Here is a 57,498-nt window from a genome sequence, read left to right on the forward strand (position 1 = left end):
AAGGACCGGCCGCACCTGCCCGACTGGATAGGCAAGGAAATCACCGGTGACCGGCGTTATTCGAACGTCAACATGGCAGTTGAAGACCTGAGCGAGGAACTCGTGCATGGCTTACCGTTTAAGGCCGTCTGAACCCTTCACCACCGAATTCTGTTCCGTTGCCCGGCAGCAGCTTTCGAAAGCGATAGGCCATCTAGAAGATCAGCCCGACGGCCCGCACGAAGCCATTCACGACGCCCGCAAGCGCTTCAAGCGTGTTCGTTCCCTCTACCGGCTCATCCAGCCGGATGCTCCGGATTTCCGCAGGCAGGAGAATGCAAGGATCCGCGATATCGCCAGGCAACTCTCGTCCGTACGCGATGCGACCGCACTCGTCGAAACCGTAACCTATCTGGCAGACTTCGCGGCCTCTCCCGAAGAAAAAAACGCGCTCGAAACGGCACGAACGACGCTTACCGCCCGTAGAGATCGCATCGCTGCGGAAGAACATGACCTTCCCGCCAAGATCGCCTCGGCGATCGAGGGTTGCCGCGAAGCGATCGACGCGCTCGATGCCCTGAACCTTTCGGACACCCCGCGCAAGACGGCAAAGCATCTTGGAAAGGCCTGGAGAAAGCAGCTTGAAAAAGCCCATGCCGCGGTGAGCGAATGTGAGAAGCAGGGCGGCGCCGAAACCTATCACGAACTGCGAAAGAGCGGGCAGGCCTATTGGATGCACATCTCGCTTCTGCGTGAAATCTGGCCCTCTGCGATGCAGGCGAAACAGAACGAATGCAAGACGCTGGTGGATCTTCTGGGCCACGAGCACGATCTCTCGGTCCTCACCGAATTGGCGGACAAGGAGCCCAGCCTGTTCGGCAGTGGCGACAGGCTTGCACGCCTGCTCGCGGCAATCATCAATCGTCAGCAGACGCTGCGGCGCGATGCGATGGAAAAGGCTCAAGGACTGCTGGCAGAGACACCGGAGGAAGAGGCCGCCCTGATCGCGCTCCTTTGGGAGAGAGCGGCAGGAACCAGCTCCGGCAAGACCAACAGGAACGGAGCAGAACCTCGAAAAGCAGAGGAAGAATCCGCGTTGCGCGGCGCGCGATAGCGCTGTATTTGAGCCCCATGACAGACAATCAGATCACATCTCGGTCCCATGCGACCGACGGGGCAACCAATGGCTTCCTCGTTGCGGCGCTTTATCATTTCGCCCGTTTCGAGCGTTTCGAGGCGTTCCGCGAGCCCTTGCAGGCTTTCTGTGACGAGAACGGCATCAAGGGTACGTTGCTGATTGCCCGCGAAGGCATCAACGGCACGGTTGCCGGCACCGACGATGCGATCGCCCGCCTGCTCGCTCATCTGCGCGGCCAGCCGGAATTTGCCAATCTGGAGCACAAGGAAAGCCGCGCATCGAAGATGCCTTTCCTGCGCATGAAGGTCCGGCCGAAAAAAGAGATCGTCACCATGGGCGTCGAGGATATCGACCCCAACAAGATCGTCGGTACTTACGTCGACCCGAAGGACTGGAACGCGCTGATATCCGATCCAGAAACGATCCTGATCGACACGCGCAACGACTACGAGACCGCGATCGGCATCTTCAAGGGCGCCGTCGATCCGAATACGAAGACCTTCCGCGAGTTTCCGGACTGGGTGCGCAACAATACCGGCCTGCACAACAAGCCGAAGATCGCCATGTATTGCACCGGCGGCATCCGCTGCGAAAAGGCGACCGCCTTCATGAAGGAAGAAGGCTTCGAAGAGGTCTATCACCTGAAGGGCGGCATCCTCAAATATCTCGAGGAAGTGCCGGAAGAGGAAAGCATGTGGGAAGGCGCCTGCTTCGTCTTCGACGAGCGCGTCTCGGTCGAGCATGGCCTGAAGGAAGGCAATCACAAGCTCTGCCACGCCTGCCGCAATCCGATCACTGCCGAAGAGATCACCTCTGCGAAATACGAGGAAGGCGTCTCCTGTTCCAACTGCTACGACACACGCAGTGAGGCCGACCGCCTGCGCTACCGCCAGCGGCAGCACCAGATCGCCCTCGCCAAGAAGCGCGGCTTAAGGCATATCGGTAGCTGAGGAGATAGCGGGTGAAGAACGTTCTCTTCGTCTGCAGCCAGAACAAACTGCGCAGCCCGACGGCCGAGCAGATATTTGCCGACTGGCCGGGAATAGAGACTTCTTCCGCGGGCACGAATAACGACGCAGAAAACCCGCTTTCCGACGAACTCGTCGAATGGGCGGACATCATCTTCGTGATGGAACGCACCCACAGAACCAAACTGCAACCGAGATATCGCGCCGCGATGAAGAGCGCGCGCCTCATCTGCCTTGATATTCCCGACGACTATCAATTCATGGATCCACGCTTGGTGGAGCTTCTGAAAGTTAAGGTCCCGCGCTATCTCTGACTAATGTCACGCCAGCGAAAAGATCGCCCTGCGCTCATCGCGCCGGAAAACGCTATCAATATCGTCAGCCGACATCGGTTGGCCGAACAGGTAGCCCTGCAACTGATCACAGCCTGTGAGCCGCAACTGCAGCACCTGGGCATCCGTCTCCACACCTTCGGCGGTAACTGGAATATCCAGCGAGCGCGCAAGTGCCACGGTCGCATGCAGAAGGTCGACCGCGCTTCGTTCCTGATCGAGCGCGTGGATCAGAGATTTGTCGATCTTCATGCGGTCGAAACCGAACTGCCTGAGATAACCGACGCTTGAGAAACCGGCGCCGAAATCGTCGAGTGCGATATGGACCCCCAGCCGCCGCAGCTCGGCCATCGAGGTTTTCGCTCGGTCGGCATTCTGGATGAAATAACCTTCGGTCATCTCCAGCGTGATTTCGGCGGGGCTGGCTTCTGTCTGGCGAAGCACGCAGGCAACGTTCTGCGGAAACGCAGGGTCGCGGAATTGCCCCGGAGAGATGTTGACCGACAGCTTCAGGCCCGGCCAGCGTTTCACCGTCTCGCAGGCACGATGCAACACAAAGAGACCGAGCTGATCGATCAGGCCGGAGGTTTCGGCGATCGGAATGAAGACATCCGGGGAAACCGCGCCATAGCCCCTGCGGTTCCAGCGGGCCAGCGCCTCCACCCCTACGATCCTGCCATCCTGCGCCGAGACCACCGGCTGATAGACAACGTTCAGCTCCTGCCGTTCGATGGCGATCCTGAGGTCGATTTCGAGCCTGTGGCGCTCCTCCCGCTCGGCATCCATGTCCGGCGTGTAATACTCAAAGCGGCTGCGCCCGCTATCCTTGGCCCGATACATCGCCATGTCGGCGCGCCGGACCAGTTCTCCACCATTAACACTGCCGCGCGCGGATATCGCGATGCCGATGCTCGTGCCGATCACGGCCACCCGCTCACCGATGGTGAAGGGCTCCGCGAAAAAGCCTAAAATGCGCTCGCACAGCATCGCCGTCTCGCGGCCCGGATCGTCCGAAAGAACTGCAATGGCAAACTCGTCTCCACCGACCCGCGCAAGCACAGCCCCCTCGCCTACGAGGATCCTCAGCCCTGCCGCGACGCTGCGGATCAGCGTGTCGCCGGTACCATGCCCATAGGCATCGTTGACTTCCTTGAACCCGTCGAGATCGAGATAGAGCATCGTCACGCTCTGCCCGTTGCGCGCGCCTTCCTCCACCATATCATCGAGAGCCATGAAGAAACCCGTACGGTTGAGCAGACCACTCAGCCTGTCGGTCATCGCTAGACGGCGCGCCGAGGCCTCATCGGCTTTCAGTCGATTGAGAGTATTCGTTCCGGCAACCAGCAGAAGCAGGAAGAAAAGCCCGACCATGGCCACCGCGCTGTAAACCAGTGAGCGGACCTGAAGGTAGCTGACGTCCCCCGGCTTGCGCGGCGTCCAGCCAAGCTTTGCCAGAAGCCGGCCATGCACGTTACGGATCTCGACTGCATTGGGCAGCGCCTCATCGGCACCGACGAAATGCAGTCCGCCAATGACATAGGTCTCCCCGAGTGCCGCAACCTTCTCGTTATCGAGATGGCGTGCGAAAACCAGATAGCGCCGGTTTTCCGCAGACACGTCGATAGCACCCGACTTCTCGCGGATGAGAGCGACACCGATCGCCGAAACACCCTTGCTGGTAGCGATAAATCCTGTCGCCTCCGGTACGCTCTCCGGACCAGCCGACTGCGCCTTGTCGAAAAGTGTCCAGAGCGATGAATCGAAATAGTCGCCGGGTGCCCAGTCGACCGGATGACCGTCCTGATAGGACATCAACACATTGCGATGGGTGTCCAGCAGCATCGCAACGTCGAAAAGATCGCTGTTGACGGTCATGTCGCCGAAATTGCTGACGATCCAGTCCTGCCCGTCCGGCGCATAAACGAAATTCGCCGCATCGTCCCAGGCGGCATAGTCGTTCAGCGTCGCATGAAGCTGATCCTGAAAGGTCCGAACTGCACCACTGGTCGTCGCACGCGACCGTTGTTCATCGAGATTGTTGGTGTGGTCTGCGATCCGGTTGACGGCCGTGAGAATGAAGACCGTGACGAGAAAAACGACAATGGCGAAGGCGCCGAGCATCGAAGTCACGGCGGACTTGCGCCCAACGTTCACGGGGCGTCGGAAACGGAATGATAACAGCCCCATAGAACCCCTCACTAAACCAGAAGTTTATCGCGAATATTCCTTCAGATACAGTTAAGATTGAAGTGAAAGATACCACATCAAAAAGAAGCCCCTTACGCGATCTCTCGCGTAAGGGGCTGTAACAGATCAATATTTTCGCTTGGCAGCAGATTACCAGGACGGGATCAGCGCACCCTTGTATTCATCATTGATGAACTTGCGGATGCTTTCGTCGTGATAGGCTTCGACCAGCGTCTTGGCCCAGGGAGCGTCCTTGTCGGCGGAGCGTACAACAATGATGTTGGCGTAGGGCGACTTTTCGCCTTCGATGGCGATCGCGTCCTTCTTAGGGTTCAGGCCGGCTTCCATGGCGTAGTTCGTGTTGATGACGGCGGCATCGACGTCATCGAGCGAACGCGGCAGCTGGGCAGCGTCGAGTTCGGAGAATTCGATCTTTTTCGGGTTCTCTATGATGTCCGAAGGCGTGACCTTGATACCGGCATCCGGCTTGAACTTGATCAGCCCCTTCGAAGCCAGAACCAGCAGAGCGCGGCCGCCATTGGTCGGGTCGTTCGGGATGGCAACGGTGTCGCCGTCCTTCAGTTCATCGAGGCTCTTCACCTTCTTGGAATAGACGCCCATCGGGGTGGTGATCGTCTTGCCGATGGCAACGAGATCGAACTTGCGGTCGGCGATCTGGTTGTCGAGGTAAGGCTGGTGCTGGAACGAGTTGGCCTGGATGTCGCCGTCGTTCAGAGCCTGGTTCGGCACGACATAATCCGAGAACTCGATGATATCGATGTTGAGGCCCTTGGTCTTGGCGACGGCGGCAACCTTTTCCATGATATTGGCGTGTTCACCCGGCGTGACGCCGACCTTGATGTCTTCGGCAAGTGCGGAGCTTGCGGCAGCAAGCGCAAATGCGGCGGCGAGTACGAGCTTCTTCATTGGATGTTTCCTCACGATTTTATTGGGTTTATGGCGCCGCCGGCCCGTTTTGTTGGGAGCCGGACCGACGGCGCAATGGTTAAGCGCTTACCAGGTCGGCGTGATCGCGCCCTTGAACTTCTCTTCGATGAAGGCCGACACTTCCGGGCTATGATAGCTTTCGACGAAGGTCTTCACCCAGTCGGCATCCTTGTCTTTGGCGCGAACTGCGATGACGCCGACGTATGGCGCCTTGGTGCTTTCCTGGAAAATGCCGTCCGTCTTCGGGTTGAGGCCGGCGGCAAGCGCGTAATTGGTGGTGATGGCGGCGAGATCGACGTCATCGAGCGAACGCGGCAGCTGGGCAGCGTCGAGTTCGAGAATGTTCAGCTTCTTCGGGTTCTCGGTAATGTCGGCAACCGAGGCCTTCACGCCGATACCGTCCTTGAGTGTGATCAGCTTCTGGTCTGCCAGCAGCAGCAGCGCACGCGCACCGTTGCTCGGGTCATTCGGGATGGCGACCGACGCACCGTCCTTCAGCTCGGACAGAGCCTTGATCTTCTTTGAATAACCGGCCATCGGGAAGTTGACCGACTTCGCCACGCTGACGAGATCGAGCTTCCGCTCCTTCACCTGGTTGTCCAGATAAGGCTGGTGCTGGAACGAGTTGATGTCGATATCGCCATCCGACAGCGCCTGGTTCGGCACGACATAATCGGAGAACTCAACGACATCGAGTTCAAGTCCCTTCTTGGCGGCGACTTCCTTTACCTTCTCAACGATCTGCGCATGCGGACCGGGCGTCACGCCGACCTTCTTGGTTTCAGCAAGCGCCGCACCGGTGGAGAAGAGAGCGGCAAGAGTGGCCGCAACAATCAGTTTCTTCATTATCTTGTCCCTCTGAAAACTCAGTTCTTGCGGTTACGTTTATCGAAACGACGGGCCAGTGCATCGCCGGCGCTCTGGACAAGCTGGACGAGTACGATCAGCACGACGACAACGGCGAGCATCATTTCCGGCATGAAGCGCTGGTAACCGTAGCGGATGCCAAGGTCGCCGAGACCGCCGCCGCCAACGGCACCGACCATTGCCGAATAGCCAATCAGGCTGACCATGGTCATGGTGAGTGCCGCCATCAACGAAGGCCGGGCTTCCGCCAAAAGCACCTTGAAGACGATCTGCGTCGGCGTCGCACCCATCGCGCGGGCAGCCTCGATCAGACCCTTGTCGATCTCCCGGATCGCAGCTTCGACGAGACGTGCGAAGAAAGGAATGGTCGCGATCGTCAGCGGCACGATTGCCGCATAGGTGCCGATCGACGTGCCTGTAATCAGTCGCGTGAACGGAATGATCGCAACAACGAGAATGATGAAGGGCGTGGAGCGCGCCGCATTGATGATCAGGCCGACGATGCGGTTGATCGTCGGAGCCGGGAACAGTTCACCCCGACCGCTGGTAGCCAGGAAGATGCCGATCGGCAGACCGATCAGCGAACCGATCACTCCGGCGGCGGCAACCATCTGCAGCGTTTGACCAAGCGATTTCAGGATCAGGTTCAGCATCATATCAGGCGACATAGCCGAGCACCTCCGTGGAAAGGCCGGTTTCGGCATAGAAGCGATTGGCCCGCTCGATGACGGCGGGTTCTGCGGAATAGGATACGACCAGGGAGCCGAAAGGCTTGCCGCCGATCTCCTCGATCCCGCCTGCGAGAATGTTGACGTCGGAACCAAGCTCAGCAACGAGCCGGCCAGTAAGTGGCTGGAAAGCGGTCTCTCCGAAGAAGACAAGCCGCACCAGCGCCCGGTCGCCTGCCGAAGGGGAATGCTTGATACCTGTCCGCAGCCATTCCGGCAGCGCCAGAGACGAAGCGAGCAGTGTCCGCGTCGTATCGTGTTTCGGGCTGGCATAGACGTCGAAGACCCGGCCCGACTCGACGATCAGCCCCCTGTCGATGACGGCAACGTCGGTGGCAATAGTCTTCACCACTTCCATCTCGTGGGTGATCAGCAGCACGGTCAGGCCAAGCTCGGCATTGATGCGCTTCAGAAGTTCGAGAATGGACTGCGTCGTTTCCGGATCGAGAGCCGAGGTGGCTTCATCCGAGAGCAGAAGCTTCGGATCTGTCGCCAGCGCACGGGCAATGCCGACGCGCTGCTTCTGGCCACCCGACAGTTCGGACGGATAGCTGCCCGCCTTGTCGCCGAGACCGACCAGATCGAGCAACGGCCCGACCTTGGCCTTGATCGTCTTCGCATCGACGCCGGCAATTTCCAGCGGAAGCGCGACGTTGTCGAAAGCGGTGCGGGACGACAGGAGATTGAAGTGCTGGAAGATCATGCCGATCTGCCGGCGCAGATCGCGCAGGCCCGATTCCGGCAGACCACCGACTTCCGTACCATCGACGATGACCTTGCCGGATGTCGGCTTTTCAAGCCCGTTGACCAAGCGAATAAGCGTCGACTTGCCGGCGCCCGAGCGGCCGATAATGCCGGTGATCGCGCCGTGTGCAACGGTGAAATCGATCCCGTCAAGGGCCGTGAAAGCGGGCTGGCCGCCCGTACCGCCGAAGCGCTTCGTTACGCCCTCGAAGGAAACCATGGGAGTGCCGGAAGACGCCCCCTGGTTTATTCCCTCCGCTCGGACGGACGGCGCGACACCTGTCGCGGCATGTTGGATGGTCATTTGAAACTCACGAGTTAAGTCAGGTCATTCTTGGCGGCGAGAATACCGCTCGATCACGCGCCCAGACGGCACATTCGATGACAGGTGACTTTCCGGAGCATTTCGATCGGCTTTCTCTTGGAAAAAGGCGTAGCAGCCTTGTTGGTGGCAGATCAATGCCCCGGCCCTACCCTAATTCCTAGGGATGGAATTTCAATTATTGGCGAGCGAGGGAAAAACTCTTCCTAAGCCCCTATTGCGCCTGGCTTTTATCAAGCCACCCGATGATTTCCGCCGGGAAATTGGGACGCGAGTTCGCGATACCATTTTCCGCTCTTTTTGATCGTGCGTTCCTGGGTTTCGTAATCGACGTAAACGAGGCCGAACCGCATGCGATAGCCTTCGGCCCATTCGAAATTGTCCATCAGGCTCCAGGCGAAATAGCCCTTCATCGGATAACCATCCGAAACGAGATCCGCCACGACCGAGAGGTGGTCGACATAGTAGTCCAGCCGCGGCTGGTCGTCGATCTGGCCATTCTGCGGCCCCATATTGTAGGCTGCACCGTTCTCGGTCACGTAGCAATCGGGCAGTTCGTAACGACGGTAAAGATCCTCCACCAGCGACTTCATCGCCGGTGCGTAGATTTCCCAACCGATATCCGTCACCTTCTGGCTGACGAAGGGCGCTCCCTGCGTGGCGGGGTAGATCGCCTCCTCCGCCGAATCGTTGGTCACGCGCATCGGCGTGTAATAGTTGAGCCCCCACCAGTCGAGCTTCTGGCTGATGATCGCAAGATCGCCTTCCTCGACCTTGGGCATCCTGTCGCCAAGCGCTTCGATCAGCGATTGCGGATATTCTCCCTTGAACACCGGGCCGAAAAACGCGCCATTGTGGAAATCGAATGCTCGCTCCGCCGCAGCCTTGTCCTGAGGGCTTTCGGAACCGGGAATGACGGAATGGGCATTGAGCACCAGTCCGACGGGCACACTCGGCGTCACGTGCCGAATAGCTTCGACAGCAAGACCATGAGCAAGGTTGGTCGTGTGCATGGCGGCCAGTGCCGCCTCCATGTTGCGCTCTCCCGGCGCGTGCACGCCGTAAAGATGCGAAAGCCATACGGAGCACCACGGCTCGTTGAACGTCGCGACAGCGTCCAGCCGGTCACCAAGCCGGGCCATGACGACCTTAGCGTAACGCTGGAAAGCGTAAGCGGTGGTACGTGCCGTCCAACCCCCATCTCCCATCAGGGAAAGCGGCAGATCCCAGTGATACAGCGTTGCATAGGTCTTGATACCGCGCGCCTTGCAGCCATCGACCAGCCGATCATAGAAATCCAGACCCTTTTCGTTGATGCGGCCGGTGCCTTCCGGAATGATGCGCGGCCAGGCAATCGAGAACCGATAGGCCTCAACGCCCATTTCCTTGATCAGATCGAGATCTTCTTCCAGGCGATTGTAGTGGTTACAGGCGACATCTCCGTTGTCACGGTTGAACACCCGACCCGGCATGTTGGAGAAAGCATCCCAGATCGATGGTTTGCGCCCGTCGGCCTTGGTTGCGCCTTCGATCTGGAAGGCGGCAGTTGCCACGCCGAAGAGAAAGTCACCGGGAAAACGCGCCGCGAAAATCTTCGGATCGGTCATGTGCAAGCTGTCCTCTTTATGATGGCGCATCGGGCAACGGAAATCAGAACTCCCGTCCTGATGATACCGACCTCCATAACAGATATTGCGGCGCTTTGCAGGGGCAACGATGCCGCGCAAGGAGACCCAAACGGACAGCCACAGGTAGCTCAACTGCCCCTCCGAAGACCCGGACGTGCGGAGCGCGCGCACACGCAAAGGTAGATATTTGGCCATCAAAATGAGTGAATAATTCCAAAATGCAATCAATAATACATGCAATTTTAGCGATTAATATTCATATATAGAAAAACATTCTCAATTCAGGCGGAAATCGGGCAAAGTTTAGCCTTTCGATCCTTGAACCTCCAATCCTGCGACGATAGAGCGCGGGTGTCATAGTGACGCTCTCCCGTCTGGGAGGCCTCGCTTGGATTTCAATGGCTGTACCCCTCAGCCACGAAGGAGTGAACAATGAGAGATATTCCGGGCCTGCCGTCCCGTCGAGGTTTCCTGAAAGCCTCGGCGGCGACTGCTGCTATTGCCGGTATCGCCGTTCCGGCCAAGGCCGAACAGAAACCTGAACCCGTCGCCCTCACAGAATACAAACCGGACTGTCTCAAGCCCAGTGAGTGGGTTTTCGTCATGGCAGCGGTAGCAAGACTTATCCCGTCGGACGGCGATGGCCCCGGCGCGATCGAAACGCGCGTTCCCGTCTTCATCGACAAGCAGCTGGCCGGCGATTACGGCAAGGCTTCCGACTGGTACATGGTCGGCCCCTATCAGCCGGCGGCAAGCCCGCTGCGCGGCTGGCAAACGCCTCTCAGCCCGCTGGAAATCTACCAGCAGGCAATCCCGCTCTTCGACGACTGGTGCAAGACCACCCACGGCAAGATCTTTGCCGAGCTGGATGCTGAAACCCAGGACAAGGCTCTGACTTCGCTCCAGAAGGACGAGATGAAGATCAAGCCGGAATTGCGCGAATTTTTCGGCATCCTCTTGGCCAACACCAAGGAAGGATATTTCTCCGACCCGATGTATGGCGGCAACCATGGCATGGCGGCGTGGAAATATATCGGATTCCCAGGCGCCCGCGGCTCCTACAAGGAGTGGGTTGGCAAGCACAACGTCAAGTATCCGCTTGGCCCCGTCTCGATCTCCGGCGAAAGGGGCTAACGATCATGGCACGTACAGAGAAGAAAAAAGACGTTGTTCTGGTCGGCTTCGGCTGGACAGGCGCGATCATGGGCATCGAGCTTGCCAATGAAGGCCTCGAGGTTCTGGCGCTGGAACGCGGTCACGATCAGGCGACCGTTCCCGACTTCCAGTATCCGAACATGATCGACGAGCTGAAATACGGCATCCGTTACGGCATGATGGAAAAGCCGGCCAACACGACGGTCACCATCCGCCGTTCGCTGGACGAAGAGGCCTTGCCCTACCGCAGCCTCGGCACATTCCTGCTCGGCACCGGCGTCGGTGGCGCCGGCACCCACTGGAACGGCCTCAACTGGCGTCCGATGCAGTCGGAATATCGCCTGAAGTCCTACGTGACCGAAAAGTTCGGCGCAGGCGTCATGACGGAAGACATGACGATCCAGGACTACCCGATGACCTATGAAGAGCTCGAGCCGCATTTCGACCGCTTCGAGAAGGTTGCCGGCATTTCCGGCACCGCCGGCAATATCAACGGCAAGATCGTCGAAGGCGGCAACCCGTTCGAAGCACCGCGTTCGGATGAATATCCGATGCCGGCCATGCCTTCGACCTGGGATGGCGTAAAGTTCCGCGACGCTGCCAAGGCTGCAGGCTACCACCCGTTCCCGAGCCCGGGCGGCATCGCCTCCAAGGACTACAAGAACGAATACAACATGCAGATGGGCCCGTGTAACCACTGTGGTTTCTGCGAGCGTTACGGCTGCTACAACTACTCGAAGTCTTCCCCGCAGACGGCCATTATCGATGCCCTGAAGCGCAAGAAGAACTTTGAATATCGCGTCAATTCGGAAGTTCTGCGCGTCGAAAAGTCGACCGACGGCAAGACCGTTACCGGCGTCACCTATTTCGACCACAAGACGGGCGAAGAAGTTTTCCAGCCGGCCGATCTCGTCATCCTGACCGCGTTTGCGCTGAACAACGTCCACCTGATGCTCGTTTCGGGCATTGGCCAGCCTTACGACCCCAACACCAATGAAGGTGTCGTCGGCCGTAACTATGCCTACCAGATCACCGGCGGCTACACGCTGTTCTTCAAGGACGAGAACTTCAACCCGTTCATCGGCACCGGCGCCAACGGCTTCTGCATCGACGATTTCGGCATCGATAATATCGACTTTGCCAAGGAAGGTTTTGTTGGCGGCGCCTACTGGCGTGCCGGCCAGACCAATGGTCAGCCCGGTCACACGATGCCGCTGCCGGCAGGCACCCCAAGCTGGGGCGCGGGCTGGAAGAAGGGCATCGGCGAGTGGTACGGCCATGCGATGAACATCGGCGCCCACGGCTCCGTCATGTCCTATCGTGGCCACTATCTCGACCTCGACCCGACCTACAAGGACCGCCACGGCCGTCCGATGCTGCGCATGACCTATAACTGGCATCCGAACGAAATCCGCCAGACACAGTTCATGAAGCAGAAGATGGAACCGGTCGCCAAGTCGATGAACCCGACGACGTTGCAGGAAGGTTTCAAGAAGGAAGGCGCCATGTTCGACGTCCGTCCTTACCAAACCACCCACAATACCGGCGGCACGGTCACCGGCGACGATCCGAAGACATCGGTTCTGAACCGTTACCTGCAGTCCTGGGATTGCCATAACCTGTTCGTCATGGGTGCCAACACCTTCCCGCAGAACACGCAGTACAACCCGACCGGCATGGTCGGCGGCCTGGCCTACTGGGCGGCGCATCACATCCGCAAGGATTACCTGCCCAATCCGCGTGCGCTGGTGTGAGGAGAGAACCCATGAAGAAACTCATTCGCGTTCTCGGCGTCCTCGTCGTTCTGGGCATCATTGCCCTTCTCGCCTTCATCTTCGTGCCGGTGCAGCGCACCGGCCCGGTCACCCAGCTAGCCGCCGACTTCAAGCCGGCAAAGGGCCAGGGTGAATATGTCATGCGCGCCGGCGACTGCATGGCCTGCCACACCAATGAAGGCGGCAAGCCTTTTGCGGGTGGTCGTGCCATCCAGAGCCCGATGGGCACGATCTGGACCACCAACATCACCCCGGACAAGGAAACCGGCATCGGCAACTGGTCGCTCGACGATTTTCGTGCAGCCCTTTACGATGGCGTTGCTCCGAACGGCACGCATCTCTATCCGGCCATGCCGTACGAGAACTATCGCAAGCTGACGGAAGAAGATGTCGTGGCTCTCTACGACTACTTCATGCATGAGGTACAGCCGGTTTCCAACAAGGTCGAGGAAACCAAGCTCTCCTTCCCGTTCAACATGCGTTTCGGTCTGCGCGCCTGGAACTGGCTGGCAGCCAGCTATCAGGCCGGTTTCAAGCCGGAAGAAGGTCAGGACGAGCAGTTCAACCGCGGCAAATATCTGGTTGAAGGTGCAGCCCACTGCGCCGCCTGCCACAGTCCGCGCACACTGTTCATGTCGCAGGACGGCATCGACAGCTCGTCGAAGGCCTTCCTGACCGGCGGCGAGATCGACGGTTACACCGCTCCTGACCTTCGTGGTCCGGAAAGCGGTCCGCAGAAATGGACCACCGAGCAGACCGCGGCCTATCTCGCGACTGCCCGTAACGCCCATTCTTCTGCAACCGGCGAAATGATGCTGGTCGTGCGCGACTCGCTCCAGTACCTCACGCATGAGGACAACATGGCGATCGCCACCTACCTCAAGAAGATCGGGACCGCGCCGGCAGATGCTTCGGCCGCTGCCGCAAAGCCTGAGGTAACCGAGACGGAAAAGCTGCTGACGGACGCCAAGGCAGATATGCCGCTCGGCCCTCGTCTGTATCTCGACAACTGCGCGGCCTGCCACATCGTCAACGGCAAGGGCGCCGGCGAGACCTTCCCGGAACTCGACGGCAACTCGCTCGTCACGGCAAAATCGCCGAAGGGCCTGATCAGCGTCATCCTCCACGGTGCGGAACTGCCCTCCACGGCAGACCGTCCGATGAAGCTGCGCATGCAGGGTTATGACCAGCGCCTGTCCGACGAAGAAGTCGCGGCTCTCGCAACCTTCCTGCGTCAAGGCTGGCACAACAAGGCACCGAGCGTATCGGCTGCCCAGGTCAAGGCAGTTCGCGAAGCGGCAACACACTGATTGCATCCGGCTCCGCCATCTTAAGGTGGCGGAGCTATTCACCTCGCGTCACGCAACTGTTTCCCGTCACACAGAGACGAGAGAAAACACTTGAAGTGAAGAATTCGGCTTCAACCACGACGAAACCGAAACTCCGCTAATAAACTCTTCACCAACAGACAAAAATAAAGCCGCGGCATCACCCAAATAGGTGATTTATTCATTCTCGATAGCGCCAAATATCCTCACAATTCGAGGAATTGAGTGGCGTGATACTTCGATTACCGAAAAATCTTGTCCAGCCCGGCCTTTTTATAGAATCGGTCGAATGCCCGAGCAGTGAGTTCTCCCGGCGGCGGTTCATGCTCGACTCCGAAGAGGATATGAAGGCAATCCTCCACTCCTCCGCCACAGACATCCTTGTCAGTCGCCAGAAAAGCCGTATCGACGCAACAGCTCTCCTCGAACGCGCGCCGCCGCGTTATGCGAAACTCGCCTCACTCGACAAATCACCGGCAACCGAGACCGACAAGGCGCTCGATGATGCCATGACCAGCATGCGCCAGAGCGTGACGGGCATGGTGTCCGGCAGGGTCGACATGGAGCAGATCACCCAATCGGCGGCATCTGCGCGACGGGCAGTCGAAGCGGCTCCCGATCTGTTCATGCAGGTCACGCGCCTGAAGACCAAGGACAAGGCAACCTATCTCCACTCCGTCTCCGTTGCCGGCTTGATGGCGCAGATGGCAGTCTTGCTGGAGTTCGACGAGGCCCTGGTCGACGAGATCGGCCGCGCCGGCATTCTGCACGACCTGGGCAAGCTGCTTATACCCAATGCTATTCTCAATAAGCCTGGTGAACTGAACGCCGCCGAAAAGCGTGTGATCCGCAACCATCCCGAAATCGGCTATCGCCACATGAAGAAGCTCGGCGGCGTCTCGGATCTCATCCTCGATGTCTGCCGCCTGCATCACGAGGCATTGGATGGCAGCGGTTATCCGCTTGGCCTGAAGGCCGAACAGATCGGCACCGCTGTTCGCATCTGCACCGTCTGCGATGTCTTCGACGCGCTGACCACCGTGCGCCCCTACAAGAAGGCATGGTCGACGACCGAAGCCCTGACCTGGATGTACGACAAGTCCAATCTCTTCGACCGCAAGCTCGTCCTTCGGTTGGGTTCAATGTTCCGTTGAGATTCCAGGCTGATCACGACGATTTCAACCGAGTTGTGTTGCGCTGCAATATTTGGCGAAGGATGAAGCGTTCCATTGGAATCAAATGGAAACACCCATGTTGCAAAACCTCGACCGCTCCCAGCCGTATTTCCTGAGCCTGCTCCGTGCCATCTCCGCATTGGTCCTGTTCAGCTACGGCACCCAGAAGATCCTGCATTTCCCGGCCGCGCAGAGCGTGCCGCCGGTAGGTTCGATGTCCTGGATCGCCGGCATGCTGGAACTGGTGCTCGGCTTCTGCGTACTCATCGGCTTCAAGACCCGTTATGCAGCCTTCGTCCTTTCCGGACTGATGGCCTTCGCCTATTTCATCGGCCATTTTCCGCGCGGTATCTATCCGGCACAAAATGGCGGCGTAGCGGCCATCCTGTTCTGCTTCATTTTCCTCTATATCTTCGCCGCCGGCCCCGGCCCGGTCAGCGTCGATGCCAAGATGAAGAGCAAGTAAAAACGTCGGAAAGGCTGAGGGGCACCCTCAGCCTTTTGTCCGCGCAGGCAATTCCAGTCTACGCGTGATGCCGATCGCATCCAGAAACACTTCGTCATGACTGATGACCAGCAACGCTCCGTCATACGCCGAAAGTCCGCGTTCCACCGTCGCTATCGAATCGAGATCCAGATGATTGGTCGGCTCATCCAGAATGAGCAATGGCGGTGGATTTGCGCCGCCAATCACGCAAGCCAGCCCTGCCCTCAGCAACTGCCCGCCGCTCAGTGTTGAGACCGGCTGCAATGCCGCGTCCGCCCGGAACATGAAGCGGGCCAAAGCCGCCCTGCATGTATTCTCGTCGGCATCCGGGTTGAGGCGACGAAAATTGTCCCGGATCGTCGTCCCCGCCTCGAGCAGGCTGACGGTCTGGTCGAGCAATGCATACTCCGTAAAGACGGACACGGTGCCCTCGGATGGCACGATCGCCCCCGTCATCGCGCGGATCAGCGTCGTTTTGCCGGAACCGTTGGACCCAACGATAGCAACCCGCTCCGGCCCGACCAGATCGAAAGAAACATCTGACAGAACGGGTGGGCCATCGCCATATCCGACACTCGCATGATCGAGCCGCATTACGGTCTTGGCCGCAGGAAGTCCGGTCGAAGCAATATGCACCGAAAACGGCTGGAGGATTTCGATCCTCTGCCTCGCCTCCGCGATCGCTTCGGATGCATGCTGCTTGCGCCGCATCGCCAACCGGGCATTCTCGCCACTCGTGGCCTCGCTTTGCATTTTCAGCCCGCCCGCAACGATCCTGGGCATGTCACCCCGGTCTGCCTTGCGTTTGCCGGCACTATCCTTGCGGGCCTTTCTCTCCGCCTGAACCTGAGCAGTGCGAGCAATCTCATCGAACGTCTTTTCGGCATCAGCAAGATCATGCTGAGCGGCCGCTAGTTCCAGCACCTTGCGCTCCTGAAACCTATTCCAGTTGCCTCCATACCGCCTGGCGCCGATCGTCGTCAGTTCGATGATCGCATCCATGGTTCCAAGAAGCTCACGGTCATGGCTGACCACGATCGCCCCGCCCCTCCAGCGCGACAGAAGATCGATCACCGCTGCACGTCCGTCCCTGTCGAGATTGTTGGTCGGCTCGTCCAGCAGCAAAAAATCCGGCTCGCGAAAGACCAGTGAAGCAAGCCCCGCACGCGTGCGCTGCCCGCCGGAAAGCGTGGCAAGACGTGCCTCGAGCCCGGCATCAAGACCGACTTCGGACAGGGCCGCAGCCACCCGCTCTTCAAGGAGCCAGTCGATGGTTGCGATTTCATCAACCGTCGCACCGCCGGCAACCGCCTTGCCCAGAAGCGCAAGCTCGGTCGTCACGCCAAAAAGATCGGCAACCGTCGCGCTGTCATCGACCTGCACGCTCTGGCGCATCATGCCAATCCGGCCCTGCACGGAAACCGAACCCGTCTGTGGCTGAATGTCCCCGGCGACAAGCCTCAGGATCGTCGTCTTGCCGACACCATTGCGGCCGACAAACCCGGCGCGCTCGGCTGAAAAACTCAGATCGATATTGGAGAAAAGATTGCGGCCGTCAGGCGTGGACCACGAAAGATTGGAAAGTGTGATGGATACAGGCATGGATATGATTTCCCTGGATTGCAAGGCAAAGCGGCGTTGCGATCGAGATGAAATCCATTGCTGCACACATCCTGTTGGTATTGCTGACTAGCCCTTGTCTATCGGCCGAAGCCGACCAAAGCAAGGCGGATGGCAGAACCGGTAAGTTCTACCATCCGTGCTGGAATGCACTCAGAGCTTGACCCAGGCACCGTTCCGTTTCGAAGACGCAACGCAGGCCTCAACGAAGGCGACACCCTTCACCCCGTCATCCACCGTCGGGTAGATCACCGCCTTATCGAGTTTCGTCCCCTTCTTCTTCGCGTGGATGGCACGCGCGGCTTCCGTATAGATCGTCGCGAAAGCTTCGAGATAGCCTTCAGGATGCCCCGACGGGATACGCGACACGCGCCCTGCCGCTGCTCCAGCTCCGGCACCGTTGCGGGTAATCAGCCGCTTCTGGTCCCCGAACGGGGTGAACCACAGATAATTAGGGTTCTCCTGGCTCCACTCCAGCCCGCCCTTTTCGCCATAGACGCGCAGCTTCAAACCGTTCTCGTTGCCCGGTGCCACTTGGCTGCACCAGAGCATGCCTTTCGCCCCTTCGGCAAAACGCAGCATCACATGTGCATTGTCATCCAGCCTGCGGCCCGGCACGAAACTGTCGAGATCGGCAGCAAGGCTTTCGAGCGTAAGCCCGGTGACGAAGGAGGCAAGGTTATAGGCATGCGTGCCGATATCGCCCGTCGAGCCGCCGGCACCGGATTGAGCCGGGTCGGTGCGCCACACCGCCTGTTTCGCACCCGTCTGCTCGGCAGCTTCGGTCAACCAGTCCTGCGCATATTCCACCTGCACCACGCGGATCTTACCGAGATCGCCATTGGCGATCATCTCCCGCGCCTGCCGCACCATCGGATAACCGGTGTAATTATGCGTCAGGATGAACAGCGCATCGCTTTCGTCGGCAAGCTTCTTCAGCTTCTTCGCGTCAGCCAGATTGGATGTCAGCGGCTTGTCGCAGATCACATGGATGCCACGCTTCAGGAATTCCCGCGCCGCTTCGTAATGCACATGGTTGGGCGTGACGATCGACACCGCCTCGATACCGTCCTTCAAACGCGCCTCACGGATCGCCATGTCCTTGTAGGAACCATAGGTGCGCGACGCATCAAGCCCGAGTTCCCGCCCCGAGGCCAAAGCCTTTTCCGGGGTCGACGACAACGCGCCCGCAACAAGCTCGAACTGGTCGTCCAACCTGGCTGCCATGCGATGAACCGCACCGATAAAGGCGCCCGAACCACCGCCCACCATGCCGAGCCTGATCCGCGGCTCGCGCGCATCGTCCTGTTTGCCTTCGATTGCCATGACGTCCCCCTTAAAGCCCCAGCATCCGCCGGTTCGCCGCCTCGTCCGTACCGCCGGCGGCAAAGTCGTCGAATGCGTGTTCGGTGACGCGGATGATATGTGCCTTGACGAATTCGGCACCTTCCCGCGCCCCGTCTTCCGGATGTTTCAGCGCGCATTCCCACTCGACCACGGCCCAGCCGTCAAAATCGTTTGCCGCCATCTTGGAAAAGATCGAACCGAAATCCACCTGACCGTCACCCGGCGAACGGAAGCGGCCGGCGCGGTTCACCCAGCTCTGAAAACCGCCATAAACGCCCTGTCGGCCGGTCGGATTGAATTCCGCGTCCTTGACGTGGAACATCTTGATCCGGTCCTTGTAGATGTCGATGTTGTCGAGATAATCGAGGCATTGCAGCACGTAATGCGACGGATCGTATAGCATGTTGGCGCGCGGATGGTTTTTGACGCGCTCCAGGAACATCTCGAAGGTGATGCCGTCATGCAGGTCCTCGCTCGGATGGATCTCGTAGCACACGTCGACATCGTTTTCGTCGGCATGGTTCAGGATCGGCGTCCAGCGTTTCGCCAGTTCGTCGAAGGCAGTCTCGACCAGACCGGCCGGACGCTGCGGAAACGGATAGAGATACGGCCAGACAAGCGCGCCTGAGAAGGTCGCATGCGCCTTGATGCCGAGATGTTTCGAGGCGGTGATCGCCATCTTCACCTGTTCGACCGCCCATTCCTGACGAGCCTTGGGATTGCCGCGCACTTCCGGCGCTGCAAAACCGTCGAACACCTCGTCATAGGCGGGATGCACAGCCACAAGCTGGCCCTGAAGATGGGTGGAGAGTTCCGTGATCTCGACACCGTTTTCCCGCGCCTTGCCGGCCAGCTCGTCACAATAATCCTTCGAGGTGGAGGCCTTTTTCAGGTCGATCAGCTGGCTCGCCCAGGTCGGCACCTGCACACCGATATAGCCCTTGTCCGCCGCCCATTTGGTGATCCCGTCCCAGCTATTGAACGGCGCTGCATCACCCGCGAACTGCCCGAGAAAGATGCCGGGTCCCTTGATCGTCTTCATGAAAAATACCTCCGCTTATACAATTCAGAACATGGAACGAGCGCGCAGGCTGACAACCATGCGCGCTCGAAAAGGCCGATCAGAACGGCGAGTCGGCGAAATAGAAGCTCTCCGCATTATCCTTGGTGATCAGCGTGGCATCGAGGATGTAGTTGCCGCTCACCGGAACCTGGTCATAGAAATTGCCGGCCGTCAGCTCCATGGCGGTCGCCACCATGGCCGGAGGATAGAGCACGTTGACCGGCATCATCTTGTCGCCATCCATGACCTTCTTGATCATGTCTTTCGAACCGGCACCGCCGATGACATATTTGATGTCGGTACGCTTGGCCTGCTGAATGGCTTCCAGCACGCCGACAGCCATGTCGTCATCCTGGCACCAGACTACGTCGATCTTCGGATATTTGGTGAGATAGTCCTGCATCACGCGAAAAGCGTCGTCGCGGCTCCAGTTGCCGTACTGGCGATCGAGAACCTTCACCTTCGAGCCAGCAATGCCCTTGTCGAAACCGTCCTGGCGCTGCTGATCGATCGGGATCGGCAGTCCGCGAATGATGACGACTTCGGCTTCCGGCGTCGTCTTGGCGATATACTGGCCGGCGACCTCACCAAGCGCCGGGTTGTTACCGGCCACATAGAGATCGCGGATCGTGTTGTCGTTGACGGAAGGCGCGCGGTCGACCAGCGCCACGAACTTGCCGTCATCCTTCACCTGCTGGATGGCCGATACGAGCTGGTCGGGATCGGTCGGCAGGATGACGAGCGCATCGATACCCTGCACGGCCAGATCCTGCACGGCATTCGCCTGGCTTGCCGGGTCGGCCGATGTCTTGACAATGACGTTCAAACCCTTGTGTTCGGCCATCAAAAGCTTGGCCACGCGTTCGGCATGGAAGACCACGCCGGCGGTCCAGCCATGGTCTGCAGCCGGGATGGAAACGCCGATCGTCACCTTCTTTGCCTCCTGGGCAAAAGTCGTCGCCGGCACTGCTAAGGCAAATGCCGTCAGCGCCGCCGCGGCATAGCCCAATAATCTCTTGTGCATGTTCTCTCTCCCAAGGTTTAAGGGGTGATCTCCTCCTGACCGGGCTTAACCCCAGATAGCCCGGCCTATTCGCGAATGCCCCCTTACTTCCGCATCAGCGACCGCTGCACCAGCATGGCAATGATGATGATCGCCCCCTGGATTGCGCCGATCAGATATTCGCTGACGAAGTTGGAAAGCAGCATGATGTTGCCGACGATCTCGAGAATGAAGGCACCGCAAACCGTGCCCCAGATCCGCCCGACACCACCCCTCAATGCCGTGCCGCCAACGACGACCGCCGTGATTGCCTGCAGTTCCCAAAGAATGCCCGTCGTTGCCGAAGTCGAGCCGAGACGCGGCACATAGATGATCACCGCCACCGCCACGCAAAGCCCCTGTACGACGTAGGCAATGGTGCGGACCTTTTGGACGGAGATACCCGAATACCGCGCCACTTCTTCGTTCGAGCCGACGGCGATCAGGTGTCGGCCATAACGTGTGCGATAGAGCACGAAGGCGGCCAGTGCTGCAGTGGCGAAGATGACGATGATCGGGATCGGAATACCGAAGATATCGCCGAAATAGACCGGGCGATAAAGCTGCTGCAGCTCGCGGTCCCGCACGGTTATCGAACCGCCCTGGCTAAGCCAGGTCGTCAATCCGCGATAGATGCCCATGGTTCCGAGCGTGGCAATGAAGGGCTCGATCTTGCCGACGGTCGTGATTAGCCCGTTTGCCAGCCCGCAGGCGGCTCCTAGACCAAGGGCCACCAGCATCGCGGCCACCAGCATTAGCATCGGATCGCCGATCGCACCGGTATTCATGAACAGGATCATCAGGCTCGCCACGAAGGCGACCATTGCCCCGACGGAAAGGTCGAGCCCACCCGACGAGATCACATAGGTTGCGCCGAGTGCGATGATCGCGATGAAGGCGCTGCGGGTGATGACGTTGGTAAGATTTGCGATGGAGACGAAATTCGGATTGGCGAAATATCCGAGCACCAGAAGCAGGGCGAGCGCCACGAATGGCGCAATCGCCGCCATGTCCCAGTCCCGCGATGTCTTCGGCACCCTGGCCGTATCGGTCGTCGCCGCACTCATGCCACCGCTCCTGCATTCACGCCCGTGGCAAGCTCAACGATCTCGTTTTCGGTCATGTGCTCTCCCTGAACCTCACCGACGATCCTCCCCGTCCGCATCACCAGAATGCGATCGCAGATGCCGATCAGTTCCGGCATCTCGGAGGAGACGACAATGATCGACCGCCCCTCTTCGGCCAAGGCCGCGATGAATTTGTAGATCTGTTCCTTGTTGCCGATATCGATGCCGCGCGTCGGCTCGTCGATGATGACGATCTGCGGGTCGAGCATCATCATCTTGGCAAGCAGAAGCTTCTGCTGGTTGCCGCCGGAAAGCTGTCCGGCAAGAATGTTCTTCGTCCCCGTCCGGATATCAAAATCCTCGATCGCCCTGTCCAGAGCTTCGGCCTCGCGTTTCCTGTCGATCTGCAGCCCGCGAATGAATTTTCCAAGCGAGGCAAGTGTCAGGTTGACCCGAAGATCCTTGGTGAGCAGCAGCCCCTTGCCCTTCCGGTCCTCGGAAAGATAGGCGACACCGGCTTTCAGGCTCGAATGCACATCGGTGAATGAGACCGGATGACCATTCAGCACCACCTTGCCCTTGGCCGGCCGCAAACCCACGAGCCCTTCCATCAGCTCGGTGCGTCCGGCGCCGATCAGCCCGGCGAAACCGAGGATCTCGCCTTTCCGAAGCGTGAAACCGGCGTCGCGCGCAAAACCCGGGACGTCGAACCCTTCAACCTCGAGCACCGCCTGACGCACCTCGGCCGCATGCCGGTCGGGATAAAGCTTGGCAACATCGCGCCCCACCATCAGCCGCGCCATATCCGCCGGCTGAAGGTCCGCCGCATCATGCGAACCGACAAGCCGCCCGTCACGCAGAACGGTGACACGGTCGGCAATCTCCTTCACTTCCGGCAGCCGGTGCGAGATGTAGAGCACGCCGACACCCTTGGCGCGGATATCGCGAATGACCTTCAGCAATGCCTCGGTCTCATGCGGCGTCAGTGATGCTGTCGGTTCGTCGAAGATGACGATCCGGTGCGGTACCAAAAGCACGCGGGCGATCTGCACCAGCTGACGCTGGGCGATGGAAAGCCGCGAGACAATCGTATCCGGATCGATATATCCGCCGAGATCGACGATCGCCTGCCGTGCACCGGAACGCATCGCCTGATCGTCGACGACCAGTCCCTTCCTCAGCTCACGACCGAGATAGATGTTCTGCGCCACCGTCAGGTCGGGGGAGAGCAGTATCTCCTGATGCACCAGCACGATACCGTGGTCTTCCGCATCCACCGGACCGGAGAAACTCACCGCAGCGCCATCGATCCTGATCTCGCCGCGCGTCGGCTGATGATTGCCGGCAAGGATCTTCATCAATGTCGATTTGCCGGCGCCGTTCTCACCGATGATCGCATGCACCTCGCCGGCGCGAACGGTGAGTGAAATATCCTTCAGGACCTCGATGATCCCGAACGTCTTCGAAAGGCCGCTGGCTTCGAGCAGCGGCGGACTTATGGATGAATCAACGGTTGCGGGGGATACAGTCATCCACCCGACCTCAAATTCACGAGCGTCGTGAAACGGCCGCCATGCGACACGCCCCCAACGCCTGCCTCCTCGCAAGCGATGTGGTGCACCTGAAATCCTCCCTGTATTTCAGGCTATCCAAGAATATGAGGTACGTAAAGCAGAATTGAACGTCAACTCTACGTCATTACTCGGAACGTCTGAAGGTCCCGACCTTGGCCATTACCTCGCCGGGGATCTGATAATCCTTCGCCACATCGGGACCATTGCTCAAACCGCACAACTCGCGCTGGACAAAAAGCCCCCAGACGGCTTCGGCAGCATCCTGCAAGAGATCCAGACGCTTTGCCTCAGCCTTGCCGGCATGATCGGCATCCCATTTCCGAAGCTTTTCAAGGCTGGCCTCCACCTGCCGTCCATTTCGCCCCAGTGCGCTCGCACGCTCCTCGACGATCTCGTATTCCAGGGCGCTCAATCCGCTCTGAAGCGATGGCGAGCCGAAGAATTGCGGTGCACGAACTGACATGAAGATCTCCTTGATGTTTGCCGCACGGTTCTAGCCGACCGCTTGCCGCCCCGATAATGCGCCATGTCAAAACGCGGCCCAAGCCCGGCTTCAACTCTGCGTTATGAAAAGTTGAGCGCAAAAGTTGCGCGACCTTTCCGCTCAGGCCGTCTTGATGAAATCGATGAAAGCCCTGAGCGGCGCCGGCACCAGCCGACGGCCGGGATAATAGAGAAACGGCCCTGAAAATTCAGGCCACCAATCCTCCAGCACCGGCTCCAGCGCCCCGCTGTCTATATATGGGCGCAGCCAATCCTCGAATAACGTGACGATGCCCGCTCCCGCCTTGGCGCAATCGACCGCCAGATCGACGCCGCCGCCTGTCTGTACGATCAGCGCGGCGGGCGGATCGATCAGCACCGTCTCTCCGTTCCGTTCGAATTCCCAATCCGGCATCGAGCCACTGGCGAAACGATTGCGGATACAGGCATGCTCCATCAGCTCGCGCGGATGTGTGGGCCGGCCGCGCCGATCGAGATAATCCTTCGAGGCAACAGCAGCGAACCGCTGGGTACGCGGGCCGATCGGCACTGCGATCATGTCCTGCGCCAGCCGCTCGTCATAACGGATACCGGCATCGCAGCCGGCGGCGATCACGTCGACAAAACTGTCCTCGATCATCAGCTCCAGCCGGATATCCGGATAGGAGGCCAGAAACCGCGGCACGATCGACGGCAAGACCAGCCGCGCCGCGCTGACCGGCACGTTCAGCTTCAGCACACCCGCAGGCCGCTCGCGAAACCCGTTGACCACATCGAGCGCCGCTTCCATTTCCGCCAGCGCCGGCGCCAGCCGGTCGATAAGCCCCTGCCCCGCCTCGGTCGTCGCCACGCTGCGTGTCGTCCGGTTGAGCAGCCGCACGCCAAGCTGCGTTTCCAGCCGCCGCACGGCATCGCTCAATCCCGATGCACTGCCACCGCTGATACGCGCCCCCTCGCGAAATCCGCCGGCCCGCGCCACGGTGAGGAAGGCCTGCAGATCGCTGATTTCCACACCCATGAAATATGCTTTCTATTGTCCGCTTTAGCGTACAGACTATCCGAATTGTGCAGACTTATAAAGGGAACGCCCGCGCGCTATTTCCATTTCACCGAAGATCACGAACAACTGGCGATCAGCAAAAGGAGCATCCCCATGTCCGATACGAGCACATTCGATCTCGCAAAATCCGGCACGTTCAAGATGGGCAGCCATACGGTCAAGCGCATCGGCTACGGCGCCATGCAGCTCGCCGGCCCGGGCGTTTTCGGACCGCCGAAGGATCGCGCCGCCGCCGTCGCCGTCCTGCGCGCCGCCATTGAAGCCGGCGTCGACCATATCGACACCAGCGATTTCTACGGCCCGCATGTAACTAACCAGATAATCAAAGAGGCGCTGCATCCCTATCCGGGCGATCTAACCATCGTCACCAAGGTTTCGGCAAAACGCGGCCCGAATGCCGAATGGGTGCCGGCCATGTCTAAAGAGGAACTGACCGCCGCCGTCCACGACAATCTCCGCAATCTCGACCTCGATGTCATCGATATCGTCAACTTCCGCTCGATGCATGGCATTCACGGCCCGGCGGAAGGATCGATTGAGGAGCAGGTGACGGTGCTGGCCGATCTGCAGCGTCAGGGACTCATCCGCCATATCGGCGTCTCGAATGTCACACCGACCCAGATCGCCGAAGCACGCAAGATCACCGAGATCGTCTGCGTCCAGAACCAGTACAATCTCGCCCACCGCGAAGACGACGCGCTCATCGATCAGCTTGCCAGGGAAGGTACCGCATACGTGCCTTTCTTCCCGCTCGGCGGTTTCTCGCCGCTGCAGTCCTCGACGCTTTCGGATGTCGCTGCCCGTCTGAATGCCACGCCGATGCAGGTCGCCCTCGCCTGGCTGTTGCAGCGCTCGCCGAACATCCTTCTCATCCCCGGCACCTCGTCGGTGGGACATTTGAAGGAAAATCTGGCAGCCGGAGAACTGGAACTGCCGGAAGACGCACTTGCCGAGCTGGAAGGCATTGCCGGCAAGAAAGCCGCCTGAGAACGAGACGCCGCACCCGCAGGTGCGGCGTCTCTCCGCAAGCGGCCTGCCGCAGACGGCGTCAGCTGCCCTAATCTATTCCGCCGTATTTTGTGCGGCTCAGAAGCTGAAATTCCCGATTGGGTCCGATGCGATAGGTTTCGGAGTAACTATAGCCGTCACTCTGGAACTGATGCGTCAACAGGCTGCCGATCGGCGCCTTCTTGAGCTTCGTTTTCGGCTGTGTTGGATAGATCAGGCTGCCCGGTATCGGCTCCAGGCTGAATGCCGGGAAAGGCTGCCCAAGGACGAGACATGCGATCACAGGTATGGCAACAGCTCTTCTCATGGTCGGCTCCTTTGAACAAGGCTCCGAAACCGGGAAGGCTTCCACCCGATCTCAGCAGCCATTCACTGAAGTTTGGGTCGAAAAGAGCATAATTATCATCCTGGAATGCCGTTGCTGCAACAGAAAGCTTGGCCCGTTTTGAACAGCATATGGCCCGGCGATTTGCCACCGGGCCATATGTCGGTTTGTTCCGGTCAAGCCTGTAATCAGACGTATCTGTTGACGACGTTTTCCAGATATTCCTGGCGACCAGACTTCGGTTCCGGATTGATGTTTTCGCGCTCCACCTTTGCGGCGATCTCTTCGAGCTTCAACTCGCCGCGCAGCATCTTCTGTGCGTCGGCACTGTCCCACTTCGCATAACGATCGCTGAGCGGCTTGGACAGCGCGCCGTCTTCCACCATCTTTGCCGCCGCTTTCAGGCCGCGGGCGCAGCAATCCATGCCGCCGATATGACCGATCAGTAGGTCGGCCGGATCGATCGACTGGCGACGCAGCTTGGCATCGAAGTTCGTACCGCCGGTGGTGAACCCGCCTGCCAGCAGCACCTGGTAATAGGCCAGTGCCATTTCCGGTACGTTGTTGGGGAACTGGTCGGTATCCCAACCGGACTGGTAGTCGTTACGGTTCATATCGATCGAACCGAAGATGCCATGCGCGTTCGCGAGCGCCAGTTCATGCTCGAACGTGTGGCCGGCAAGGATCGCATGGCCCTGCTCGATATTCATCTTCACTTCGTTTTCGAGACCATACTTCTTCAGGAAGCCGTAAACGGTCGCGACGTCATAGTCGTACTGATGCTTGGTCGGCTCCTGCGGCTTCGGCTCGACCAGGATCTGGCCCTTGAAGCCGATCTTGTACTTGTATTCGACGACGAGATGCAGCATCCGCGCCATCTGGTCGAATTCACGCTTCAGATCGGTATTGAGCAGCGTCTCGTAACCTTCGCGACCGCCCCAGAGAACATAGTTCTCACCACCGAGCTTCATCGTCGCGTCCATGCAGGTCTTGATGGTCGCAGCCGAATAGGCAAACACATCCGGATCCGGATTGGTCGAAGCGCCCGACATGAAGCGACGATTGGAGAACAGGTTCGCCGTACCCCAAAGCAGCTTTACGCCGGTCTCTTCCTGTTTCTTGGCGAAGTAATCGACGATCTCGTTGAGGTTTTTCGTGTTCTCGGCAAAGGTCTTGCCTTCCGGGCGCACGTCGGCATCGTGGAAGCAATAATAAGGCGCACCGAGCAGCGAGAACATTTCAAACGCGACATCGGCCTTCAGCTTGGCCTTGTCCATTTCGCCATCATACCAGGGACGATCGAATGTGCGACCACCGAAGGGATCGCCGCCCTCCCAGGCGAACGAATGCCAGTAGGCGATGGCGAAGCGCAGATGATCTTCCATCCGCTTGCCCGCAACGATCTCGTCCGGGTTGTAGAAACGATAGGCAAGCGGATTGGTGCTGTCCGGCCCCTCGTATTTGATCTTGGAAATATCGCCAAAAAATCCTGTACCCATATGTGTTTCCTCCTTGGAAAGCCTTCTCTAAACTCAAATTGAGGTACGTACCTCATTAAGGGCCGAAATACACTTATTCCGGCCCGGTCTTTAGGGAGAGGTTTCCCTCTCCCTGATCAGATCAACCGGCAATCGCCCGGATTGCCGGATAGGCGGCGCGGTAACGCGAATAGGCAGCCTCATAGGCATCAGACAACGCCGTCACCGGCTCGATAGTCGCCTCCGTCTTCGGGGCGGAGCAGACCGAAACCGGATCGGCACCCGTTGCCGCAATCAGGCCGAGGCGCGCAGCACCAAAGGCCGCACCGAAATCTCCGTCAGCCGGAATATCGACCGGAACGCCAAGCGAGGTGGCGATCGAAGACAGCCAGTAACGCGAGCGCGAACCGCCACCGATTGCAGTTACGCGAGAAATCGAGGTTCCTGCAGATTTCAACGCCTCAAGATTGTCGCGGATCGCGAATGTCACGCCTTCAAGCACTGCCTGCGTCAGCACGGCGCGGCTTGACTCGTGTTCGAGGCCGATAAAGGCGCCGCGAATAACGGCATCATTATGCGGCGTGCGTTCACCGGAAAGATAAGGCAGGAAGGTAACCCCGGTCGGTGCCTTGAGCGTTTCGCCAAGTTCTCCGGAAAGCTCGGCCGCAGACTTGCCCATCACCTTCGCATGCCAGTTGATCGCATCGGCCGCGGAAAGAATGACACCCATCTGGTGCCATGTCTTCGGCAGCGCGTGGCAGAAGGCGTGAACGGCGCTTTCCGGCTTCGGCAGATAGGAACCGTTGGCGGCAAACAGCACGCCGGACGTGCCGAGCGACACGAAAGCCTGACCTTCCTTCACCGTACCCATGCCGCAGGCCGAAGCGGCATTGTCGCCTGCCCCGCCGGCCACGACGACATCGCCGGAAATACCCCATTTGGATTTCAGTTCACCGCGCAGCTTGCCGGCCTGATCGGTCCCCTCGACAAGGGACGGCATTTGAGCTTCGGAAAGATCTGTCGCGGCGAGTAGTTCGGACGACCATTTGCGCGCGCCCGTGTCGAGCCAGGAAGTACCGGCCGAATCCGACATTTCGGAAATGTACTCACCCGTCAGCCAGAGACGCAGATAGTCCTTCGGCAACAGCACCTTGGCGACCTTGGCAAAGATCTCCGGCTCGTTTTTCTTGACCCAGGCCAGCTTTGGCGCGGTGAAGCCCGGAAACACGATATTGCCAGTGATCGCCCGGAAACGCGGATCGGCATCGAGTTCCGCCGCCTCATGGAAGGAACGCGTATCGTTCCACAAAATACACGGCCGCAGCACCTTGTCATCCGCATCGAGCAGCGTCGCACCGTGCATCTGCCCGGAAAGACCGATGCCCTTCACCGCCGAAAGCTCTGTCGGATGGGCAGCCTTGAGGCCTGCGATCGCCTCCTCGCAAGCGCGAACCCAATGCGCCGGATCCTGTTCCGACCAGCCGGAATGCGGGCGCGAAACCTCAAGCGCACCGCTCGCCGAGCCGATGATCGTCTGGTCGCCGTCGATCAGCATCGCTTTGACGCCGGAGGTGCCGAGATCGAGACCGAGATACATGTATTGTCCTTTCATCCAGCCTTCAGGGCATGTTGTCCTTCAGGAATATGTCGATACGGATACGCTCCTGCGCGGCAATCACCGACAGGCCCTCAACCTTGCCCTTCAGCACGCGGATCGCGCTGCGAACCTCGTGGCCGGCATCCTGGTTGAGCACGGCATCAATGAGATCATGAGAAAGTGCTGCACGCGTCGTTGCGGTCAACTCATGCGCAACGACCACAGGCCGCGCCTCGCGGGCGACCTCGCGCAGCGCATGCAACATCCCGCGATTACCTGCGCCAAGGCTGTAAAGGCCGATAATATCAGGATAACGCCCCAACGCTGCCGAAACGACTTCGGCCGTAAGCGCCGGATTATCCCGCGCTTCCATCACCGGCAATACGTCGAGCCGCGCAAAACTCTCGCCCATGACCGCCAGGAACCCTTCCAGCCGTTCACGGTGGTCGCGCACCAGCATGGACCCGGCAATGACGGCGATCCTGCCGTCGCGCCCACCGGTGAACCGGCCGAGCAAATTGGCGGCCGTGCGTCCCGCCGCATGATTGTCGATACCGGCGAAATGGTCCCGTTCAGATCCGGGAAGATCGGATACCAGAGTGACAACCGCAATGCCGGCGTCCTTCAGCCCTGCCACTGCGGCATGCACTTCGAGCCCCTCGACGGCGACGAAGGCAACGCCATCAGGCCTGTCGGGAACGATATGATTGAGCGCGTCTGCCAATGCGGCGGCATCGAATGGCGGAACTTCCACGATACGAATTTGGGTGCGTTCCGCGCCGGACCGCGAGATTGCGGCATGCACCTCGTCGCGAATCCCGATCATGAAGGAATTGTCGTAATTCGGCAGCACGAAGACGAAGGAATAGGTCCGTCCCTTGGCCAGATTGGCCGCCGCCACATCGCGCACGTAACCGAGACTGGAGATCGCCTGCTCGACACGCTCGCGAGTAACGTGCCTCACACCGGGCCGACCATTGAGAACGCGATCGACCGTCGCTAGGCTGACGCCTGCGCTACGCGCGATATCATGGACGGTGGGCTTCATGAATTCCTCCGTGAAGCGTCCTATCGCAGTTTCTGAGGTACGTAAATCAGAAAATCGTCGCGTCTCGCACATGCGATTGAAAAGGGGCCATCGCTGCATGGCGATAGCCCCTTTCGGCGGTGGTTTCCTGAAATTCCTGAGACGATCAGTGACCGCCGCCACTTCGCCCTGTGATCTGCGGCGAAGGTTTTTCGATCATCGCGACACCCAGCACCATCAGCCCGAACAATACGGTGAGGATCAGGAAGACGTCGCTGAATGACATGACGACGGCCTGCTGCGTAACGAGATTGACCATCTGCCGGATCGCGCCGGTGGCACCGTCCAGCCCGGCTGCGTTGAGATTGGAGGTCATGCTGTTCAACTGGTCGACAGCGGTCGGGTTGCCCCAGTCGAGATGTTCGCGAAGCCGCTCGTAATGCACGTCCTGACGATTGGAGAGCACGGTGCTGATGATAGCCAGCCCCACGGCGCCACCGAGGTTACGCGTCAGGTTGAACAGGCCCGACGCCCCGCGAATACGGGCGGGCGGCAGCGTGCCGAGCGCGATATTGTTAATCGGCACCATGCACATCATCAGGCCGAAACCGCGCAGAATCTGCGGAATGAACAGCTCGTAAAAGTCCCAGTCCACGGTGATCCCGGTCATGATGTAGGTACCGGCACCGAAGCTGACGAAGCCCAGCACCATCATCGCTCTCAGATCCATGATCGTCGACAGCTTGCCGGCGATCGGCGCGGTGAAGAACATCGCCAGACCGGAGACGAACATCGTCTCGCCGATCATCAGGCTGTCATAGTCGCGAACGCGGCTCAGATAGACCGGATAGATATAAGTCAGCCCGTACAGCCCGATCCCCATCACGAAAGAGAAGATCGAGCCGAGCGCGAAGTTTCGGTTTGCAAAAGCTGTCAGGTCCACGACCGGGAACTCAACCGTGAATGCCCGATAGAAGAACACCATGGCGCCGACAGCCGAAGCGATCGCGCCGATGACGATCAGGTGGTCATTGAACCAGTCGTTGGAATTGCCCTCTTCGAGCACATATTCCAGTGCCCCGAGGAACACGCCCATGGAAAAGAGGCCCCACCAGTCGAACTTCTTGAAAAGCGAAAGCTCCGGCTTGTCGAAGTCGATGAAGTTCCACGCGACGATCGTGACGATGATGCCCGGGACGATATTGACCAGAAACAGCCAGTGCCAGGAAAACGCATGCGAAAGATACCCGCCGACGGTCGGACCGATGGTCGGCGCAAGCGTCGCGATAAGCCCGATGATCGGAGAGACGATGGCCCGCTTCGAGGGCGGGAATATGGTGAAGGCAGCGGCGAATACCGAGGGGATCATGCCGCCGCCGATAAAACCCTGAATGGCGCGGTAGACGATCATCTGGTCGATATTCGTCGCCGTGGCGCAGAGCGCGCTCGCAATCGTGAAACCTGCAGCAGAAGCAGCGAAGAGATAGCGTGTCGATATGATCCGCGCGAGCGTGCCCGACAGCGGGATCATGATCACTTCCGCGATCAGATAGGATGTCTGCACCCAGCCGATCTCGTCCGAACCGGCGGAAAGTCCGGCCTGGATTTCCGACAGCGAAGCCGAGACGATCTGGATATCGAGGATCGACATGAACATGCCGAGAACCATGGCGAAGAAAGCGATCAGCTTTCTCCGATCCATTGGCTCGTCTGCCGGCATGGAAGCGGCCGGCACTGATCCTGCAGTTGTTGTTGCGCTCCCAGCCATGGGACCACCTCCGCCCTTCGGTCAGGGCCTGTTTGACGAGGAGCCGGACAAGCGGCGATTAGTTCTTCGGCGCGGTGCGCGTATCGACATCGACCACGACACTCAGGCCCGCCCGCAGGCGACCCGTGTCGAGAGCATCCTGCGGCAGTGCGATACGAACCGGAACGCGCTGGATGATCTTGGTGAAGTTGCCCGTCGCGTTTTCCGGCGGCAGCAGCGAGAAGACCGAACCGGAAGCCGGCGAGATCGATTCCACCGTGCCGGTGATCGGGTCGTCGCCATAGGCATCGACATGCACCTTAACCTTGGAGCCCGGCTCCAGATGCTGGATCTGGGTCTCCTTGAAGTTGGCATCGATATAGAGCTGGCGGGTGGGCACCAGCGCCATCAGCCGCTGGCCGGGCGAAACGAGATCGCCTTCCTGTACCGAGCGGTTGCCGACAACGCCGTCATAAGGAGCCTTGAGCACCGTGAACGAGAGATCGCGGGCCGCCTTGTCACGCTGCAGTTCCAGCGTTCGGACAGAGCTTTCCGCTTCATTGCGCTGCGCTTCGAGGATGGTGATATTCGCCTGGGCTGACTTGATCGCCGCCTCGCCACCGACAAGATTGGCATGAGCCTGATCAAGAGCCACATTGGCGCTATCGAGATCGGCAGCGGTGCCGACCGACTTGGTGGCAAGTTCCTGCTGGCGCTTCTGGGTGATTTCGGCGCCGCGAACGGCAGCCTCGAGCGCAACCTTTGATGCCTGCGCCTGTGCAAGGCTGGCTTCAGCGCCTTCGACCTGCGCATCGATGCGCGAGAGTGACAGCTTTTCGGTCTCGATCGCCGCGTTGGCCTGATCGAGCGCGTTCTGATAGTCACCATTATCAAGCGTGGCCAGCACGTCGCCGGCCTTCACCTGTTGGTTGGCAACCACATTCACCTTGGCAACGAAAGCCGTGACCTTGGGAGAAATCGTGGCGATGTCGCCTTCGATATAGGCGTCATCGGTCGACACCATGAAACGGCCGTTGGTCCACCATTCATAGCCATACCACGCACCACCTGCGAGAAGCGCAAGCACGACAACCGGAAGCACGACACCGCGCTTCTTTTTCTTCGGTGCCTCTGCCGTCTGGGCCGGCGCCTGCGACTGTGCGGGCGCAGCCGGACTGGCCTCAGCCGCAGCAGGGCTTGCGTCGCCCTGCTCCTGCGTCTTGCTCACGTCGATGTCATCGCTTTTTACTGTGCGCAGAGCGCCGGCATTTTTAGAAGCCGTCATGGAGTATAACCGTCGTTGAAGGAGGTTGAAACCAATCGAACCGATCAGTTCGGAGTGTTGACATAGAGCCTTCCTTGCCACATATCAAGTCCAGATCGAACCGCTCGGTTCGAAAAAAGTTGGAAATGGAAAAAATGACGCCGAAAGGGTTAAAAAAGGTCTCGCTTAAGGAAAACGTGAAGGTCTCCGGCCGTTTTGCGGCAGGCGAGGATCCCGTAAAGCGCGAGCAGATCCTTGACGGTGCCAAGCGTGTATTCATGCGTATGGGTTTTGATGCGGCAAGCATGAACGACATTACCCGTGAGGCAGGTGTCTCAAAAGGGACGATCTATGTCTATTTTGCCAATAAGGAAGACCTGTTCGTCGCGATGGTCGAGATGGAACGTGAAGCCTTTCTCGGCTCCATGAGGACTGTGCTTGCCAAAAGCGAGAATATCGAAAAGGGTCTTTACGAATTCGGCGTCACCTTTCTCGAACACATGACCGACGGAAAGGTCGTCACCGCGATGCGCACGGTGCTCGGTGTTCGTGAACGCATGCCCGATCTCTGTTCCCGTTTTTTCCGCGGCCCACAGAACCTGAGAACGGTTCTGCACGATTATCTGGGTCAGGGCGTCGCCGCCGGCACGCTGGAGATCGACGACCTCGATCTCGCCGCCGGTCAGTTTCTCGATCTCGTCAGCGGCAGCTTCTTCAAATTCCGCCTGTTCGGCACTATGGCAGAGCCACCGTCGCGACAGGAGATAGAACGCGTTATACGCGGCGCCATCCGCGTTTTCATGGCAGCTTATGCATCAGATAACAAATCCGTGATCGCCAAGTCCGTATGAACGGGGCAAATTGTCGCCTCTCAGACGCAACCTCCTCTTGTTTTTAGGCTGAAAGCCCCCAAATGCGGCGGGCATTTACCGCCTTTGATTGAAAACAGGAGACATGGATGGACATTGCAGCGCTCTTAGCAGACCCGGGGGCCTGGGTAGCGCTCGTAACACTAGTGGTCATGGAAGTCGTGCTCGGCATCGATAACCTGATCTTCATTTCCATCCTGACCAACAAGCTGCCGCCTGAGCATCGCGAAAAGGCACGCAAGATCGGTATCGGCCTGGCCCTTATCATGCGCCTTGGCCTGCTCGGTACGATCGCCTGGATCGTTCAGCTGACCAATCCGCTTTTCGAGCTTTTCGGCCAGCCCTTCTCCTGGAAGGACCTGATCCTCATCGCCGGTGGCCTGTTCCTCGTCTACAAGGCAACGAAGGAAATCCACCATTCGGTGGATGTCATCGATCACAAGGAAGACATGGTCGGCGCAGGTTCGGAAGTCCTGCAGATGAGCTTCAGCGCGGCAATCGTGCAGATCCTCATCCTCGACCTCGTCTTCTCGATCGACAGTATCATCACGGCGGTCGGCATGACGCCACACCTGCCGATCATGATCGTCGCGGTCGTCGCAGCCGTCACCGTCATGCTGCTGGCAGCCACCCCGCTCGCCAATTTCATCGAGCGCAACCCGACCATCGTCATGCTGGCACTCGGCTTCCTGCTGATGATCGGTGCGACGCTGATTGCCGAAGGTTTCGGCGTCCACGTGCCGAAGGGCTACATCTACGCCGCCATGGCCTTCTCGGCCCTGGTCGAGATGCTCAACATGTGGTCCAGAAACGCCAAGGCCAAAAACAAGGCCAGGGGCGGCGGCGAGAAGCTGCATTGATCTCACAGAAAGGGCGCCTGAGGCGCCCTTTTTTATTCCCGGTTACTTTGCCAGTTCGCGATCGAGAGCCTCGACCAACCGGCTGTCATCGGCAGTCACATCCGGCGCAAAACGAGCCACAACCTTGCCATTACGGCCGATCAGGAATTTCTCGAAGTTCCAGACGATCTCTGCGTCATCGGCAACCTCCATGCCATGACCTCTCAGCCTTTCCTTCATCGGGCCGTCTCCGGTCGTCGCAATGCCCGAACCGGTCAGCGCCTTGTAGAGCGGATGCTTGTCATCGCCCTTCACCGAAATCTTCGAAAAGATCGGGAATTTCACGTCATAGGTCAGCTGGCAGAATTCAACGATTTCGGCATCCGTGCCAGGCTCCTGGCCCTTGAAATTGTTGGCCGGGAAGGCCGCGATGACAAACCCCTTGTCCTTCTTGTCTTCATAGAGCTTTTCCAGACCTTCATACTGCTTGGTCAGCCCGCATTTTGAAGCGACGTTTACGACCAGCATGACCTGCCCGTTGTAGCTGGCAAGCGTTGTATCGCTCCCGTCAGTGCGCTTGACGGGAATGGAAAGAATATCGGTCATGGAAAACTCCTGAAGGCAGTGCAGATGAGCGCCAGCTTAATACGCGCATCCGGCTTGTCCATCACTCATGCCACTTCGTCGATCAGCACCTGGATAAATCCGCGCGAACAGCGCTCGATGCGGCCGGTAACTCCGTAGACCTGATTGAGGACATCCGGCGTCAGAGCGTGTTGCGGCTCACCATCGGAGACAACGCGACCGCCCGACAGAAGCACCAGCCGGTCACACCAGCGGCAGGCGAGACCGAGGTCGTGCAGTACTGCGATCGAGATGATCCCCTGTTCCTCGGTAATCTCGCGGATCGTGCGCATGACGCGGATCTGGTGGGCAACATCGAGCGCCGAGGTCGGCTCGTCGAGCAGCAGCACCCGCGGCTTGCGCACCAGCGCCTGCGCAAGGCTAGCAAGCTGCCGCTGGCCCCCGGAAAGCGAGTCGAGCTGCGCCATGGCAAGATTGCTGATGCCGAGCCGATCAAGAACGGCAAGCGAGCGTTTGACCGCATCCGGATCGCGCGAGGAAGCGCGCAAAGCCCCGATCGTTGCCTCCAGCACCGTCAGCGCTACCCGCTGCGGCAGGGATTGCGGCATGTAGGTGATCGCCCGAGCGCGCTGCGCCGGCGATTGCCGCGTGATGTCGACACCATCCAGATGCAGCACGCCGCCCGCCTTGTGAAGGCCCGCCAGCGAACGCAGCAGCGTCGACTTGCCGGCTCCGTTCTGGCCGAGAAACGCCGTGATCGTCCCTGAAGGCATTGCAGAAATGTCGACATCCGTCAGAACCGGCTTTTTACCGTAACCGGCGGAGAGTTTTTCGACCGAAAGCATCAAGCCTTCCCCTTCGTGCTGAAAATCAGGGCAAGGAAGAACGGCACGCCGATCAGCGACGTGACGATGCCGACCGGGATCAGCACGCCCGGCACGATGATCTTGCTGGCAGCCGATGCCAGCGCCATGACCAGCGCGCCGCAAAGCATGCTTGCCGGCAGGAAGAACCGATGATCCTCGCCGACTAGAAGCCGGGCAATATGAGGGCCGACAAGCCCGATGAACCCGATCGTGCCGACGAAGGAAACGGAGGTCGCGGCAAGAATACTGACGCGCAGAAGCGAGAAGAACCGCAACCGCGTCACGTCGATACCGAACGAACGCGCCCGATCCTCGCCAAGCCTCAATGCCGTCAGCTTCCAGCAGGCAGCCATTGAAAACGGTACGACACAAGCCATGACCAATGCCATGATCTGAAGCTTCGTCCAGGTCGAGCGGGTGAGGCTACCCATGCTCCAGAAAACCAGTTGCTGCAGCGCCTCGGCCGAAGCGACGAACTGCATGATCGCCACCAGCGCGTTGAAGATGAAAACCAGCGCAATGCCGAACAGTACAAGCGTCTCGACCCCTGCACCACGCAGGCCGGAGAGCGCCTGCAGCAAAAGGACGGAGCCGAAGGCGAATATGAAGGCGTTGGCAGGAATGAACCACTCGGCCGGCAGGCCGGGAACGCCGAGCTGCAGCACGATGGCAAGCGCCGCGCCGAAGGATGCCGCAGACGACACGCCGAGCGTAAACGGGCTTGCCAGCGGGTTGTCGAGAATGGTCTGCATCTCGGCACCGGCAAGCGACAGCGACGCGCCGACAAGCAGGGCCATCAGCGAATAGGGTAGCCGCACGTCGACGACGATCGCACGCACGCCTCGGCTGACACTCTCCGGCTGAAAAATCGCGGCCAGCACGTCACTCGGCGAGAGACCGGAAGACCCGACGCAGATATCGATCACTGCGGCGGCGCAAAGCGCCACGGCAAGAACGATCAGCATCATCACTTTCACGCGGATCTTGCTATGATAGGCGCGCTCCGCATCCGCCAACAGCGCTGGCGGATTGTGTTCGGCAATGCTCACATGATGCTCCGATACATAGGCGCAATTCCAACAAATGCAGGAACCGGAATTGCGTGGAAACAAATGGATGGAGCAGTTCCGCATTTCGAGGAAAGGCGAAACTGCTTCAAAAAAGCCTACTGCGTTACCGGTGCCGAGGCGCCGAGCACGACAGGTGCATCGGGGATCTTGGTGAAGCTCTTGATCAGGCTCGCATAGGTGGCGGCGGGATCGAGATCCTTGAAGGCTTCCGGATACATGAAGGTCGCCATGTATTCGAGGCCGACAATGTTATACGGATGGTTGTAGAACTGGTGGTAGAGACCGTAGACGCGGCCATCCTGCACCGCCTTCATCGCGGCAAAGCCGTCACGCCGCTCCAGCTTGCCGAGTGCTGCCGAAACCTGCTGCGGCGTGACATTGTAGCCGAATGGAGCCGCGGAATTTTCCGGGTTTGTCCACTGCGAACCGGACATGATGTAAACATCCGGCGGGTTGGAGCCGAGCAGCGCTTCGAGCGACACGGTGCCCGTCTGGCCCGGCAGCAGCTTGGAGCCGATATTGTTGCCCTTCAGCGAGGCGACGAGCTTGCCGAAACCGGTATCACCATGGGTAAAGCAGCAACCATCACCCTTGTTGCCGGCCTTGGCTTCGACGAAGACATTCGGAAACACTGTCTGCTTGGCGATAACCTCGTTCAGGTGGCCGAGATGCTGTTTGTAGAAGGAAACGTATTCTGCAGCTTCCTTCTCGCGATCCATCACCTTGCCGAGCACTTCGACGCTTTCCATCGTATGGTCGACCGGCTCTTCCATCACGTCGAGATAGACGACCGGAATATCGAGCGCCTTCAGCTTGTCCTCAATACCGCCTTCCTTGAATGACTTCTGCGCCCTCAGCTGGGCAACGACAACGTCAGGCTTGGCGGCGATGACCGCTTCCAGATCGGTTTCTCCATCTTCCGACAGGCTCATGATTGGCGGAGCCTTGCCGAAGGCGCCTTCCATGAGTTTGGCAGTACCCGGATCGGACTTGACGAAATTGGAGCTCCAGCCGACGACACGCGCATAGGGGTTGTCACGATCAAGCAATGCAACGGTCAGCATGTCACGCCCATCCTGCAGGATGATCCGTTCGGGCTTCTTGGCGATCGTCACGGTGCGGCCAGCGACATCGGTGATCGTTGCCGGATAGTCGGTGGCAAACGCGGTGGATGCACCAAGCGCAAGGGCAAAAGCGGAAAATACGATCGGTCTCATGGGTGTCCTCTGTGTGTCCGTTGCATCAGATCTCCTCCCGGTTGCGGACCTACGCTGATTTCATGAGTAGAACAATCAACTTTTACTTGAAAAATGCCCTCGTTCTGACGAGCCGACCCAATTCGCAGTAGAATTGTACAAATTGGCGATATCCCGTATCGGCGTTTGAAACGATCCGGCCTCTCGGGCATTATTGCGTCACTCGAAACCGCCCACCTCGCCGCACGCATACCCCCGGAGCCGCATGACAACCCAGCAGATCCTCGCTTTCGCCGTCATCGCCGCGATGATGGCCGTATTCATCTGGGATCGGTTTCGCTATGATGTGGTGGCCTGTTGTGCGCTGGTTCTGGCCGTGGCGCTCGGTGTTGTGCCGACCGACCAGGCATTTTCCGGCTTTTCCGACGACATCGTCATCATCGTCGGCTCGGCGCTGGTCGTCTCGGCGGGTGTCGCGCGCTCCGGTATCGTCGATCTGGCTATCAAGAAGTTCTTCCCCAATCTCGACACGCTGCACACCCAGCTCGCGTTGTTGATGATCGTCGTGGCGGTTCTCTCCGCCTTCATCAAGAATATCGGCGCGCTGGCCATCATGATGCCGGTCGCCTTCCAGTTCGCCAAAAAATCCGGTGCCTCGCCGTCGAAATACCTGATGCCGATGGCTTTTTCGGCACTGCTCGGCGGGCTGATGACCCAGATCGGCACCTCGCCCAATATCGTCGTCTCACGCATCCGCGAAGAACTGACCGGCCAGTCCTTCACCATGTTCGATTTCACCCCGATGGGCGTCATCCTCTGCGTGGTCGGCATAACCTTTCTTCTGTTCTTCCATTGGCTGGTGCCGAGCCGCACAAAGGAAAACCACTCGATCGAAGAAGCCGTCGAGATCAAGAACTACACATCGGAAGTGATGGTGACGGCGCAATCGACCGTGCTTGAAAAGCGGTTGGGCGAACTGCTGAAACTTGGCGATGGCGAAGTGATTGCCAATGCCGTGCTGCGCGGCACTGCCCGCATGGCGCCGTTCCCGGACCTGAGCTTGCGGGAAAATGACATCGTCCTGCTCGAAGGCCCGTCCAAGGCGCTCGACCGCATCGTTTCCTCGGCAAAGCTGCAACTGTCCGGCAAGCCGCTGACCGGCGAACAGGCACAGGGCGACATCATCTCGATCGAGGCGATCATCAGCCAGGAATCGCCGCTCAAGGGCCTGTCCGCCAAGGAACTGGCACTCTCCTATACCCGCGGCGTCAATCTTCTGGCGATCAGCCGCCACGGGGAACGCCTGAAAGAGCGCCTCGGCAGCCTGACGCTTGCAGCCGGTGATGTGATCGTGCTGCAGGGCTCGCGAAAGACCATGCCGACCATCATGCAGGATTTTTCCCTCCTGCCGCTGGCCCAGCGGGAGGTATTGCTCGGCACCCGTCGCCGCGCCTTCATCCCGCTCATCATCCTTGCGCTCGCCATGGCCGCCACCGCAGTCGGCTTCGCCCCGGTGCCTGTCGCCTTTTTCGCAGCAGCCCTCGGCATGGTCGTCTTCCGCTGCATACCGCTCACCGATTTCTACAAGTCGGTAGACGGCCCGATCCTCGTCATGCTGGCAGCCCTCATCCCCGTCTCAGACAGCCTGCGCACCACAGGCGGCAGTGACCTGATCGCCGGCTGGCTCGGCGAGGTCGCGGCAACCCTGCCTGCCTGGGGTGCCCTTGGCCTCATTCTCGTAACCGCCATGGCCGTTACCCCCTTCCTCAACAATGCCGCGACCGTGCTCGTCATGGGCCCGATCGCAGCCAGCTTCGCCACCAATCTCGGTTTCAAACCGGAAGCGTTCCTGATGGCAGTTGCGATCGGCGCCGGCTGCGATTTCCTCACCCCCGTCGGCCATCAGTGCAACACGCTGGTCTTCGGTCCGGGCGGCTACAAATTCTCCGATTATCCGCGCCTCGGCCTGCCCCTGTCCTTCCTCATCATCCTCGTCAGCATTCCGGCCTTGCTCTACATCTGGCCAGTCGGCTGACACCGGTAAGATCCTGCTAGGGCCGTTGGGCCTAAAAACCTTGACGCTTTCGCCTGAATATGGCCTAAGCCTGCCCCAATCCCTATTCCCGGAACAGGCTTGGCGCATTCGGTTGCGCCGCGAAATAGAGCAGCACAATGATCAACCCGACCCCACGCGTCCGCATCGCTCCCTCGCCCACCGGCGAGCCGCATGTCGGCACCGCCTATATCGCCCTTTTCAACTACCTATTCGCAAAGAAGAACGGCGGCGAGTTCATCCTGCGCATCGAGGATACCGATGCCACCCGTTCGACGCTCGAATTCGAACAGCGGGTTCTGGATGCGCTGAAATGGACGGGTCTGAAATGGTCGGAAGGCCCGGATGTCGGCGGCCCGTACGGTCCTTACCGCCAGTCCGAGCGCAAGGACATGTACCAGCCTTACGCGCAGGACCTACTCGACAAGGGCCATGCCTTCCGCTGCTTCTGCACGCCCGAACGGCTCGAGCAGATGCGCGAAGGCCAGCGCGCCGCCGGCAAGCCGCCGAAATACGACGGTCTCTGCCTGCATCTGACGGCCGAAGAAGTCACGTCCAAGATGGCAGCCGGCGAAAGCTCCGTCGTGCGCATGAAAATCCCGACCGAGGGTTTCTGCGACTTCAACGACGCCGTTTACGGCGATGTGTCGATCCCGTGGGATTCTGTTGACATGCAGGTCCTCATCAAGGGCGACGGCATGCCGACCTATCACATGGCAAACGTCATCGACGACCACCTGATGAAGATCACCCACGTCGCCCGCGGCGAGGAGTGGCTGGCATCGGTGCCGAAGCACATCCTGCTCTACCGTTATTTCGGTTGGGAAGCTCCGGTCTGGATGCACCTCTCCCTGATGAGGAATGCCGACAAGTCCAAGCTGTCGAAGCGCAAGAACCCGACCTCGATCAGCTACTATTCCGCACTCGGTTACCTGCCTGAAGCCCTGATGAACTTCTTGGGCCTGTTCTTCGTGCAGATCGCCGAAGGCGAGGAACTGCTGACCATGGAAGAGCTGACGGCAAAGTTCGAGCCGGACGCACTCTCCAAGGCCGGCGCCATCTTCGACCTGCAGAAGCTCGAATGGCTGAACGGCCGCTGGCTGCGCGAAAAGCTGACGCCGCAGGAATTCGTTGCCCGCACACTCGAATGGGCAATGGAAAACGACCGCCTGAACCAGGGCCTTCTGCATTCGCAGAGCCGCATCACCAAGCTCGGCGACCTGCCGAACCTTGCAGGCTTCCTGCTCGCCGCCGATGTCGGCCTGACGCCGGCATCTTTCGCGGGCCTGAAGACGTCGCCGGAAGATACGCTTGCGATCATCAACACGGTCCAGGCCGACATCGAAAAGATGGTCGAGTGGAACGTCGAGGCGATCGACGCCGAACTGCGCGCCGTGGCCGACAAGCTGGAAAAGAAACTCCGCGTCGTCACCCCGCCGCTCTTCATCGCCATGTCCGGCTCGTCGCGCTCGCTGCCGCTGTTCGACTCGATGGCCATCCTCGGCCGCTCGGTCGTGCGCCAGCGCCTGAAGATCGCCGCAACCGTCGTGGCATCGATGGTGGGCGACGGGAAATAAGGAATTCGCGACGCGCCCCCTCCCCACAAGGGGAGGGTTAGGCCGAGCCAGCCGCGCCGGCATAACAGAACAACGAGCCGAAAAAGGCGAACACGATGACCGACACCACAAAGACCGAAACCGCCCTCTCCTCCGACGTCACCGAAGTGCGCGCGCAAAAGCTTGCCAAGCTGCGCGAAACCATCGGCGACGTCTATCCGGCGCATTTCCACCGCACCATGACCAATGCGGAACTGGCTGCGAAATACGAGGCGCTGGAGCCGGATACGGAAACCCAGGACGTCGTCACCGTTGCCGGCCGTGTCTACTCCTCTCGCAATTCCGGCATGTTCATGGATATCCATGATGCCTCCGGCAAGATCCAGATCTTCTCCCACAAGGATGTCACTCCGGAAGAAGCGCGCAACATGCTGCCGCTGATCGATCTCGGCGACATTATCGGCGTCACCGGCACGGTGCGCCGCACCAAGCGCGGCGAGTTGTCGATCAATGCGCAGGAAATCATCATGCTGACAAAGGCGCTCCTGCCGATGCCGGAAAAGTGGAACGGCATTGCCGACGTCGAAATCCGCTATCGCAAGCGCCACCTCGACATCATGAGCAACGAAGAGTCGAAACTGCGCTTCCAGCAGCGCTCGAAGATCGTTTCCGGCATCCGCCACTTCATGGAAAACGACGGCTTCCTGGAAGTCGAAACCCCGATGCTGCAGACGGTTTATGGCGGCGCCACCGCCGATCCGTTCAAGACCTTCCACAACACGCTGAAGATGGACATGTACCTGCGCATCGCGCCGGAACTGTTCCTGAAGCGCACGCTGGTCTCCGGCCTGTCCGACAAGGTGTTCGAGATCAACCGCAACTTCCGCAACGAAGGCGTCTCTACCCGGCACAATCCTGAATTCACGATGATGGAATGCTACTGGGCCTACGCCGATTACGAGGACGTAATGGACCTCGTCGAGCGGCTGTTCGAAACGCTGGCCGTCTCGATCCATGGCACGCCTGAGGTCACCTTCGGCGACAAGCAGATCTCCTTCAAGGGTCCGTTCAAGCGCGTGCCGATGCCCGACGCCGTCAAGGAAGCGACCGGCATCGACTTCCTGTCGATCAAGACCGACGAAGAAGCACGTGCTGCCGCCAAGGCTGCCGGTTTCGAGGTCGAGAAGGACTGGACCTGGGGCGAATGCCTTGCCTTCATCTTCGAAGAGAAGGTCGAAGGCACGCTGATCCAGCCGAGCCACGTTACCCACTTCCCGAAGGACATTTCGCCCTTCGCCAAGGAAGTTCCGGGCGAGCCGCGCCTCGTCGAGCGTTTCGAAACCTATTGCAACGCCTGGGAAGTCGGCAACGCGTTCTCCGAACTCAACGATCCGGAAGAACAGCGCAAGCGCATGGTCGAGCAGCTAGAACAGGCGCACGCCCGCGGCGAGAAGGACAAGCAGCTGGACGACGAGTTCCTTGACGCGATCGACCAAGGCATGCCGCCGGCCGGTGGCCTCGGCATCGGCGTCGATCGCCTTGTCATGCTCCTGACCAACGCTCCGTCCATCCGCGACGTCATCCTCTTCCCGGCCCGCAAGGCCAAGGCGGACTGAGGATCAGGCAGACAGGTCTGAAACGACAAAAAAGGCGGCTATAAAAGCCGCCTTTTCTCATATTCACTCTTCGCTGAGCTGATATTCAATCCGCGGGCGGCGCGACATCTGCCGCGGGCGCTGCCTGCTGCGCCCGGAACTTTTCCAGCCATGCTGCACCGGCTGTGTCAGCAGCGCTTGCACCGGAAGCCGCAGACTGTGGCCCTCCCGCATGAGCTTCTGCTTGCGCCGCCTCCGTGGTGGCTCTCGGCTGATCTTCCCCGCCGGTTGCAGTTCCGGAGTGAACCTCATCACCCGCATCCGACTTCGACCAGCCCTTGCCACCCTCGGCAGTTGTTTTTGGCTCGCGCGCGGGTTCCGAAGCCTGCTTGGCCTCGTTCACAGCATCGACTTTGGCTTCCTTCTGTTCAGAAGCAGTTGGTTCGTCCGCAGAACCGCCAAGGATCTTGCTCTTTGCCTGATCGAAAAAGCTCTTTTCTTCGGCAGGCTTTTCAGCAGCGGCAGTGTCGGACTTGGCTGCCTGAGCACCGTGGCTTTCGCCGGCAGGCGCATTGGCCACAGAAGCAGCCTTCTCGTTCCCCTGACCGGCCTCATGGCCGCCAGTCACCTCTTCCTTCGCGCCGAAAACCATGCCGGTAATCGAACTCAGAAAGCCGCCGCTTTCAACCGCGGCAACCTCTTCGCCCTTGGCTTCAGCCTCGGCACTGGCACCTTCCGTCGCCGGCGCGCCACCGTGGCCGGAAGGTTTCTCACTGCCACCGGCAGGTGCACCGTGTCCGGAAGCCTTTAGTTCTGCCTTGGCCGCCTCACTGCCTTCTGGCAGGGACGGGTCGATACAGTCCGCCTTGTCGGTCAGATGTGTTTCCAGATGCTCGATATCCTCCAGCGGAAGATCGACCCGCATGCCGTAGAAATGGCCGCTGGCGCTCGGTGCGCCATCGAGATAATAGGCGGAGTAATTCTCGGTCTGCCCACCTGCAGGGATCTTGGCAGGGTTTGGAATGTAGACGACCTGCGCGGCAATCGCGCGGCCGCGCATGTCCGCGGTATCCTTGGGGCCGGCGCTGTCGATCATCGCGACCTGCACGAGACCGGCCTTTTCCTTCTCCTGCACCGCCCGCGCCACGCGCAAGGCCGTCTTCAGCCGCGAAATTCCGTCACCGGCCTGGTCGCTGGTCACATATTTGCGCACCCATATACTACCGTCGCGGCGCATCTTCTGCGTCTGCAACGTCGTACAGGTCAGGCCGTTTATGTCTTTATAGGATGGGCCGAGGATCTTGTCGGTTCCGATCAGCACCGCTGCCGAGCCGCTCGCGCCACAAAGAACCAACGCACCGCTGAGGAGGAAGATGAATTTCTTCGACAGCCGGATCTTCATTTACCGACACCCGGCATGGACAACTCCAGTCACGCAATACAAGTCATGGAACAATGGGGGCATATTCGCCCAATCTTATTGAAGAAACTTTAAGCGGATTTGTCAGGCCGCCGTTCCAAAACGGGATTTCCCGATCTTGTTGCGAATGATTTGCAATAGCGTTGACAGGCGGATTTTTGCCGTTAGATTAAATTGCGAATGATTTGCAACAGCAATAACGGATCATCTATGTCGTTTTTGAGAATTGCATGCCTCGGCACCGGCCTCCTTGCCGGCCTGATCTCCCTGCCCTTTTCCGCTGCCGCTGGGGAAAAGCCCAAGGTCGTCACCACTTTCACCATCATCGCCGACATGGCGAAGAATGTCGCAGGCGATGCGGCCGATGTCGAAAGCATCACCAAGCCCGGCGCCGAGATCCACAATTACCAGCCGACACCACGCGACCTCTTGCGTGCCCGCGATGCCGATCTCGTCCTGCGCAACGGTCTCAACCTCGAACTCTGGTTCGAACGCTTCCTCAAAAACCTCGGAGATGTGAAAAACGTCACCGTTTCCGATGGTGTCACTCCCATGGCGATTGCCGGCGGCGCCTATCAGGGCAAGCCCAACCCGCATTCCTGGATGTCGCCGGAAAACGCCGTCATCTATGTCGAGAATATCCGCAAGGGACTGACCGAGATCGACCCGGCCAATGCAGAAACCTATGCCGCCAACGCCAGGGCCTACACCGACAAAATCCGCGCACAGGCTCAGCCTATCCGCGATGAACTGGCCAAACTGCCGGAAAATCACCGTTGGCTCGTCACCAGCGAAGGAGCGTTTTCCTATCTCGCCCGTGATTTCGGCCTGAAGGAGCTTTATCTCTGGCCGGTCAATGCCGATAGCCAGGGCACGCCGCAGCAGGTGCGCGCCGTAATAGATGCCATGCGCGAACATGAGGTGAAGGTGATCTTTTCCGAAAGCACCGTCTCCGACAAGCCGGCGAAACAGGTCGCCTCCGAAACCGGCGCTACCTATGGCGGAGTTCTCTACGTAGACTCGCTGAGCGAGGCTGACGGCCCGGTACCGACCTATCTCGATCTGTTGCGCATCACCTCCGAAACCATCGCAAAAGGTCTAGCGCAATGAGGATGGGCAAGACCAAGCCGGTAACGACCGGCCTCACGCTCAACAATGTCAGCGTCGCCTATCGCAACGGCCACACCGCGCTGAAACATGCGAGCTTCGAAGTGCCGAAAGGCACGATCACCGCACTTGTCGGCGTCAATGGCGCCGGCAAGTCGACGCTTTTCAAGGCCATCATGGGCTTCGTCAGGCTAACCGAAGGCTCCGTCGAAATCCTCGGAATGCCCGCCCGCGAGGCGCTCAAAAAGAACCTCGTCGCCTATGTGCCGCAGTCCGAAGAGGTCGACTGGAATTTCCCGGTTCTGGTCGAGGACGTGGTGATGATGGGCCGCTACGGCCACATGAATTTCCTCCGCATCCCGTCGCGCCGCGACCACGACATGGTCACCGAGGCGCTGAAGCGGGTGAACATGCTGGAATACCGCAAACGCCAGATCGGCGAGCTTTCCGGCGGCCAGCGCAAGCGTGTTTTCCTTGCCCGTGCGTTAGCCCAGGAAGGCCAGGTCATCCTTCTTGACGAACCCTTTACCGGCGTCGATGTCACAACCGAAGAGCAGATTATCGCGCTTTTGAAAGCACTGCGTGACGAAGGCCGCGTCATGCTGGTCTCCACCCACAATCTCGGCAGCGTGCCGGATTTCTGCGACCGCACCGTTTTCGTCAAAGGCACGGTCATCGCCTATGGCAAGACGGCCGACACGTTCAACGAAGCCAATCTGGAAAAGGCCTTTGGCGGCGTACTGCGCCATTTCATCCTCGGCGGTTCCGACCTGCATGACGATGCCGATCCGCGCCGTGTGAAGGTCATCACCGATGACGAACGCCCATTCGTTACCTACGGCAACGGCACAGAGAAGACCAAAGCGAGGAAAAAGAAAAAGGACAGCGTCGATGCTCCAGACGCTTCTTGAACCCTTCACCTATGGCTACATGCTGAACGCCATCTGGGTCTCCGCCTTGGTCGGTGGCGTCTGCGGATTTCTGTCCGCCTATCTGATGCTGAAAGGCTGGTCGCTGATCGGCGATGCGCTCTCGCATTCGATCGTTCCGGGTGTCGCAGGTGCCTATATGCTCGGCCTGCCCTTCTCGATCGGCGCCTTCATGTCCGGCGGCCTCGCAGCGCTTGCCATGCTGTTCCTCAACCAGCGTACACGCCTCAAAGAAGACGCCATCATCGGCCTGATCTTCACCTCCTTCTTCGGGCTCGGCCTGTTCATGGTGTCGCTGTCACCGACCTCGGTCGATATCCAGACCATCGTCATGGGCAATGTGCTCGCCATCAGCCCCGGCGATACGCTGCAGCTCGTCATCATCGGCACCGTCAGCCTCGTCGTCCTGACCTTGAAATGGAAGGATCTGATGGTCGCCTTCTTCGATGAAAATCACGCCCGCACGATCGGCCTTAAGCCAGATGCGCTGAAGGTGATGTTCTTCGCTCTTCTCGCCGCATCCACCGTTGCGGCCATGCAGACCGTCGGCGCTTTCCTCGTCATCGCCATGGTCGTCACCCCGGGCGCGACCGCCTATCTGCTCACCGATCGCTTCCAGCGCGTTATCCTGCTCGCGCTCGGCATCGGTGCCGCCACCAGCTTCCTCGGTGCCTATCTCTCCTACTTCCTCGATGGCGCAACCGGCGGCATCATCGTCGTGCTGCAGACGGCAATCTTCCTCATCGCCTTCGTTTTCGCGCCCAAGCACGGCATGCTCGCCGCCCGCCGCCGCGTGAAGGCATCGCTGGAGGAAGCCGCCCCGGGGAGTGCAAAATGAGCGACACGATCGACCTCCTCCTCTTCCCCTTCCAGATCGATTTCATGCGCACCGCCTTTGCCGTGACGCTGATGATCGCTCTGCCGATGGCGATCCTCTCCTGCTTCCTCATCCTCAAGGGCTGGTCGCTGATGGGCGACGCGGTTTCCCACGCCGTCCTGCCGGGCGTCGTCATCGCCTATATGCTGGCGATCCCCTTCTCGATCGGAGCCTTCATCGCCGGCATGGTCTGCGCGCTGATGACGGGCTTCCTCAAGGAGAACAGCCGCATCAAGGAAGACACAGTTCTCGGCATCGTCTTTTCCGGCATGTTCGGCCTCGGCCTCGTGCTTTACGTCAACGTCCAGGCCGACGTGCATCTCGACCACATCCTGTTCGGTGACATGCTCGGCATCCTGCCGCAGGACCTGATCGAGACGACGGTCATCGCCATCGCAGCCACCATCTTCCTCGTCATCTTCCGCAAGGACCTTTTGGTGCACGCCTTCGACGAGCAGCATGCCAAGGCGATCGGCCTGCCGACCCGCCTGCTACATTACGGCCTGCTTGCCGTCTTGTCGCTGACGGTCGTCGGAGCCTTGAAGGCGATCGGCATCATCCTTTCGGTGGCCCTCCTGATCGCCCCCGGCGCCATTGCCTTCCTGCTGACACGCCGCTTCACCGCCATGCTGCTGACAGCGGTTGCGGTCGCACTAGGCTGCTCGCTTGGAGGCATCTATCTGAGCTTCTTCCTCGATAGCGCCCCCGCTCCCACCATCGTGCTGCTCATGACGATAACCTTCATCGTCACCTTCATTCGCACAATGCTCGCCTCACGCGCCGCGGCCTGATCAGGTCGCGGGCATATACCCGCTTGCGCGAGAGACAATCCGGGTATATACACGCATCAAGATGTCCAACGATACATGCCACTGCATCCTGTTGCGCAAGGCGACCCGCAAGGTCTCGTCCTATTATGACGAGGCGCTGGCTCCGCTCGGCGTCAATATCGGCCAGTTCAGCCTGCTCAGAAACATCCGCAGGATGGAGCCGGTATCGCTGACCGATCTTGCACATAAGGTGGAGCTCGATCGCTCCACCGTCGGCCGCAACGCCAAGGTGCTTGAGCGTTTGGAACTGATCGCCATCGGCCACGGCGAGGATCAGCGCGAGGCGATGCTGACCATCGCGCCGAAAGGCCGTGATATACTGGAAAAGGGCGCGCCCCTCTGGGATGGCGTGCAGGACGATATAGAGGCCCGCCTCGGACACGAAAAAGCACGGCAGCTGCAGGACTTGCTCGCGGAACTCTGATTTTTTGAACAAGATACGGGTACCTACCCGCAAATGCAGGCAAATACCCCAATAAACAGCTGCACACGGCAGCAAGCAAAGGGAACCACGAATGATATCGACAGGCATTGCCGGCTGGATGGCGGCGAGAAAACTCCATTATGGATGGGTCGTTGCCGCAACCACCTTCCTGACAATGCTGGCAACCGCCGGCGCCATGGGCTCGGCAGGCGTAATGATCCAGCCTCTGCACCAGGAATTCGGCTGGGATGTCGCCGACATTTCCTTCGCCATGGCCATCCGCCTCGTCCTTTTCGGCCTGCTCGGCCCCTTTGCCGCTGCCTTCATGAACCACTTCGGCATCCGCCAGGTCGTCGCGACGGCACTAGGCCTGATCCTGTTCGGCATTATCGTTTCGCTGTTCATGACTGAAATCTGGCAGCTCGTGGCGCTCTGGGGCATCGTCATCGGCGTCGGCACCGGCATGACCGCCATGGTACTGGGCGCCACGGTTGCCTCCCGCTGGTTTTCGCACCGCCGCGGCCTTGTCGTCGGCATGCTGAGCGCCAGCAATGCCACCGGGCAGCTCCTGTTTTTGCCGTTGCTCGCAGCGCTTAGTGAAGCTTATGGCTGGCGCACGGCACTGGTCCTGACAGCCGCAGCAATCACCGCCGCCATGCTGCTCGTCCTCTTGCTGATGCGAGACCATCCCGCCGATCTCGGCCTGCCCGCCTATGGCGAAACCGTCGTCTCGAAGCCACCGAAGCAGGACCACAAGCTGCTCGCCACGCTGATATCGCCGCTCGTTACCCTGAAGTCCGTATCGACAAGCCCGACCTTCTGGATGCTCTTCGGCTCCTTCTTCGTCTGCGGCCTCTCTACCAATGGCCTGATCCAGACCCACTGGATTTCCATCTGCGGCGATTTCGGCATGACCTCGGTCGCAGCTGCAGGTACCCTTGCCGTGCTCGGCATCTTCGATTTCTTCGGCACCGTCGCCTCCGGTTGGCTTTCCGACCGTTACGACAACCGCGTCCTGCTCTTCTGGTATTACGGTCTGCGCGGCCTGTCGCTGATCTACCTGTCCTTCTCGGGCTTCTCCTTCTACGAACTCTCGGCTTTCGCCGTATTCTACGGCCTCGACTGGATCGCGACGGTACCGCCGACGGTCAAGCTCGCCGCAGAAAAGTTCGGCCGGGAAAAGGCTGGGCTGGTTTTCGGCTGGGTCTTCACCGGCCATCAGCTCGGCGCCGCAACCGCCGCCTTTGGCGCAGGCTACATCCGCAGCGACTTCGAAACCTACATGCCGGCCCTGCAGATCGCAGGCGTCATGTGCATGCTCGCAGCCGTCGGCGTCATGCTGTTGAGGAAGCCGGGAAGCCCTGCTCCTGTCGCCCAGGCAGCCTGAAAGGCTTAAACGCCGGGCCGGTAATCCATACCGGCCCCACCCCGCCGAAGCGCCGTCGCTTCGACACGGGTCTCCGTGGCATTCTTGAAAGCCTCCAATGTCAGGCTGACATAGAAAGCCACGATGATCGCCAGAAGCAACACCATGGCCGAAGCATTGAGCAAACCCGAATAGGCGTAAAAGGCATCAGTCATCTGTGTCTCCAATCCTGTTGTGGGATTGAATTTACCGGCGAACATCATCTCGCTGATTGCAGATTTGTTTCGAAATATTTCAGTGTTGCAGTTGTCCCGTCAGGCCGCCTGCTTCGAACCGGCCTGCCCGGTCACCGCGTCCGGTTCACGGATGCGCTGGCGGCGGTTCAGCTTGAAATGATTGACCAGTTCGACAAGTTGCGCGGCACCCGCCGCCAGTGACCGGCTGATCGTCGTCGTCTTTTCCACCATGACCGCATTCTGCTGTGTCATCCGGTCGAGCTGCGAAACCGTGCTGTTGATCTCCGAAAGGCCGGTTGCCTGTTCCTGCGCCGCCGTCGCCAATGACTGAACATTGCTGTCGATCGACGCGACAAACGTCTCGATTTCGTGCAGCGCCGAGCCGGTCTCGTCCACCAGTCGCACGCCTTCCGTCACTTCGCGGCCCGACTTATCGATCAGCGTCTTGATTTCCTTGGCGGCGGTTGCAGAGCGCTGGGCAAGCTCGCGCACTTCTTGCGCGACGACGGCAAACCCCTTGCCCGCCTCACCCGCCCGTGCGGCCTCCACGCCGGCATTGAGCGCCAGGAGATTGGTCTGAAATGCGATCTCGTCAATCACGCCGATAATCTTGGTGATCTCGCCCGACGCATCCTCGATCCGCTTCATCGCCGTGATGGTTTCCTTGACGACGGTGGACGAAGCCGTTGCAGCCTCCAATGCGTTCTTCACCAGCTTGCGCGTCTCGACGGTGTTGGCAGACGATGCGCGAATGGTCGAGGTCACCTGCTCCAAGGCCGCGGAGGCCTCCTCCAGCGATGCCGCCTGCTCCTTGGTGCGGGCAGACATCTGGTCGGCAGCCTCATGCATCTCCTGGCTTGAGCCGTTCAGCATGCCGGTCTGTCTCAGCACACCCATCAACGTCTCCTGGAACGCGCCGATGGAAACGTTGAAGTCCCGCCGTAGCGGTTCGAATTCGGAGCTGAACGGTACGTCGATCGTCTGGCGGATATTGCAGTCGGCAAGACGGCCGAGTCCGGCGCCCAGTTCCTTCACCACAGTCATGCGCTCGGAAACATCCGTCGCAAACTTCACCACCTTGAGCACGCGGCCGCTGTCGTCGATGATCGGATTGTAGGAAGCCTGGATATAGATCGGCTCGCCCTGTCTATTGACCCGGGTAAACTGCCCGGTGGAGAACCGGCCTGCGCGAAGCTCCTGCCAGAATTGCTTGTATTCAGCGGAGCGCGCATAATCCGGCTCGCAGAACATCGAATGATTCCGCCCGACGATCTCGCCCAGCTGATAGCCCAGCGCATTGAGGAAATTCTCGTTCGCCGTGATGATCTCGCCTTCCGGCGTGAACTCGATCACCGCCTGCGCCCGCGACAGCGCTGCCAGCTTGCCGCGGTTTTCCAGCGCATCCTTGCGTGACGCCGTGATGTCCGTGGCGATCTTCACCACCTTGTAGGGTTTGTTGCCCTTGAAAAGCGGATTGTAAGAAGCCTCGATCCAGACCTCGCGACCGCTCTTGCCGAAACGCTTGTATTTACCCTGGTCGAACTTACCCTTGGCCAATCCCGCCCAGAAATCCGCATAGTCCTTCGAAGCCGCATCGGCCGGATCGACGAAGATGCGATGGTGCTTGCCGACGATCTCGGACAGCGAATATCCGACCGTCCGGCAGAAATTCTCGTTGGCGGTCAGAATGATGCCTTTGAGGTCGAACTCGATGATCGCCTGCGAGCGATTGAGCGCCTCGACAAGGGCTGCGTTGGACTGCATGTGGCCGAAAGGCAAACCGACCATGGATATCTCCGCTTGGCTAATTTTGCGGCAAGACTATCCACCTTTAATAAAGTTTAAGTTAATTAAGCAATTGATCGCGTTCAACTTTACGGCGTCCTGGAGCGCCGTCGCTTTCACAACCGGAAGACTACTCGCCCATGAAAAAGGCCCGCCTCGCGGCGAGCCTTTTCTATATTCTGGCGGTGGTTCTATGATCAGGCGGCAGCGAGCTGCAGTTCCTTGCTGACAAGGTTGCGCAGCGCAATCAGGTCCTTGTTGAACAGGCGGATACCGTCCGAAAGCTTTTCGGCCGCCATCTGGTCTTCGTTCAGCATCCAGCGGAAGGTCTTCTCGTCCATCTTGATCGGCGCGACGGCTTCGAACTTCTCCGGCGAAAGCTTGCGCTCCAGCGTACCCTCGGCCTTGTCCAGCTCGTCGAGCAGGTTCGGCGCAATCGTCAGGCGGTCGCAACCGGCCAGCGCTTCGATCTCGCCCGTGTTGCGGAAGGAGGCGCCCATGACGATCGTGGAGATGCCGTTTGCCTTGTAGTAGTTATAGATCGAACGAACCGAAACGACGCCCGGATCGGTCTCAGCCGTGTAGTCCTGGCCCGTCGACTTTTTGTACCAGTCGAGAATGCGGCCGACGAAGGGCGAGATCAGGAATGCCTTGGCGTCCGCGCAGGCGACGGCCTGGGCGTGGGAGAACAGCAGCGTCAGGTTGCAATCGATACCTTCGGCCTGCAGCACTTCGGCGGCCTTGATACCTTCCCAGGTGGAGGCGAGCTTGATCAGGATACGCTCGCGCTCGATACCGCGTGCCTTGTAGGCAGCAATGATGTCATGTGCCTTCTTGATCGAGGCTTCCGTGTCAAACGAAAGATCGGCGTCGACTTCGGTCGAGACGCGACCCGGAACGATGCCGGCAAGTGCTGCACCGACATCGATCGCCAGACGATCGGCAACCGCAACCGCAATCGCTTCATTATTGCCGCCCTGTTTGCGGCCCCAGGCAACGCCTTCCTTCACCTTGTCGGCAAAGATCGACGTGCCGATCGCCTTCAGAACGATCGAAGGGTTGGTGGTGCAATCGACCGGCTTGAGGCGGGCAACGGCTTCGATATCGCCGGTGTCGGCGACGACGGTGGTCATGGAACGAAGTTGCTCTAGTTTTGACGTCATCCGAATGGTCCTCACTGATGGCTGTCGGTGCTGGAGGCACCGATTTTGCTCCTCTGGCATGTTATCTAGATAACATCCGCGGAAGGTAAAGAAGTCAAGACATTTGTCCTTCTCAATTGACATATGTTCCAATGAAGACGATATCATGACCGGACGCGCAGGAATTGAATATTCCGCTTTTCGGGAGGATTGAGCGCCCTTGGCAAGATTGAGACGCGAGAGCCATACGACCTATTCCGATGCGACCTCCCAGAGGCTTCGCGCTGCATGGCTTTATTACAATCAGGGCCTCACCCAGAAGGATGTGGCAGAGCGACTGGGCGTCAGCCGCTCGACCGTCATTCGCATGCTCGACGAGGCCATGAAGCGCTCCGAGGTGCAGATTTGGATTTCGGAAGGCGTCGAAAGCTGCGTCGAACTCGCAATCCAGCTGGAAAAGGCCTATGGGCTCGATGAAGCGGTTGTCGTTCCGACACCGCGCAACAGCAGCGCGGATGCGCTGGCAGGTGCAGTTGGCCTCGCGCTCGGGCAATTCCTCTCCGATGTCATCCAGGATGACATGACCATCGGCGTCGGCTGGGGCCGTACCATGACGGCCTCGCTCTCCAGCTTCCGCCCCGCGCGCCACAACAACGTCAAGGTCGTCTCGCTGCTCGGTGGCATCGTCGCCGTCCACCAGACGAACCCGATCGATTTCACCTGGCGTTTTGCCGGGCAGTTGGGCGCAGAATGCTACATGTTCCTCGCCCCTCTTCTCGTCGATACGGTTGCCACCAAACGCGCCCTGATCGACAAATGCGGCCTCGACACCATCTACAACCTTGCCGAGAATCTCGATCTCGCCGTCGTCAGTTGCGGCGACATCGGCCCGCACTCCACCTCGCTCTCGGAAGGCTTCATTTCGAAGAAAGAGCTGGACCGTCTCATCGCCGCCGGCTGCGTCTGCGATACGATGTTCAACTTCCTCGATGAGGAAGGCCGCTCCGTCGACCACGCCTTGAACGAACGCGTCATGTCGGTCGATCTCGACACGTTGAAGAAGGCAAAACATATCGTCCTTTCCTCCGGCGGCTCCCACCGCGCCGTCGCCATCCGCGCCACGATCCGCCGTATCGGCTGCAACACGCTGATCACCGACGAGACGGCGGCAAAGGAACTGCTCCGGCTCGCCGCATCGGAACCGGCAACCGCAGCGGAGAGCTGACAATCTCCCGCACGGCTTTTCGTGGATGCAGCTGCCTGATGTTTGCCAACTGTTTGACAGACGGTCGAAAAAAATGGCAGCAAATTGGAGGAGGAGATTTCTGCCATGGCAAAACGGTCTGACACCCAGGGACGGCTGGATGATGCGGCGAGGGCTGGCTGGCTCTATTACGTCGCCGGTCGAACCCAGGACGAAATAGCGGCCGCCATGGGCATTTCCCGGCAATCGGCGCAGCGTCTCGTCTCGCTCGCGGTTGCCGAGCGCCTGATCAAGGTCAGGCTCGACCATCCGATCGCCGCCTGCCTGGAACTGGCCGAACGACTGAAGGAAAAATACGGTCTGCGCCATGCGGAAGTCGTGCCGAGCGACCCGTCCGGATCATCATCGACCACCGGCATTGCCGAGGCTGCGGCCGCCGAGATCGAGCGATGGCTCAGACGGCCGGAGCCGATCGTGCTCGCGGTCGGCACAGGCCGTACCTTGAAGGCCGCGGTCGATCAGTTGCCGCCGATGGAATGCCCGCAGCATCGCATCGTCTCGCTCACCGGCAATATCGGCCCGGATGGATCGGCCGCATTCTACAACGTCATCTTCTCGATGGCGGATGCCATCAAGGCCCGCCATTTTCCCATGCCGCTTCCCGTTCTCTGTTCCTCGGCGGAAGAGCGTGAGACTTTGCACGATCAGGCACTTGTCCGCTCAACTCTGGCGCTTGGCGCGGAGGCAGCCGCCACCTTCGTCGGCATCGGCGAACTGGGCGTCGAAGGCCCGCTCTGTGTCGATGGCTTTCTGGGTCGCGAAGAAATGCAGAGCCTCGTCGAAAGTGGCGCGGCGGGCGAAATCTGTGGCTGGGTCTACGACCAGCAGGGGCGACTTTTGGAGAATGCCGTCAATGAGCGTGTCGCCAGTGTCCCGATCCCGTCCCGCTACACGAGCGCGGTGATTGGAATCGCGAAAGGACAGCGCAAAATCAAGGCCATCGCGGCAGCGCTTCGCGGCAAGCTGATCAACGGTATCATTACCGACGAAGCTTCTGCTGAGCAGTTGCTCCGCCTGTGAGCAAAAATTTTTACATTTAAATACAATATCTTAAAACGGTTTAATCGCAGTGCAGCGACGAATCCGTGTTGACTTCCGTCAACTCCTGATAAGTAATTGCCCACGAGCAAAGCGAATGCTCGCAATCATCTTCTCGGGAGGAAGATATGACATTGAAGACCTTTTTGCTGGGCGCCTGCTCGGCCATGGCTTTTGTTGCCACCGCCGCATCGGCTGAAACCCTCACAATCGCCACCGTCAACAACGGCGACATGGTCCGCATGCAGGGCCTCACGTCCGAGTTCACGAAGGCGAACCCGGACATCCAGGTAAACTGGGTCACGCTGGAAGAAAACGTTCTTCGCGAGCGCGTCACCACCGACATCGCCGCAAACGGCGGTCAGTATGACATCGTCACCATCGGCAATTACGAAGTCCCGATCTGGGCCAAGCAGAAGTGGCTCCTGCCGCTCGACGGTCTCGGCGACAAGTATGACATGGACGACCTTCTGCCGGCAATCCGCGGCGGTCTGTCTGTCGACAGCAAGCTCTACGCGGCTCCGTTCTACGGCGAATCCGCCATGATCATGTACCGCAAGGACCTGTTCGAAAAAGCCGGCCTGAAGATGCCGGAAAGCCCGACCTGGGAATTCATCGCTGATGCGGCGAAGAAGATCACCGATCGCGACAATGATGTCTCGGGCATGTGCCTTCGCGGCAAGGCCGGCTGGGGCGAAAACATGGCCTTCGTGTCTGCGCTCAACAACTCCTTCGGCGGCCGTTGGTTCGACGAGAATTGGAAGCCTCAGTTCGATCAGCCGGAGTGGAAGGCATCGCTGCAGTTCTATGCCGACCTGATGAAGGAAGCCGGCCCGGCCGGTGCTTCTTCGAACGGTTTCAACGAAAACCTGACGCTGTTCCAGCAGGGCAAGTGCGGCATGTGGATCGACGCGACCGTCGCCGCATCCTTCGTATCGAACCCGAAGGACTCGAAGGTTGCCGACAAGGTCGGTTACGCAATCTTCCC

General features: G+C 59.5%; 52 protein-coding genes (2 of these 52 running past the window's edge). 24 read left to right on the forward strand and 28 right to left on the reverse strand.

What is annotated here, in order from left to right:
- The 4 genes in view from HNQ72_RS06620 to HNQ72_RS06635 are tightly spaced (at most 17 nt apart) and all read left to right on the forward strand, a layout consistent with a single transcriptional unit that may run on beyond the window.
- A protein-coding gene (locus HNQ72_RS06620; protein WP_183990678.1) for a CYTH domain-containing protein crosses the window boundary here: on the forward strand, positions 1-132 show its 3' end. It extends 366 nt beyond the left edge of the window; only the last 132 of its 498 coding nucleotides appear in the window; its start codon lies off the left edge, out of view; the stop codon is at positions 130-132.
- Positions 107-1,093 (forward strand): CHAD domain-containing protein, encoded by a 987-nt coding sequence (locus HNQ72_RS06625; protein ID WP_183990679.1) that lies wholly within the window; start codon positions 107-109, stop codon positions 1,091-1,093. Before HNQ72_RS06620 ends, HNQ72_RS06625 begins: the two co-directional genes overlap by 26 nt.
- Positions 1,094-1,110: 17 nt before the next feature.
- Entirely contained in the window at positions 1,111-2,067 is a 957-nt protein-coding gene (gene trhO / locus HNQ72_RS06630) for an oxygen-dependent tRNA uridine(34) hydroxylase TrhO (RefSeq protein ID WP_183990680.1), read from the forward strand.
- 11 nt (positions 2,068-2,078) lie between these two features.
- Positions 2,079-2,399: a low molecular weight protein tyrosine phosphatase family protein gene (locus HNQ72_RS06635; RefSeq protein ID WP_183990682.1), complete on the forward strand. Its 321-nt coding sequence runs from the start codon at positions 2,079-2,081 to the stop codon at positions 2,397-2,399.
- A gap of 6 nt (positions 2,400-2,405) precedes the next feature.
- On the opposite strand, the gene HNQ72_RS06640 is transcribed toward HNQ72_RS06635, so the two are convergent.
- From HNQ72_RS06640 to HNQ72_RS06665, 6 genes are all read right to left on the reverse strand, one after another.
- Positions 2,406-4,604 (reverse strand): bifunctional diguanylate cyclase/phosphodiesterase, encoded by a 2,199-nt coding sequence (locus tag HNQ72_RS06640; RefSeq protein ID WP_183990684.1) that lies wholly within the window; start codon positions 4,602-4,604, stop codon positions 2,406-2,408.
- 150 nt (positions 4,605-4,754) lie between these two features.
- A complete protein-coding gene (locus tag HNQ72_RS06645; RefSeq protein WP_148143321.1) occupies positions 4,755-5,531 on the reverse strand; it encodes a MetQ/NlpA family ABC transporter substrate-binding protein in 777 nt (258 codons plus the stop codon).
- Positions 5,532-5,618: 87 nt separating this feature from the next.
- Positions 5,619-6,398, reverse strand: a complete 780-nt coding sequence (locus tag HNQ72_RS06650; RefSeq protein WP_183990686.1) for a MetQ/NlpA family ABC transporter substrate-binding protein — start codon at positions 6,396-6,398, stop codon at positions 5,619-5,621.
- A gap of 20 nt (positions 6,399-6,418) precedes the next feature.
- Positions 6,419-7,087 carry a methionine ABC transporter permease gene (locus HNQ72_RS06655; protein WP_183990688.1) on the reverse strand — a complete coding sequence of 223 codons (669 nt, stop codon included), beginning with the start codon at positions 7,085-7,087 and terminating at the stop codon, positions 6,419-6,421.
- Entirely contained in the window at positions 7,077-8,111 is a 1,035-nt protein-coding gene (locus tag HNQ72_RS06660; RefSeq protein WP_183991381.1) for a methionine ABC transporter ATP-binding protein, read from the reverse strand. The genes HNQ72_RS06655 and HNQ72_RS06660 overlap by 11 nt, the downstream gene beginning before the upstream one ends.
- A gap of 335 nt (positions 8,112-8,446) precedes the next feature.
- Positions 8,447-9,820 (reverse strand): GH1 family beta-glucosidase, encoded by a 1,374-nt coding sequence (locus HNQ72_RS06665; RefSeq protein ID WP_183990690.1) that lies wholly within the window; start codon positions 9,818-9,820, stop codon positions 8,447-8,449.
- Positions 9,821-10,273: 453 nt separating this feature from the next.
- On the opposite strand from HNQ72_RS06665, the gene HNQ72_RS06670 reads away from it, so the two are divergent.
- The 5 genes from HNQ72_RS06670 to HNQ72_RS06690 all read left to right on the forward strand — a co-directional run bounded on the left by HNQ72_RS06670 (position 10,274) and on the right by HNQ72_RS06690 (position 15,740).
- Positions 10,274-10,975, forward strand: coding sequence for a gluconate 2-dehydrogenase subunit 3 family protein (locus HNQ72_RS06670; protein ID WP_183990691.1), 702 nt, complete (start codon positions 10,274-10,276; stop codon positions 10,973-10,975).
- A 5-nt stretch (positions 10,976-10,980) separates the two neighbouring features.
- A complete protein-coding gene (locus HNQ72_RS06675) occupies positions 10,981-12,750 on the forward strand; it encodes a GMC family oxidoreductase (protein ID WP_183990693.1) in 1,770 nt (589 codons plus the stop codon).
- 11 nt (positions 12,751-12,761) lie between these two features.
- Entirely contained in the window at positions 12,762-14,081 is a 1,320-nt protein-coding gene (locus HNQ72_RS06680) for a cytochrome c (protein WP_183990696.1), read from the forward strand.
- Positions 14,082-14,329: 248 nt separating this feature from the next.
- The gene (locus tag HNQ72_RS06685; RefSeq protein WP_343061344.1) at positions 14,330-15,253 is read left to right on the forward strand and encodes an HD-GYP domain-containing protein; all 924 of its coding nucleotides are present in this window, start codon (positions 14,330-14,332) and stop codon (positions 15,251-15,253) included.
- Positions 15,254-15,350: 97 nt separating this feature from the next.
- Positions 15,351-15,740 (forward strand): DoxX family protein, encoded by a 390-nt coding sequence (locus tag HNQ72_RS06690; protein ID WP_183990699.1) that lies wholly within the window; start codon positions 15,351-15,353, stop codon positions 15,738-15,740.
- A gap of 27 nt (positions 15,741-15,767) precedes the next feature.
- On the opposite strand, the gene HNQ72_RS06695 is transcribed toward HNQ72_RS06690, so the two are convergent.
- The 8 genes from HNQ72_RS06695 to HNQ72_RS06730 all read right to left on the reverse strand — a co-directional run bounded on the left by HNQ72_RS06695 (position 15,768) and on the right by HNQ72_RS06730 (position 24,975).
- A complete protein-coding gene (locus HNQ72_RS06695) occupies positions 15,768-17,363 on the reverse strand; it encodes an ABC-F family ATP-binding cassette domain-containing protein (RefSeq protein ID WP_183990701.1) in 1,596 nt (531 codons plus the stop codon).
- Positions 17,364-17,534: 171 nt separating this feature from the next.
- Positions 17,535-18,707: a Gfo/Idh/MocA family protein gene (locus HNQ72_RS06700; RefSeq protein WP_183990703.1), complete on the reverse strand. Its 1,173-nt coding sequence runs from the start codon at positions 18,705-18,707 to the stop codon at positions 17,535-17,537.
- A gap of 10 nt (positions 18,708-18,717) precedes the next feature.
- A complete protein-coding gene (locus HNQ72_RS06705) occupies positions 18,718-19,770 on the reverse strand; it encodes a sugar phosphate isomerase/epimerase family protein (RefSeq protein ID WP_183990705.1) in 1,053 nt (350 codons plus the stop codon).
- A gap of 79 nt (positions 19,771-19,849) precedes the next feature.
- Positions 19,850-20,815: a substrate-binding domain-containing protein gene (locus HNQ72_RS06710; protein WP_183990707.1), complete on the reverse strand. Its 966-nt coding sequence runs from the start codon at positions 20,813-20,815 to the stop codon at positions 19,850-19,852.
- Between the two features lie 83 nt (positions 20,816-20,898).
- Positions 20,899-21,900, reverse strand: a complete 1,002-nt coding sequence (locus tag HNQ72_RS06715; protein ID WP_183990709.1) for an ABC transporter permease — start codon at positions 21,898-21,900, stop codon at positions 20,899-20,901.
- Positions 21,897-23,432 carry a sugar ABC transporter ATP-binding protein gene (locus HNQ72_RS06720; RefSeq protein WP_183990711.1) on the reverse strand — a complete coding sequence of 512 codons (1,536 nt, stop codon included), beginning with the start codon at positions 23,430-23,432 and terminating at the stop codon, positions 21,897-21,899. The genes HNQ72_RS06715 and HNQ72_RS06720 overlap by 4 nt, the downstream gene beginning before the upstream one ends.
- A 166-nt stretch (positions 23,433-23,598) precedes the next feature.
- Positions 23,599-23,937 carry a DUF6665 family protein gene (locus tag HNQ72_RS06725; RefSeq protein ID WP_183990713.1) on the reverse strand — a complete coding sequence of 113 codons (339 nt, stop codon included), beginning with the start codon at positions 23,935-23,937 and terminating at the stop codon, positions 23,599-23,601.
- Positions 23,938-24,078: 141 nt separating this feature from the next.
- On the reverse strand, positions 24,079-24,975 hold the full coding sequence (locus tag HNQ72_RS06730; protein ID WP_183990715.1) for a LysR family transcriptional regulator: 897 nt from the start codon (positions 24,973-24,975) through the stop codon (positions 24,079-24,081).
- 135 nt (positions 24,976-25,110) lie between these two features.
- Between HNQ72_RS06730 and HNQ72_RS06735 the strand changes: the two genes are divergently transcribed.
- Positions 25,111-26,004, forward strand: a complete 894-nt coding sequence (locus HNQ72_RS06735) for an aldo/keto reductase family oxidoreductase (RefSeq protein WP_183990717.1) — start codon at positions 25,111-25,113, stop codon at positions 26,002-26,004.
- Between the two features lie 70 nt (positions 26,005-26,074).
- On the opposite strand, the gene HNQ72_RS06740 is transcribed toward HNQ72_RS06735, so the two are convergent.
- The 6 genes from HNQ72_RS06740 to HNQ72_RS06765 all read right to left on the reverse strand — a co-directional run bounded on the left by HNQ72_RS06740 (position 26,075) and on the right by HNQ72_RS06765 (position 33,484).
- Positions 26,075-26,332, reverse strand: coding sequence for a hypothetical protein (locus HNQ72_RS06740; RefSeq protein ID WP_183990719.1), 258 nt, complete (start codon positions 26,330-26,332; stop codon positions 26,075-26,077).
- A 206-nt stretch (positions 26,333-26,538) separates the two neighbouring features.
- Positions 26,539-27,849: a xylose isomerase gene (gene xylA / locus HNQ72_RS06745; protein ID WP_183990721.1), complete on the reverse strand. Its 1,311-nt coding sequence runs from the start codon at positions 27,847-27,849 to the stop codon at positions 26,539-26,541.
- A 121-nt stretch (positions 27,850-27,970) separates the two neighbouring features.
- A complete protein-coding gene (gene xylB, locus HNQ72_RS06750; protein ID WP_183990723.1) occupies positions 27,971-29,425 on the reverse strand; it encodes a xylulokinase in 1,455 nt (484 codons plus the stop codon).
- Positions 29,426-29,447: 22 nt separating this feature from the next.
- On the reverse strand, positions 29,448-30,473 hold the full coding sequence (locus tag HNQ72_RS06755) for a LacI family DNA-binding transcriptional regulator (protein WP_183990725.1): 1,026 nt from the start codon (positions 30,471-30,473) through the stop codon (positions 29,448-29,450).
- 145 nt (positions 30,474-30,618) lie between these two features.
- Positions 30,619-32,220, reverse strand: a complete 1,602-nt coding sequence (locus HNQ72_RS06760) for a DHA2 family efflux MFS transporter permease subunit (RefSeq protein WP_183990726.1) — start codon at positions 32,218-32,220, stop codon at positions 30,619-30,621.
- A 58-nt stretch (positions 32,221-32,278) separates the two neighbouring features.
- A complete protein-coding gene (locus HNQ72_RS06765; protein WP_183990728.1) occupies positions 32,279-33,484 on the reverse strand; it encodes an HlyD family secretion protein in 1,206 nt (401 codons plus the stop codon).
- 134 nt (positions 33,485-33,618) lie between these two features.
- Here HNQ72_RS06765 and HNQ72_RS06770 point away from each other — a divergent pair, with 134 nt between their 5' ends.
- Together HNQ72_RS06770 and HNQ72_RS06775 are read left to right on the forward strand one after the other, a co-directional pair.
- Complete coding sequence (locus HNQ72_RS06770) at positions 33,619-34,314, forward strand: TetR/AcrR family transcriptional regulator (protein WP_183990730.1); 696 nt, start codon at positions 33,619-33,621, stop codon at positions 34,312-34,314.
- Between the two features lie 107 nt (positions 34,315-34,421).
- Positions 34,422-35,192: a TerC family protein gene (locus HNQ72_RS06775; protein ID WP_183990732.1), complete on the forward strand. Its 771-nt coding sequence runs from the start codon at positions 34,422-34,424 to the stop codon at positions 35,190-35,192.
- 42 nt (positions 35,193-35,234) lie between these two features.
- Here HNQ72_RS06775 and HNQ72_RS06780 read toward each other — a convergent pair whose 3' ends face one another.
- The 4 genes from HNQ72_RS06780 to HNQ72_RS06795 all read right to left on the reverse strand — a co-directional run bounded on the left by HNQ72_RS06780 (position 35,235) and on the right by HNQ72_RS06795 (position 38,909).
- The gene (locus HNQ72_RS06780) at positions 35,235-35,777 is read right to left on the reverse strand and encodes a glutathione peroxidase (protein ID WP_183990734.1); all 543 of its coding nucleotides are present in this window, start codon (positions 35,775-35,777) and stop codon (positions 35,235-35,237) included.
- A gap of 65 nt (positions 35,778-35,842) precedes the next feature.
- Positions 35,843-36,601, reverse strand: a complete 759-nt coding sequence (locus HNQ72_RS06785) for an ABC transporter ATP-binding protein (protein ID WP_183990736.1) — start codon at positions 36,599-36,601, stop codon at positions 35,843-35,845.
- The gene (locus HNQ72_RS06790) at positions 36,601-37,665 is read right to left on the reverse strand and encodes a FecCD family ABC transporter permease (protein WP_373289413.1); all 1,065 of its coding nucleotides are present in this window, start codon (positions 37,663-37,665) and stop codon (positions 36,601-36,603) included. The genes HNQ72_RS06785 and HNQ72_RS06790 overlap by 1 nt, the downstream gene beginning before the upstream one ends.
- A 122-nt stretch (positions 37,666-37,787) precedes the next feature.
- Positions 37,788-38,909, reverse strand: coding sequence for an ABC transporter substrate-binding protein (locus tag HNQ72_RS06795; RefSeq protein WP_183990740.1), 1,122 nt, complete (start codon positions 38,907-38,909; stop codon positions 37,788-37,790).
- A gap of 244 nt (positions 38,910-39,153) precedes the next feature.
- Between HNQ72_RS06795 and HNQ72_RS06800 the strand changes: the two genes are divergently transcribed.
- The 3 genes from HNQ72_RS06800 to lysS all read left to right on the forward strand — a co-directional run bounded on the left by HNQ72_RS06800 (position 39,154) and on the right by lysS (position 44,113).
- Positions 39,154-40,923: an SLC13 family permease gene (locus tag HNQ72_RS06800; protein WP_183990742.1), complete on the forward strand. Its 1,770-nt coding sequence runs from the start codon at positions 39,154-39,156 to the stop codon at positions 40,921-40,923.
- 137 nt (positions 40,924-41,060) lie between these two features.
- Entirely contained in the window at positions 41,061-42,518 is a 1,458-nt protein-coding gene (gltX, locus tag HNQ72_RS06805) for a glutamate--tRNA ligase (protein ID WP_183990744.1), read from the forward strand.
- Positions 42,519-42,613: 95 nt separating this feature from the next.
- Complete coding sequence (lysS, locus tag HNQ72_RS06810; protein ID WP_183990746.1) at positions 42,614-44,113, forward strand: lysine--tRNA ligase; 1,500 nt, start codon at positions 42,614-42,616, stop codon at positions 44,111-44,113.
- An 85-nt stretch (positions 44,114-44,198) separates the two neighbouring features.
- Here lysS and HNQ72_RS06815 read toward each other — a convergent pair whose 3' ends face one another.
- On the reverse strand, positions 44,199-45,494 hold the full coding sequence (locus HNQ72_RS06815) for a hypothetical protein (protein WP_183990748.1): 1,296 nt from the start codon (positions 45,492-45,494) through the stop codon (positions 44,199-44,201).
- A 228-nt stretch (positions 45,495-45,722) separates the two neighbouring features.
- On the opposite strand from HNQ72_RS06815, the gene HNQ72_RS06820 reads away from it, so the two are divergent.
- The 6 genes from HNQ72_RS06820 (at position 45,723) to HNQ72_RS06845 (ending at position 51,066) form a co-directional block, all read left to right on the forward strand.
- On the forward strand, positions 45,723-46,622 hold the full coding sequence (locus HNQ72_RS06820) for a metal ABC transporter substrate-binding protein (protein WP_183990750.1): 900 nt from the start codon (positions 45,723-45,725) through the stop codon (positions 46,620-46,622).
- Complete coding sequence (locus HNQ72_RS06825; protein ID WP_183990752.1) at positions 46,619-47,530, forward strand: manganese/iron ABC transporter ATP-binding protein; 912 nt, start codon at positions 46,619-46,621, stop codon at positions 47,528-47,530. Before HNQ72_RS06820 ends, HNQ72_RS06825 begins: the two co-directional genes overlap by 4 nt.
- On the forward strand, positions 47,511-48,386 hold the full coding sequence (locus HNQ72_RS06830; protein WP_183990754.1) for a metal ABC transporter permease: 876 nt from the start codon (positions 47,511-47,513) through the stop codon (positions 48,384-48,386). The genes HNQ72_RS06825 and HNQ72_RS06830 overlap by 20 nt, the downstream gene beginning before the upstream one ends.
- A complete protein-coding gene (locus HNQ72_RS06835) occupies positions 48,383-49,216 on the forward strand; it encodes a metal ABC transporter permease (protein WP_183990756.1) in 834 nt (277 codons plus the stop codon). Before HNQ72_RS06830 ends, HNQ72_RS06835 begins: the two co-directional genes overlap by 4 nt.
- Before the next feature lie 61 nt (positions 49,217-49,277).
- Positions 49,278-49,679, forward strand: coding sequence for a MarR family winged helix-turn-helix transcriptional regulator (locus tag HNQ72_RS06840; protein ID WP_183990758.1), 402 nt, complete (start codon positions 49,278-49,280; stop codon positions 49,677-49,679).
- 91 nt (positions 49,680-49,770) lie between these two features.
- Positions 49,771-51,066, forward strand: coding sequence for an MFS transporter (locus HNQ72_RS06845; protein WP_183990760.1), 1,296 nt, complete (start codon positions 49,771-49,773; stop codon positions 51,064-51,066).
- A 5-nt stretch (positions 51,067-51,071) separates the two neighbouring features.
- Here the strand turns inward: HNQ72_RS06845 and HNQ72_RS06850 are convergent, their stop codons facing one another.
- From HNQ72_RS06850 to tal, 3 genes are all read right to left on the reverse strand, one after another.
- Positions 51,072-51,260: a hypothetical protein gene (locus HNQ72_RS06850; protein ID WP_183990761.1), complete on the reverse strand. Its 189-nt coding sequence runs from the start codon at positions 51,258-51,260 to the stop codon at positions 51,072-51,074.
- 99 nt (positions 51,261-51,359) lie between these two features.
- Positions 51,360-53,069 (reverse strand): methyl-accepting chemotaxis protein, encoded by a 1,710-nt coding sequence (locus HNQ72_RS06855; protein ID WP_183990763.1) that lies wholly within the window; start codon positions 53,067-53,069, stop codon positions 51,360-51,362.
- Between the two features lie 194 nt (positions 53,070-53,263).
- Positions 53,264-54,229 (reverse strand): transaldolase, encoded by a 966-nt coding sequence (tal, locus tag HNQ72_RS06860; protein ID WP_183990765.1) that lies wholly within the window; start codon positions 54,227-54,229, stop codon positions 53,264-53,266.
- A 199-nt stretch (positions 54,230-54,428) separates the two neighbouring features.
- On the opposite strand from tal, the gene HNQ72_RS06865 reads away from it, so the two are divergent.
- The 3 genes from HNQ72_RS06865 to HNQ72_RS06875 form a co-directional block, all read left to right on the forward strand.
- The gene (locus tag HNQ72_RS06865) at positions 54,429-55,433 is read left to right on the forward strand and encodes a sugar-binding transcriptional regulator (protein WP_183990767.1); all 1,005 of its coding nucleotides are present in this window, start codon (positions 54,429-54,431) and stop codon (positions 55,431-55,433) included.
- Positions 55,434-55,538: 105 nt separating this feature from the next.
- Positions 55,539-56,492, forward strand: a complete 954-nt coding sequence (locus HNQ72_RS06870) for a sugar-binding transcriptional regulator (protein WP_183990769.1) — start codon at positions 55,539-55,541, stop codon at positions 56,490-56,492.
- Between the two features lie 146 nt (positions 56,493-56,638).
- Positions 56,639-57,498, forward strand: partial view of an ABC transporter substrate-binding protein gene (locus tag HNQ72_RS06875; protein WP_183990771.1) — the 5' portion only. It continues 457 nt past the right edge of the window; 860 of the gene's 1,317 nt are visible here — the first part of the coding sequence; its start codon is at positions 56,639-56,641; its stop codon lies off the right edge, out of view.

This window comes from Aliirhizobium wenxiniae (assembly GCF_014201355.1).
Taxonomy (GTDB): domain Bacteria; phylum Pseudomonadota; class Alphaproteobacteria; order Rhizobiales; family Rhizobiaceae; genus Neorhizobium; species Neorhizobium wenxiniae.

Excerpts from the sequence above, each read along its gene's own strand:
- HNQ72_RS06625 (WP_183990679.1), top strand. The coding sequence starts at position 107 with ATGGCTTACCGTTTAAGGCCGTCTGAACCCTTCACCACCGAATTCTGT.
- trhO (WP_183990680.1), top strand. The coding sequence starts at position 1,111 with ATGACAGACAATCAGATCACATCTCGGTCCCATGCGACCGACGGGGCA.
- HNQ72_RS06640 (WP_183990684.1), bottom strand. The coding sequence starts at position 4,604 with ATGGGGCTGTTATCATTCCGTTTCCGACGCCCCGTGAACGTTGGGCGC.
- HNQ72_RS06645 (WP_148143321.1), bottom strand. The coding sequence starts at position 5,531 with ATGAAGAAGCTCGTACTCGCCGCCGCATTTGCGCTTGCTGCCGCAAGC.
- HNQ72_RS06650 (WP_183990686.1), bottom strand. The coding sequence starts at position 6,398 with ATGAAGAAACTGATTGTTGCGGCCACTCTTGCCGCTCTCTTCTCCACC.
- HNQ72_RS06655 (WP_183990688.1), bottom strand. The coding sequence starts at position 7,087 with ATGTCGCCTGATATGATGCTGAACCTGATCCTGAAATCGCTTGGTCAA.
- HNQ72_RS06660 (WP_183991381.1), bottom strand. The coding sequence starts at position 8,111 with ATGGTTTCCTTCGAGGGCGTAACGAAGCGCTTCGGCGGTACGGGCGGC.
- HNQ72_RS06665 (WP_183990690.1), bottom strand. The coding sequence starts at position 9,820 with ATGACCGATCCGAAGATTTTCGCGGCGCGTTTTCCCGGTGACTTTCTC.
- HNQ72_RS06670 (WP_183990691.1), top strand. The coding sequence starts at position 10,274 with ATGAGAGATATTCCGGGCCTGCCGTCCCGTCGAGGTTTCCTGAAAGCC.
- HNQ72_RS06675 (WP_183990693.1), top strand. The coding sequence starts at position 10,981 with ATGGCACGTACAGAGAAGAAAAAAGACGTTGTTCTGGTCGGCTTCGGC.
- HNQ72_RS06680 (WP_183990696.1), top strand. The coding sequence starts at position 12,762 with ATGAAGAAACTCATTCGCGTTCTCGGCGTCCTCGTCGTTCTGGGCATC.
- HNQ72_RS06690 (WP_183990699.1), top strand. The coding sequence starts at position 15,351 with ATGTTGCAAAACCTCGACCGCTCCCAGCCGTATTTCCTGAGCCTGCTC.
- HNQ72_RS06695 (WP_183990701.1), bottom strand. The coding sequence starts at position 17,363 with ATGCCTGTATCCATCACACTTTCCAATCTTTCGTGGTCCACGCCTGAC.
- HNQ72_RS06700 (WP_183990703.1), bottom strand. The coding sequence starts at position 18,707 with ATGGCAATCGAAGGCAAACAGGACGATGCGCGCGAGCCGCGGATCAGG.
- HNQ72_RS06705 (WP_183990705.1), bottom strand. The coding sequence starts at position 19,770 with ATGAAGACGATCAAGGGACCCGGCATCTTTCTCGGGCAGTTCGCGGGT.
- HNQ72_RS06710 (WP_183990707.1), bottom strand. The coding sequence starts at position 20,815 with ATGCACAAGAGATTATTGGGCTATGCCGCGGCGGCGCTGACGGCATTT.
- HNQ72_RS06715 (WP_183990709.1), bottom strand. The coding sequence starts at position 21,900 with ATGAGTGCGGCGACGACCGATACGGCCAGGGTGCCGAAGACATCGCGG.
- HNQ72_RS06720 (WP_183990711.1), bottom strand. The coding sequence starts at position 23,432 with ATGACTGTATCCCCCGCAACCGTTGATTCATCCATAAGTCCGCCGCTG.
- HNQ72_RS06725 (WP_183990713.1), bottom strand. The coding sequence starts at position 23,937 with ATGTCAGTTCGTGCACCGCAATTCTTCGGCTCGCCATCGCTTCAGAGC.
- HNQ72_RS06730 (WP_183990715.1), bottom strand. The coding sequence starts at position 24,975 with ATGGGTGTGGAAATCAGCGATCTGCAGGCCTTCCTCACCGTGGCGCGG.
- HNQ72_RS06735 (WP_183990717.1), top strand. The coding sequence starts at position 25,111 with ATGTCCGATACGAGCACATTCGATCTCGCAAAATCCGGCACGTTCAAG.
- HNQ72_RS06740 (WP_183990719.1), bottom strand. The coding sequence starts at position 26,332 with ATGAGAAGAGCTGTTGCCATACCTGTGATCGCATGTCTCGTCCTTGGG.
- xylA (WP_183990721.1), bottom strand. The coding sequence starts at position 27,849 with ATGGGTACAGGATTTTTTGGCGATATTTCCAAGATCAAATACGAGGGG.
- xylB (WP_183990723.1), bottom strand. The coding sequence starts at position 29,425 with ATGTATCTCGGTCTCGATCTCGGCACCTCCGGCGTCAAAGCGATGCTG.
- HNQ72_RS06755 (WP_183990725.1), bottom strand. The coding sequence starts at position 30,473 with ATGAAGCCCACCGTCCATGATATCGCGCGTAGCGCAGGCGTCAGCCTA.
- HNQ72_RS06760 (WP_183990726.1), bottom strand. The coding sequence starts at position 32,220 with ATGGCTGGGAGCGCAACAACAACTGCAGGATCAGTGCCGGCCGCTTCC.
- HNQ72_RS06765 (WP_183990728.1), bottom strand. The coding sequence starts at position 33,484 with ATGACGGCTTCTAAAAATGCCGGCGCTCTGCGCACAGTAAAAAGCGAT.
- HNQ72_RS06770 (WP_183990730.1), top strand. The coding sequence starts at position 33,619 with ATGACGCCGAAAGGGTTAAAAAAGGTCTCGCTTAAGGAAAACGTGAAG.
- HNQ72_RS06775 (WP_183990732.1), top strand. The coding sequence starts at position 34,422 with ATGGACATTGCAGCGCTCTTAGCAGACCCGGGGGCCTGGGTAGCGCTC.
- HNQ72_RS06780 (WP_183990734.1), bottom strand. The coding sequence starts at position 35,777 with ATGACCGATATTCTTTCCATTCCCGTCAAGCGCACTGACGGGAGCGAT.
- HNQ72_RS06785 (WP_183990736.1), bottom strand. The coding sequence starts at position 36,601 with ATGCTTTCGGTCGAAAAACTCTCCGCCGGTTACGGTAAAAAGCCGGTT.
- HNQ72_RS06795 (WP_183990740.1), bottom strand. The coding sequence starts at position 38,909 with ATGAGACCGATCGTATTTTCCGCTTTTGCCCTTGCGCTTGGTGCATCC.
- HNQ72_RS06800 (WP_183990742.1), top strand. The coding sequence starts at position 39,154 with ATGACAACCCAGCAGATCCTCGCTTTCGCCGTCATCGCCGCGATGATG.
- gltX (WP_183990744.1), top strand. The coding sequence starts at position 41,061 with ATGATCAACCCGACCCCACGCGTCCGCATCGCTCCCTCGCCCACCGGC.
- lysS (WP_183990746.1), top strand. The coding sequence starts at position 42,614 with ATGACCGACACCACAAAGACCGAAACCGCCCTCTCCTCCGACGTCACC.
- HNQ72_RS06815 (WP_183990748.1), bottom strand. The coding sequence starts at position 45,494 with ATGAAGATCCGGCTGTCGAAGAAATTCATCTTCCTCCTCAGCGGTGCG.
- HNQ72_RS06820 (WP_183990750.1), top strand. The coding sequence starts at position 45,723 with ATGTCGTTTTTGAGAATTGCATGCCTCGGCACCGGCCTCCTTGCCGGC.
- HNQ72_RS06825 (WP_183990752.1), top strand. The coding sequence starts at position 46,619 with ATGAGGATGGGCAAGACCAAGCCGGTAACGACCGGCCTCACGCTCAAC.
- HNQ72_RS06830 (WP_183990754.1), top strand. The coding sequence starts at position 47,511 with ATGCTCCAGACGCTTCTTGAACCCTTCACCTATGGCTACATGCTGAAC.
- HNQ72_RS06835 (WP_183990756.1), top strand. The coding sequence starts at position 48,383 with ATGAGCGACACGATCGACCTCCTCCTCTTCCCCTTCCAGATCGATTTC.
- HNQ72_RS06840 (WP_183990758.1), top strand. The coding sequence starts at position 49,278 with ATGTCCAACGATACATGCCACTGCATCCTGTTGCGCAAGGCGACCCGC.
- HNQ72_RS06845 (WP_183990760.1), top strand. The coding sequence starts at position 49,771 with ATGATATCGACAGGCATTGCCGGCTGGATGGCGGCGAGAAAACTCCAT.
- HNQ72_RS06850 (WP_183990761.1), bottom strand. The coding sequence starts at position 51,260 with ATGACTGATGCCTTTTACGCCTATTCGGGTTTGCTCAATGCTTCGGCC.
- HNQ72_RS06855 (WP_183990763.1), bottom strand. The coding sequence starts at position 53,069 with ATGGTCGGTTTGCCTTTCGGCCACATGCAGTCCAACGCAGCCCTTGTC.
- tal (WP_183990765.1), bottom strand. The coding sequence starts at position 54,229 with ATGACGTCAAAACTAGAGCAACTTCGTTCCATGACCACCGTCGTCGCC.
- HNQ72_RS06870 (WP_183990769.1), top strand. The coding sequence starts at position 55,539 with ATGGCAAAACGGTCTGACACCCAGGGACGGCTGGATGATGCGGCGAGG.